At 73.4% G+C, this 41,261-nt stretch carries 34 protein-coding genes and 3 pseudogenes; 19 read left to right on the plus strand and 18 right to left on the minus strand.

Annotated features, from left to right (window positions below):
• The 4 genes from ABD198_RS11920 to ABD198_RS11935 form a co-directional block, all read right to left on the minus strand.
• Positions 1–2,184, minus strand: a 2,184-nt coding sequence (locus ABD198_RS11920) for an NADP-dependent isocitrate dehydrogenase (protein WP_344000174.1), incomplete at its 3' end; no start/stop codon positions are given.
• Between the two features lie 385 nt (positions 2,185–2,569).
• Positions 2,570–3,670: a mechanosensitive ion channel family protein gene (locus ABD198_RS11925; protein ID WP_344000176.1), complete on the minus strand. Its 1,101-nt coding sequence runs from the start codon at positions 3,668–3,670 to the stop codon at positions 2,570–2,572.
• Positions 3,671–3,839: 169 nt separating this feature from the next.
• Complete coding sequence (locus tag ABD198_RS11930) at positions 3,840–4,604, minus strand: crotonase/enoyl-CoA hydratase family protein (RefSeq protein ID WP_344000179.1); 765 nt, start codon at positions 4,602–4,604, stop codon at positions 3,840–3,842.
• A 61-nt stretch (positions 4,605–4,665) separates the two neighbouring features.
• Positions 4,666–5,565: a lysylphosphatidylglycerol synthase transmembrane domain-containing protein gene (locus ABD198_RS11935; RefSeq protein WP_344000304.1), complete on the minus strand. Its 900-nt coding sequence runs from the start codon at positions 5,563–5,565 to the stop codon at positions 4,666–4,668.
• A gap of 201 nt (positions 5,566–5,766) precedes the next feature.
• On the opposite strand from ABD198_RS11935, the gene ABD198_RS11940 reads away from it, so the two are divergent.
• On the plus strand, positions 5,767–7,659 hold the full coding sequence (locus ABD198_RS11940; RefSeq protein ID WP_344000306.1) for an ABC transporter ATP-binding protein: 1,893 nt from the start codon (positions 5,767–5,769) through the stop codon (positions 7,657–7,659).
• A 96-nt stretch (positions 7,660–7,755) separates the two neighbouring features.
• Here ABD198_RS11940 and secD read toward each other — a convergent pair whose 3' ends face one another.
• From secD to ABD198_RS11960, 4 genes are all read right to left on the minus strand, one after another.
• Positions 7,756–10,011 carry a protein translocase subunit SecD gene (gene secD, locus ABD198_RS11945; RefSeq protein WP_344000309.1) on the minus strand — a complete coding sequence of 752 codons (2,256 nt, stop codon included), beginning with the start codon at positions 10,009–10,011 and terminating at the stop codon, positions 7,756–7,758.
• 110 nt (positions 10,012–10,121) lie between these two features.
• Positions 10,122–10,523 carry a hypothetical protein gene (locus tag ABD198_RS11950; RefSeq protein ID WP_344000181.1) on the minus strand — a complete coding sequence of 134 codons (402 nt, stop codon included), beginning with the start codon at positions 10,521–10,523 and terminating at the stop codon, positions 10,122–10,124.
• Between the two features lie 92 nt (positions 10,524–10,615).
• Entirely contained in the window at positions 10,616–11,305 is a 690-nt protein-coding gene (locus ABD198_RS11955) for a response regulator (RefSeq protein WP_344000183.1), read from the minus strand.
• Positions 11,302–12,285 carry a HAMP domain-containing sensor histidine kinase gene (locus ABD198_RS11960; protein WP_344000311.1) on the minus strand — a complete coding sequence of 328 codons (984 nt, stop codon included), beginning with the start codon at positions 12,283–12,285 and terminating at the stop codon, positions 11,302–11,304. Before ABD198_RS11960 ends, ABD198_RS11955 begins: the two co-directional genes overlap by 4 nt.
• Positions 12,286–12,568: 283 nt before the next feature.
• On the opposite strand from ABD198_RS11960, the gene ABD198_RS11965 reads away from it, so the two are divergent.
• The 6 genes from ABD198_RS11965 to ABD198_RS11990 all read left to right on the plus strand — a co-directional run bounded on the left by ABD198_RS11965 (position 12,569) and on the right by ABD198_RS11990 (position 16,998).
• Positions 12,569–12,895, plus strand: coding sequence for a TraR/DksA family transcriptional regulator (locus ABD198_RS11965; RefSeq protein ID WP_344000185.1), 327 nt, complete (start codon positions 12,569–12,571; stop codon positions 12,893–12,895).
• A gap of 46 nt (positions 12,896–12,941) precedes the next feature.
• Positions 12,942–13,328: a TraR/DksA family transcriptional regulator gene (locus ABD198_RS11970; protein WP_344000187.1), complete on the plus strand. Its 387-nt coding sequence runs from the start codon at positions 12,942–12,944 to the stop codon at positions 13,326–13,328.
• Positions 13,325–14,170 (plus strand): hypothetical protein, encoded by an 846-nt coding sequence (locus tag ABD198_RS11975; protein WP_344000189.1) that lies wholly within the window; start codon positions 13,325–13,327, stop codon positions 14,168–14,170. The genes ABD198_RS11970 and ABD198_RS11975 overlap by 4 nt, the downstream gene beginning before the upstream one ends.
• A 67-nt stretch (positions 14,171–14,237) precedes the next feature.
• Positions 14,238–14,804, plus strand: coding sequence for an Rv1733c family protein (locus ABD198_RS11980; RefSeq protein ID WP_344000312.1), 567 nt, complete (start codon positions 14,238–14,240; stop codon positions 14,802–14,804).
• Positions 14,805–14,984: 180 nt separating this feature from the next.
• On the plus strand, positions 14,985–15,494 hold the full coding sequence (locus tag ABD198_RS11985) for a hypothetical protein (RefSeq protein ID WP_344000191.1): 510 nt from the start codon (positions 14,985–14,987) through the stop codon (positions 15,492–15,494).
• A gap of 97 nt (positions 15,495–15,591) precedes the next feature.
• Complete coding sequence (locus tag ABD198_RS11990) at positions 15,592–16,998, plus strand: flotillin family protein (RefSeq protein ID WP_344000194.1); 1,407 nt, start codon at positions 15,592–15,594, stop codon at positions 16,996–16,998.
• Positions 16,999–17,082: 84 nt separating this feature from the next.
• On the opposite strand, the gene ppk2 is transcribed toward ABD198_RS11990, so the two are convergent.
• From ppk2 to ABD198_RS12020, 6 genes are all read right to left on the minus strand, one after another.
• Entirely contained in the window at positions 17,083–17,886 is an 804-nt protein-coding gene (gene ppk2 / locus ABD198_RS11995) for a polyphosphate kinase 2 (RefSeq protein WP_344000196.1), read from the minus strand.
• 143 nt (positions 17,887–18,029) lie between these two features.
• Positions 18,030–19,397 (minus strand): hypothetical protein, encoded by a 1,368-nt coding sequence (locus tag ABD198_RS12000; protein WP_344000199.1) that lies wholly within the window; start codon positions 19,395–19,397, stop codon positions 18,030–18,032.
• Complete coding sequence (locus ABD198_RS12005) at positions 19,394–20,695, minus strand: bifunctional glycosyltransferase family 2/GtrA family protein (RefSeq protein WP_344000201.1); 1,302 nt, start codon at positions 20,693–20,695, stop codon at positions 19,394–19,396. Before ABD198_RS12005 ends, ABD198_RS12000 begins: the two co-directional genes overlap by 4 nt.
• 168 nt (positions 20,696–20,863) lie before the next feature.
• Positions 20,864–21,364, minus strand: coding sequence for a cellulase (locus ABD198_RS12010; protein ID WP_344000204.1), 501 nt, complete (start codon positions 21,362–21,364; stop codon positions 20,864–20,866).
• A gap of 11 nt (positions 21,365–21,375) precedes the next feature.
• Entirely contained in the window at positions 21,376–21,882 is a 507-nt protein-coding gene (locus tag ABD198_RS12015; RefSeq protein WP_344000207.1) for a SigE family RNA polymerase sigma factor, read from the minus strand.
• Positions 21,883–22,224: 342 nt separating this feature from the next.
• Positions 22,225–22,587: a DUF6479 family protein gene (locus ABD198_RS12020; RefSeq protein ID WP_344000313.1), complete on the minus strand. Its 363-nt coding sequence runs from the start codon at positions 22,585–22,587 to the stop codon at positions 22,225–22,227.
• A gap of 123 nt (positions 22,588–22,710) precedes the next feature.
• Here ABD198_RS12020 and ABD198_RS12025 point away from each other — a divergent pair, with 123 nt between their 5' ends.
• From ABD198_RS12025 to ABD198_RS12040, 4 genes are all read left to right on the plus strand, one after another.
• Positions 22,711–23,082: a four-helix bundle copper-binding protein gene (locus ABD198_RS12025; protein ID WP_344000209.1), complete on the plus strand. Its 372-nt coding sequence runs from the start codon at positions 22,711–22,713 to the stop codon at positions 23,080–23,082.
• 247 nt (positions 23,083–23,329) lie between these two features.
• Positions 23,330–24,508 carry an acyl-CoA dehydrogenase family protein gene (locus ABD198_RS12030; RefSeq protein ID WP_344000211.1) on the plus strand — a complete coding sequence of 393 codons (1,179 nt, stop codon included), beginning with the start codon at positions 23,330–23,332 and terminating at the stop codon, positions 24,506–24,508.
• A gap of 102 nt (positions 24,509–24,610) precedes the next feature.
• A complete protein-coding gene (locus ABD198_RS12035) occupies positions 24,611–27,010 on the plus strand; it encodes a serine/threonine-protein kinase (RefSeq protein WP_344000213.1) in 2,400 nt (799 codons plus the stop codon).
• A 90-nt stretch (positions 27,011–27,100) separates the two neighbouring features.
• Complete coding sequence (locus ABD198_RS12040; RefSeq protein ID WP_344000215.1) at positions 27,101–28,669, plus strand: phytoene desaturase family protein; 1,569 nt, start codon at positions 27,101–27,103, stop codon at positions 28,667–28,669.
• Between the two features lie 102 nt (positions 28,670–28,771).
• Here ABD198_RS12040 and ABD198_RS12045 read toward each other — a convergent pair whose 3' ends face one another.
• Positions 28,772–30,547 carry a serine hydrolase domain-containing protein gene (locus tag ABD198_RS12045; protein WP_344000217.1) on the minus strand — a complete coding sequence of 592 codons (1,776 nt, stop codon included), beginning with the start codon at positions 30,545–30,547 and terminating at the stop codon, positions 28,772–28,774.
• A gap of 200 nt (positions 30,548–30,747) precedes the next feature.
• On the opposite strand from ABD198_RS12045, the pseudogene ABD198_RS12050 reads away from it, so the two are divergent.
• Together ABD198_RS12050 and ABD198_RS12055 are read left to right on the plus strand one after the other, a co-directional pair.
• Positions 30,748–31,311, plus strand: a pseudogene (locus ABD198_RS12050) (nitronate monooxygenase); the annotation flags it as partial.
• Positions 31,312–31,513: 202 nt separating this feature from the next.
• The gene (locus tag ABD198_RS12055; RefSeq protein WP_344000221.1) at positions 31,514–33,010 is read left to right on the plus strand and encodes an acyl-CoA synthetase; all 1,497 of its coding nucleotides are present in this window, start codon (positions 31,514–31,516) and stop codon (positions 33,008–33,010) included.
• Here ABD198_RS12055 and paaK read toward each other — a convergent pair.
• The gene (paaK, locus tag ABD198_RS12060; RefSeq protein ID WP_344000223.1) at positions 33,000–34,319 is read right to left on the minus strand and encodes a phenylacetate--CoA ligase PaaK; all 1,320 of its coding nucleotides are present in this window, start codon (positions 34,317–34,319) and stop codon (positions 33,000–33,002) included. The two genes, ABD198_RS12055 and paaK, sit on opposite strands and share 11 nt — an antisense overlap.
• A 275-nt stretch (positions 34,320–34,594) precedes the next feature.
• On the opposite strand from paaK, the gene ABD198_RS12065 reads away from it, so the two are divergent.
• Positions 34,595–35,455, plus strand: a complete 861-nt coding sequence (locus ABD198_RS12065) for an alpha/beta fold hydrolase (RefSeq protein ID WP_344000225.1) — start codon at positions 34,595–34,597, stop codon at positions 35,453–35,455.
• On the opposite strand, the gene ABD198_RS12070 is transcribed toward ABD198_RS12065, so the two are convergent.
• Together ABD198_RS12070 and ABD198_RS12075 are read right to left on the minus strand one after the other, a co-directional pair.
• Positions 35,421–37,313, minus strand: a complete 1,893-nt coding sequence (locus ABD198_RS12070) for an alkaline phosphatase family protein (RefSeq protein WP_344000227.1) — start codon at positions 37,311–37,313, stop codon at positions 35,421–35,423. The genes ABD198_RS12065 and ABD198_RS12070 overlap by 35 nt on opposite strands.
• Positions 37,314–37,427: 114 nt before the next feature.
• Positions 37,428–37,682 (minus strand): annotated as a pseudogene (locus ABD198_RS12075) (AMP-binding enzyme); the annotation flags it as partial.
• On the opposite strand from ABD198_RS12075, the pseudogene ABD198_RS12080 reads away from it, so the two are divergent.
• From ABD198_RS12080 to ABD198_RS12100, 5 genes and pseudogenes are all read left to right on the plus strand, one after another.
• A pseudogene (locus tag ABD198_RS12080) lies at positions 37,679–38,158 on the plus strand (enoyl-CoA hydratase-related protein); the annotation flags it as partial. The pseudogenes ABD198_RS12075 and ABD198_RS12080 sit on opposite strands and share 4 nt — an antisense overlap.
• A 12-nt stretch (positions 38,159–38,170) precedes the next feature.
• Positions 38,171–38,953 carry a Zn-ribbon domain-containing OB-fold protein gene (locus tag ABD198_RS12085; protein WP_425580458.1) on the plus strand — a complete coding sequence of 261 codons (783 nt, stop codon included), beginning with the start codon at positions 38,171–38,173 and terminating at the stop codon, positions 38,951–38,953.
• A gap of 191 nt (positions 38,954–39,144) precedes the next feature.
• Positions 39,145–39,597, plus strand: coding sequence for a thiolase C-terminal domain-containing protein (locus ABD198_RS30700; RefSeq protein WP_425580466.1), 453 nt, complete (start codon positions 39,145–39,147; stop codon positions 39,595–39,597).
• 108 nt (positions 39,598–39,705) lie between these two features.
• Positions 39,706–39,948 (plus strand): DUF397 domain-containing protein, encoded by a 243-nt coding sequence (locus tag ABD198_RS12095; RefSeq protein ID WP_167996883.1) that lies wholly within the window; start codon positions 39,706–39,708, stop codon positions 39,946–39,948.
• A gap of 136 nt (positions 39,949–40,084) precedes the next feature.
• Positions 40,085–40,990: a universal stress protein gene (locus ABD198_RS12100; RefSeq protein WP_344000230.1), complete on the plus strand. Its 906-nt coding sequence runs from the start codon at positions 40,085–40,087 to the stop codon at positions 40,988–40,990.
• The last annotated feature ends 271 nt before the right edge of the window (positions 40,991–41,261 follow it).

Genomic DNA, 41,261 nt, shown 5'->3' on the forward strand with positions numbered 1-41,261 from the left:
AGACGGGCGCATGACCGCGGAGGCCTTGGCCGGGTCCGGCTTGTAGTAGCCACCGATGTCGGCCGGGCTGCCCTGGACGGAGATCAGCTCGTCCACGATCTTCTGCTCGTTGGCGGCGAGCGTCTCGGCGAGCGGGGCGAAGGCCTTGGCCAGGTCCGCGTCCTCGGTCTGGCGGGCCAGCTCCTGCGCCCAGTACAGCGACAGGTAGAAGTGGCTGCCGCGGTTGTCGATGCCGCCGAGGCGACGGGTCGGCGACTTGTCCTCGTTGAGGAAGGTCGCCGTGGCGCGGTCCAGCGCGTCCGCCAGGACCTGGGCCTTGGCGTTGCCCGTGAACTTCGCGTACTGCTCCAGGGACGGCACCAGGGCGAAGAACTCACCGAGGGAGTCCCAGCGCAGGTAGTTCTCCTTGATCAGCTGCTGGACGTGCTTGGGCGCGGAACCGCCGGCGCCGGTCTCGAACAGGCCGCCGCCCGCCATCAGCGGGACGATCGACAGCATCTTGGCGCTGGTGCCCAGCTCCAGGATGGGGAACAGGTCGGTCAGGTAGTCGCGCAGCACGTTGCCGGTGACCGAGATGGTGTTCTCGCCGCGGCGGATGCGCTCCACCGACAGCTTGGTCGCCTCCACCGGGGACATGATGCGGATGTCCAGGCCCTCGGTGTCGTGCTCCGGCAGGTACTGCTTGACCTTGGCGATCAGGTTGGCGTCGTGGGCGCGGGTCTCGTCCAGCCAGAACACCGCCGGGTCGCCGGTGGCGCGGGCACGGGTGACGGCCAGCTTCACCCAGTCGCGGATCGGCAGGTCCTTGGTCTGGCAGGCGCGGAAGATGTCACCGGCGGACACGGTCTGCTCGAGGACCACGTTGCCGTTCTGGTCCACCAGGCGGACGGTGCCGGTGGTGGGGATCTCGAACGTCTTGTCGTGGCTGCCGTACTCCTCGGCCTTCTGCGCCATCAGGCCGACGTTCGGGACGGAGCCCATGGTGGCCGGGTCGTAGGCGCCGTTGGCGCGGCAGTCGTCGATCACGGCCTGGTAGACGCCGGAGTAGGACGAGTCCGGCAGCACCGCCAGGGTGTCGTGCTCCTGGCCGTCCGGGCCCCACATGTGGCCGGAGGTGCGGATCATGGCGGGCATGGAGGCGTCGACGATGACGTCCGAGGGCACGTGCAGGTTGGTGATGCCCTTGTCGGAGTCGACCATGGCCAGGTCCGGGCCCTCGTTGAGCTCGGCGTCGAAGGAGGCCTTGATCTCCTCGCCCTCGGGCAGGTTCTCCAGGCCCTTGTAGATGCCGCCCAGACCGTCGTTCGGGCTCAGGCCGGCCGCGGCGAGCTTGTCGCCGTACTTGGCGAACGTCTTCGGGAAGAAGGCGCGCACCACGTGGCCGAAGATGATCGGGTCGGAGACCTTCATCATCGTCGCCTTCAGGTGCACCGAGAAGAGCACGCCCTCCTGCTTGGCGCGGGCGACCTGCTCGGTCAGGAACTCGCGCAGCGCGGCGACCCGCATCACGGCGGCGTCGACGACCTCACCGGCCTGCACGGGCACGGACTCGCGCAGCACGGTGGTGGAGCCGTCGTCGCCCTTCAGCTCGATGCGCAGCGACCCGGCCTCCTCGATGACGACAGACTTCTCCGTGGAGCGGAAGTCGTCCACGCCCATCGTCGCCACGTTGGTCTTGGACTCGGGGGACCAGGGGCCCATGCGGTGCGGGTGGGTCTTGGCGTAGTTCTTCACCGAGGCCGGGGCGCGCCGGTCGGAGTTGCCCTCGCGCAGCACCGGGTTCACCGCGGAGCCCTTGACCTTGTCGTAGCGGGCGCGGATCTCGCGCTCCTCGTCGGTCTTCGGGTCGTCCGGGTAGTCCGGCAGCGCGTAGCCCTTGCTCTGGAGCTCGGCGATCGCGGCCTTCAGCTGCGGGATGGAGGCCGAGATGTTCGGCAGCTTGATGATGTTGGCCGCGGGCGTCTTGGCCAGCTCGCCCAGCTCGGCGAGGGCGTCCGGGATGCGCTGGTCCTCGGTCAGGTACTCCGGGAACACGGCGATGATGCGCCCGGCCAGCGAGATGTCACGCGTCTCCACGGTGACACCCGCCTGCGAGGCGTACGCCTGGACCACCGGCAGGAAGGAATACGTCGCCAGGGCCGGGGCCTCGTCAGTGTGCGTATAGATGATGGTCGAGTCAGTCACCGGGTGCTCCGCTCCACGTCTGCAACATTGCTCGACATCAAGATATCTCGTGATCGACCCGCACTCGACAGGGGTCCACGCCGGATCCAAGCCGATCTTCGGCCACGGGGGCTGCGGCACGGGCGGAACCTCACAGGCCGGCACGGCCCGGTCACACGGGGAAACGCCCTCCCGTGCGGGCCACGTCGGCCGGCGTCAGCGCCGCGGGCAGCGGCGGCGGCCCCGGGCACACTCCCGTCGGCCGGGGAAGGAGCCCGCAGGCGGCTCCTCCCGGCGGCCGGGAAGTGCCTGCGGGACGCGGACCTCGGGCGGAGGAAACCCTCCGGCCCTGCGGTAGGCCACGCTCGGGTCGGGGAAGCCCCCTCCGGGGGGCCTCCCCGCGGGTTCAGACCGGTCGGGTGGCCGTCATCTCGCTCGGCTCCGTGTTCTCCGTGCCCCGCTGCTGCGGGATCACCACCGAGCCCTGCTGGAGTGCCACGGTGCGGGCCGGGGACGGGATGCGGATGCCCTCCTCGCGGTAGCGGCGGTGGAGGCGCTTGATGAACTCGTGCTTGATCCGGTACTGGTCGCTGAACTCGCCCACGCCGAGGATCACCGTGAAGCCGATCCGCGAGTCGCCGAAGGTGTGGAAGCGCACCGCCGGCTCGTGCTCGGGCACCGCCCCGGTGATCTCCTTCATCGTCTCGGCGACGACCTCCGTCGTCACCCGCTCCACATGCTCCAGGTCACTGTCGTAGGACACGCCGACCTGCACCAGCACGGTCAGCTTCTGCTCGGGCCGCATGTAGTTGGTCATGTTGGTCTTGGCGAGCTGCCCGTTGGGGATGACCACCAGGTTGTTGGACAGTTCGCGGACCGTGGTCTGCCGCCAGTTGATGTCCTCGACGTACCCCTCCTCGCCGCTGCTCAGCCGGATGTAGTCACCGGGCTGCACGGTCTTGGAGGCGAGGATGTGGATGCCCGCGAAGAGGTTGGCGAGCGTGTCCTGCAGGGCCAGCGCGACCGCGAGACCGCCGACGCCGAGGGCGGTGAGCAGCGGGGCGATGGAGATGCCCAGCGTCTGCAGCGCCACCAGGAACCCGATCGCCAGGACCAGGATCCGGGTGATGTTCATGAAGATGGTCGCGGATCCCGCCACACCGGAGCGGGACTGGGTGACCGACTGCACCAGGCCGGCCACCACCCGGGCCACCGACACCGTCGCGGCGAAGATCAGCAGCACGGTGAGCACCTGGTTGACCGTGTGCTGCACCGTGCGGGTCAGCGGCAGCGCCGCGGCCGCCGAGGCGACACCGCCCGCGACGGCGGCCAGGGGCACCACCATGCGCAGCGCGTCCACGATCACGTCGTCCCCGCGCCAGCGGGTGAGCTCCGCCTTCCGGCCGAGCCAGCGCAGCAGCATGCGCAGCGCCAGGGCCGCCAGCAGACCGGCGGCCACGGCGATACCGGCACGCACCAGGTCGTCCAAGGTCAGTTCGCGGGTCACCGCTCACCTCCGCCGAACGCCTGTGCCGACGACCGTATGTGAAGTCGTGTCACGTCTCGTCACCTGTTCGAATCTCCGGGAAGTACGTCGTGCCGCCCTGGGACGTCCACGGAACCGGCACGATCGATCATCCTGCCGTATCCGCGGGGCGGGTTCGCACCGGCGCCCGTCACATGTCCGAGAACGAGCCGTGCCGCCCGGCGCCGGAGGCGAAGCGCGCGGCCCCCTTCAGACTCTCGGTCAGGACGCCGGTGCCGTACCGGAGTTCGGCGCGCAGGGCCGACTCGGCGTCCAGGCCCTCCTGGTCCAGCACGGAGGCGCGGTCGGAGCGCAGGCAGTCCTGCGGGAACCGGGCGATCTCGGCGGCCAGCTCCTCCGCCGCGGCGCGGGCCCGCCCGGTGGGCACCACACGGTTGGCCAGCCCCATGTCGTACGCCTCCGCGGCGGACACCGGGCGGCCGGTGAGGATCATGTCGAGCGCCCGGCTGGTGCCGATCAGACGGGGAAGGCGGACGGTGCCGCCGTCGATCAGCGGGACGCCCCAGCGGCGGCAGAACACCCCGAACACCGCGTCCTCCTCGGCGACCCGCAGATCGCACCACAGGGCCAGCTCCAGCCCGCCCGCCACGGCGTGCCCGGCGACCGCCGCGATCACCGGCTTGGACAGCCGCATCCGGGTGGGCCCCATCGGCCCGTCCCCGTCCGGCGCGACCCGGTTGCCGCGCTCGGTGCCGAGCGCCTTGAGGTCCGCGCCCGCGCAGAAGGTGCCGCCCTCTCCCCACAGCACCGCGACCCGCGCCTCCTCGTCCGCCTCGAACGCGCGGAAGGCATCGGCGAGTTCGGCGGCGGTCGGCCCGTCCACGGCGTTGCGCACCTCGGGGCGGGACAGGACGACGGTGGTGACGGGTCCCTGGCGTTCGGTCCGGACCGGCATGGCGAGTGCCCCTCTCCGTGGCTTCAAGGTCTCGTAGCGTGAAGGAAGGGGCACCCTACGCTCAGATCACCTTCAGCCGCACCAGCGCCGCCAGCGTCAGCGCGCCCGGCAGCAGCGGCAGCCACACCGTGATGACGCGGAAGGCCAGCACCACCGCCGTGGCCACGGGCGGCGCGCCGCCCGCCGCCACCAGCGCCACGATCAGCGCCGCCTCCACCGACCCCAGCCCTCCCGGAGTCGGCACCAGCGCGACCGCCACGGTGGCCGCCAGATAGGCGACCGCCATGTGCGCGGGCGGCACCTGGAGCCCCAGGGACAGACCCACCAGCACCAGCGCGGTCGCCTGCAGCGCCGGGAAGGCCAGCGCCCCGCCCCACAGCGCCAGCGCCCGGGCCGGCCGGGTGTGCACCGACCGGGCCTCGCCGAGCCCGGTGCGCAGGAAGGAGTGCACGGCCGTACGCAGCCGCCGTACGCACACCAGGGCGCCCGCCGCGAGGGCGGCCACCCCCGCGAGGCCGAGCAGCAGCGGGCCGAACGCCCCCTCGCGCAGCAGCACTTGCAGTCTCAGCGCACCGGGGAAGGCGACGAGCAGCACGCCCAGCAGCGCCACCCGGCCCACCGCCTCCGCCAGCAGATACAGCGCAAGACCGGCCGAGGCGCGCGGCAGCGACAGACCGCACACCGTCATGAACCGGAGATTGACCGCGCTCGCTCCGAGGCCCGTGGGCAGCAGATGGTTCGCCGCGCCCGCCGCGAACTGCGTGGCCAGCAACCGCCGCGCGGGCAGCCGCGGAAGCACCGCGCCCTGCCGGGTGCAGGCCGCCGCCACCCAGGTCAGGCAGGTGGCCCCGGCAGCGGCGAGCAGCCACGGCCAGCGCGCGGTCGCCAGATGCGCGAAGCCCTCGGCGAGCACCGAGCGGTGCCGCACCGCGGCCACGGTCACCAGCAGCAGCGGCACCACGCACAGAACGCGGCGGATCGTCCGCGCCGGACCCCGGGAGCCGCCATGTCCCGCGGCGGCAGCGGATTCCGGCGGCACGGCAGCCCGTTCCGACGGCTCGGGCGCACGGGTGGGCAGGGTTTTCTGCAGCGTCATCGGGACCTTCGCACCTCGGAGCTTGACCTCAACATTGCTTGAGGTTCTACGTTCGGCTCCATGAGCATGGAGACCACAGCGTGGACACAGTTGCACAGCGTCCTGAACGCACAGGAACGCCGCCCCCTCGCACGGGTGACATTGCGCCGCATCGGCGGCTTCGCCCGCCCGCACCGCCGCCGCATCGCCCTGTTCGTGCTGCTGGGCTCGGCGACCGCACTGCTCGCCGTCGCCACCCCGCTGCTCGCCGGCAGCGTCGTCGACACCATCGTCTCCGGCGGGGACGAGCAACGGGTCGTCCAACTGGCTCTGCTCATCGCCCTGATCGCGGTGGCCGAGGCGGCGCTCGGCATCCTCGGCCGCCGGCTGTCGGCGAGCCTCGGCGAAGACCTCATCCTCGATCTGCGCACGGCCGTCTTCGACCATGTGCAGCGCATGCCCGTAGCGTTCTTCACACGCACTCGTACGGGAGCGCTGGTCTCCCGGCTCAACAACGACGTCATCGGAGCCCAGCGGGCCTTCAGCAACACCCTGTCCACCGTGGTGAGCAACATCGTCACCCTGCTGCTCACCCTCACCGTCATGCTCGCCCTGTCCTGGCAGATCACCCTGATCGCGCTGGTGCTGCTGCCGGTGTTCGTGATCCCGGCCCGGCTGATGGGCCGCCGCATGGCGCGCATGCAGCGCGAGGCCGCCACCCTCAACGCCGCCATGGGCACCCGGATGACCGAGCGGTTCTCCGCGCCCGGCGCCACCCTGGTCAAGCTGTTCGGCCGGCCCGAGGAGGAGTCGCGGGAGTTCGCGGTGCGCGCCCGCCGGGTCCGCGACATCGGCGTCCGCACGGCCACCGCCCAGTCGGTGTTCATCACCGCCCTCACCCTGGTCTCCGCGCTCGCCCTGGCCCTGGTCTACGGGCTCGGCGGCTGGTTCGCGCTGCGCGGCGCCCTCGACCCGGGCGCGGTCGTCTCGCTGGCGCTGCTGCTCACCCGCCTGTACGCGCCGCTGACCTCGCTCGCCGGGGCGCGCGTGGAGGTGATGAGCGCCCTGGTGAGCTTCGAGCGCGTCTTCGAAGTCCTTGACCTGAGGCCCCTGATCGAGGAGAAGCCCGGCGCCCGTGACGTCCCGGAGGGCCCGGTGTCCGTCGAGTTCGACGACGTCCGCTTCGCCTACCCGTCCGCCGACAAAGTCTCCCTCGCCTCCCTGGAGGAGGTCGCCTCCCTCGACACCCGGGGCGGCGCCGAGGTGCTGCACGGCGTCTCCTTCCGCGCCGAACCCGGGCAGACCGTCGCCCTCGTCGGCTCCTCCGGCGCCGGCAAGTCGACCATCGCCCAGCTGCTGCCCCGCCTCTACGACGTGGACTCGGGCGCGGTACGGGTCGGCGGTGTCGACGTGCGCGACCTGACCGCCGCCTCCTTGCGCGACACCCTCGGCATGGTCACCCAGGACGGTCACCTCTTCCACGACACCGTGCGCGCCAACCTCCTCCTCGCCCGCCCGGAGGCGAGCGAGGAGGAGCAGTGGGACGCGCTGCGCCGCGCCCGCCTCGACGACCTCGTACGGTCCCTGCCCGACGGCCTGGACACCGTGGTCGGCGAACGCGGCTACCGGCTCTCCGGCGGCGAACGCCAGCGCATGACCATCGCCCGGCTGCTGCTTGCCCGCCAGCGGGTCGTCATCCTCGACGAGGCCACCGCCCACCTGGACAACACCTCCGAGGCGGCCGTCCAGGAGGCGCTCACCGAGGCCCTTCAGGGCCGGACCGCGCTGGTGATCGCCCACCGGCTGTCCACCGTGACGGCCGCCGACCTGATCCTCGTCGTCGAGGACGGCCGGGTGGTCGAACGCGGCACGCACACCGAGCTGCTGGCGGCGGGCGGCCGCTACGCCGAGCTGTACCGCACCCAGTTCGCCCGGCAGCCGGCCGGCGACGGGGCGGAGAAGGCACCGCTGGCCGCCTGACCGCCAGGCGATCCGGGCGAGTTCCGCACCCGGCGCCGGCACGTCGGCGGGGCGAGCACGCGCGTTTCACAGGCGTACGGCACCCCGCCGACCGGGTCACTGCCCTTGGCCGGTGCCTCCGTCCCGGCCCTTCGGGTGCCGGCCGGCACCGGCCTTCGGGCGCCCGGACCCGGCCCGGCCACGGCCGCCCCTGCCCTTGCCGTGCTGGAGGGCGTCGAGCTCGACGGCCAGCGGCGAGGCGGTCAGCACCGACGAGTACGTGCCCACCCCGATGCCGATCAGCAGGGCGAGCGCGAAGTCGGTGAGCGACTCACCGCCGAGCACCGCCAGCGCCGCCAGGATGAAGATCACGCCGATGCCCGTGTTGACCGTGCGCGGCACCGTCTGCAGGATCGCCAGGTTCACGGACTGCGCCATCGGCCTCTTGCGGTCCTTGGCCAGCAGTTCCCGCACCCGGTCGAAGACCACGACCGAGTCGTTCACCGAGTAGCCGATCACCGTCAGCAGCGCCGCCAGGAACACCCCGTCGATCGGCTTGCCCAGCCAGGCGAAGATTCCGGTGAGGATCACCACGTCGTGAGCGAGCGCGGCCACCGCCGACGTGCCGAACACCCAGCGGAACCGCACGGCGAGATACAGCAGCTGGGCGCCGAGGGCCAGGCCCAGCGCGATCAGCGCGTTGCGGCGCAGCTCCTCGCCGAGGCTCGGGCCGATCAGCTCGTCGCGCACCTTCTCCGCGCCGCCGCCCACCTCGGCGATGGCCTCGGCGACCTCGGCCGCCTCGGTGTTGCTCAGCTTCTCGGTGCGCACGGTGAGCTGGTTGTCGCCCGAGGACTGCACCACCGCCTGCGGGAAGCCCGCGTCGGCCAGGGCGTCGCGCGCCCGGTCCGGGTCGACGGCGGTGGAGGTCGAGTACTCGATCAGCCGGCCGCCGGTGAACTCGACCCCGAAGTTCAGCCCGCGCACCACCATGCCCGCGCCGGCCAGCAGCAGCACCACGGCGGACACCGCGAGCCAGCGGCGCGGCCGGCGCATCAGCTGCGGGTCACGGCGCGTCAGGTACTCGCGGACCCGGCCGAGAGAGGCCAGACCGGTCAGCTGCGGACGGCGGTACACCGAGCGCCGCGACACCGCGAACTCTGCCAGCACCCGCGTGATCACCAGGGCGCTGATCATCGAGGCGACCACACCGATGCCGAGGGTGACGCCGAAGCCCTTCACCGGTCCGGAGGCGAGCAGGAACAGCAGCACCGCCGCGATCAGCGTGGTGATGTTGGAGTCGGCGATCGCGCTGAACGCTCCCTTGAATCCGGCGGTCAGCGCCGAGCGGCTGCTGGGCCGGTTCCGCCTGCCGTACTCCTCGCGCGCCCGCTCGAAGACCAGCACATTGGCGTCGACGGCCATACCGATCGCCAGCACGAAACCGGCAAGGCCCGGCAGGGTGAGCGTCGCGCCGAGCGCCGCCAGGGCCGCGTAAGAGATCACGCCGTAGCAGGCCAGCGCCACCGTGGCCAGGAAGCCCAGGAGCCGGTAGACCACGATGATGAACAGCGCGGTCAGGGCGGTGCCCACGACGGCCGCCCAGGCGCTCGCCTCGATGGCCTCCGCGCCCAGCGTCGGGCCCACGGTCCGCTGCTCCACCGTCTCCACCGGCACCGGCAGCGCACCGCCCTCGATCAGCAGCGCCAGCTCGCGCGCCTCGTCGCTGGAGAAGGAGCCGGTGATCTGCGTGGAGCCGCCGGTGATGCCGACGTTGCAGGCGACGGACGGCTCGACCTGCGGCGAGGAAATGATCTTGTTGTCGAGCACGATCGCGACCCGGCGCCGCGGATCGCCGGGCGGGTTGCAGGCGGCCTCGCCGGTCAGCCGGGCCCACTTCTTGTCGTCCTCGAAGTCCACGGCGACATGCCAGCCGGCGCCGCCCTGCTGGTCGAAGCGGGCCTCGGCGCCCTCGACGTCGGTGCCGGTGAGCGCGGCCGGGCCGAGCCTGAGCCGCTGCCCCTGCTCGTCGGGCAGGGTGCGCTCGCCCTTCTCCTTCGGCGCGTCGGGGCCGAGCACGGGGTGGACGGTGAGCTGGGCGGTGCGGCCCAGGACGTCGGCGGCCCGGCGCGGGTCCTGCACGCCGGGCAGCTCGACGATGATCCGGTTGTCACCGGAGCGGACCAGGGTGGGCTCGGCGACACCGAGCGCGTCGACCCGGCCGCGCAGCACCTCCAGCGTGCGGTCGGTGGCCTCCCCGTCGGCCCTGGCCTCGGACGTGGACCGGGTCTCCAGCACGATCTGCGTGCCGCCGCGCAGATCCAGACCGAGTTTCACGGGGACGGTGACGGCGATGAACACGGCCGCGGCCATCACGGCCAGTGCGAACAACGCCCGGAAGCGGGCGGGACGTTTCACGTGATGCCTCCAGCAGGCGGGCCGCGGCTCTCACGGGCGGCGCGGCGGTGAGGAGTTGTGGGCTCTCAGGTGCTGGAGGCGGCGGGCGGTGCCCGGCCGAGGTCACCGGGCAGATGTGCGGCGTCGGGCGGTGCGTTGCCGTGCACCGGCGCGGGCGGCGCCGGCCGCGGCGGGATCGCGGGCGTGTACGGGGGAGTGAACAGCAGCGGCCCGGCCGGCACGCTCCGCTCACCGGCGTCGCGCTGCGGCCGGAGGGGAACGGGGGAGGAGCCGACGTAGGCCTCGTCCGCGGCCGGCCGCGCACCGGACGGGTCCGCCGAGGGGGCGTACGTGGCGGGCGGCCCGGGCGCACCGGATCCGGCGGGGGTGGACGAGGCGGCGGCGCCCGGCGCGAGGATCAGCAGCAGGCAGGCCAGGGTGGCGACGGCGGCCACCGCGCCCCGGGGCCACCGGGCGGCGACGGCCACCGGAGCACTCCGGGGGCACCGGGCGGCGGCCACCCCTGGGTGCCGGGACCACCGGAGGGCGGGCCCCGGCCTCAACCCGTACCGCTGCCCGGTCAAGGCTCCACCAGCCCGGCGCGGATGGCGTAGCGGGTCAGCTCCAGGCGGTCCCGCAGGCCCAGCTTGTTCAGCAGGTTCTCCCGGTGCCGCTGCACCGTCTTGACACTGATGAACAGCAGCTCGGCGATCTCCCGCGAGGAATGGCCCTCGGCGACGAGCTTCAGCACCTCCTCCTCACGCGGCGTGAGCAGCTGCTCGGGCGCCTCCTCACCGTGCCGCACCCGGTCGAGGTAGGTGCGGATCAGCGCGGTCACCGCCCCCGGGTAGAGGAACGGCTCGTCACGCATCGCCGCCCGGCAGGCGGCCACCAGATCCCGGTCGGCGACCGACTTCAGCACATAGCCGACCGCGCCGACCTTGAGCGCCTGGAACAGGTACTGCTCGTTGTCGTGCATGGTCAGCATCAGGATCCGCAGGCCCGGCTTCAGCGACGCCAGTTCCCGCGCGGCCTGCAGCCCCGTCAGCCGGGGCATGGCGATGTCCAGCACGGCCAGATCGGCCTCGTGCTCGCGGGCCAGGGCGATCGCCTCCGCACCGTCCCCGGCCTCGGCGACGACCTCCAGGTCCGGCTCCCGGTCGAGGATGAGCCGCACGCCGCGCCGCACCAGGGCATGGTCGTCGGCGAGCAGAATCCTGATCGGCGAGGTGCCGGCGCCCTGGGCGCCGGGCGATGGGTGCTGAGTCATGACTGCTTCCTGGGGACGGGCACGGTCAGCCGGATCCTGGTTCCGGCGGGAGTGGTTCCGGCGGGAGTGGTTCCGGCGGGAGCCGCAGGGACGATGTCCAGTGTGGCCCCGACGAGCAGGGCACGTTCACGCATGCCGCGGATGCCGGCGCCCTCCTGGGCGGCACCGATGCCGCGGCCGTCGTCGCTCACCTCCAGCACGACACCCCCGCCGTCGCCGCGGAGGCTCACCTCGACGTTCTGCGCCTCGGCATGCCGGGCCGCGTTGGTCAGCCCCTCCTGCGCCACCCGGTAGATCACCAGTTCCGTCTCCCGGTCCAGCGCGGGCAGATCGGCGTCGAAGCTGCGGCGAACCCGCAGGCCCGTATGGGTGGCGAACTCGGTGGCGAGCGAGGTGACGGCGCTGACCAGACCGAGGTCGTCCAGCACCCCCGGCCTCAGCCGGCGCACCAGGCGGCGGACCTCGTCCAGGCTCTCCCGGGTGATCTCCTGCACCTGCCGCAGATCGGCCCGCAGCGGATCCGGTGCCTCGTCGGCGGCCCGCTCCAGCGCCAGCAGCACCGCCGTCATGCTCTGCCCGACCTCGTCGTGCAGCTCCTGCGCGATGCGCCGCCGCTCGGACTCCTGGGCGAGCAGGGCGCGGGCGCTGCTCGCGGCGCGCTCGCCCTCCAGCCGCTCCAGCATCGCGTTGAACGTGGAGACCAGCTCCGCGACCTCGCCGCCGCCGCGCACCGGCAGCCGCTGCCCCGGACGCAGCAGGTCGACGGTGGTCATCAGCCGGGTCACCCGGTCCAGCGGGGCGAGACCGATGCGCAGCAGCGCCGCGTTGGCGACCAGCATCACCACCAGCCCGCCCACCAGGATCACCGCCTCCGTCAGCAGCACCGGAACGGACACGGTCACCGGAGCCCACAGCAGCAGCGCGGTGGCCATACCCAGCACCACCGCGTTGAGGCCGAAGATCCGCCAGTACAGGGACACGGAGGTCACGCCTTCCTCACACTCGTCTGCCTCTACTGTCGGTCACCGCGCCGAACGGTGCGGCCACGGCCCCCTGCTCTGGCGATCACCGGCCAGCGTGCCCGGGGTCCCGGCTCCCCGTCGATGGGGTGCGCACCCCATTTCCGGCGGACCGCGTCGCCCAGGCCGGGCGGGGTGGGTCGGACGACCCCGCACAGATGGGTACCTCGGCCCATGGGTTCCGCACCCGGAACGGGTCATGGTGAGGACATCCACTCGTATGCCGACCCTGGAGGACCCTGTCATGTCGCTCGACGTGCCCCGCACCGAACCGCGCCCCGGCCACACCGCCGCCGAGGAGATCCGCCGGCGCCTGGAGCACGCGCGCAGCACGCGGCTGGCCCAGCTCAAGGCACTCGACCAAGAAACGGCGAGTCCCGACGATCCGCTCACCGCACACCAGCGCGAGGCGATCGAGAGCGCGCTCCAGGAGATCGAACAGGCCCTCGCCCGCCTCGACAACGGCACGTACGGGATCTGCGAGGGCTGCGGCAAGCCGGTGCCGCCGGAGCGCCTGGAGATCCTGCCCTACACCCGCCACTGCGTCACCTGCCGCCGCCGCGCGGCCTGACCGGCGTCCCCGTCCCGCGTCGTCCCCGTCCCGCGTCAGGGGTGAAATGGTGTCTCCTCACACGCTGTCCGGCCAGGAGGCCGGTGCCGACCACGCCGGCCTCACGCCCGAGGACCTCGCGGCCCTGCGCGAGAGCCTCAACGAGCAGCGGCTCTTCCGCCGGGAGCAGCTGCGGCAGTTCGCCCGCGCCGGGTCCCCGCCCGGCGGTGGGCGCGACGGGGAGGGGCCCGGCCACGGCGAGGTCCGCGCCCAGCTCGCCGCCTCCGCCCGCATGGTCCTCGCCGACGTCGAGGCCGCGCTGGCCCGCATGGACGCCGGCACGTACGGCGGCTGCCATCTGTGCCGCCGTCCCGTGGAGCGGGAACGGCTGCGGATCGTGCCGCAGGCCCGCTACTGCGGCCGCTGCCAGCAGGTTCGGGAGGCGGCCCGATGACCGTGCCCCGGGCGCTGAGGGCGGCCGGACCCGACGCGGTCCGGCCGCCCCGGCGCCGTGGGCCGGCCGTCGCCCTCGACCTGGGCAGCGCCCGCACCCGGGCGTGGATCGCCGGGCGGGGCATCGTGCTCGACGTGCCCACCGTGACCTTCCCGGGCGGCGGCGCGGCGCACCCCGTCCAGCGCGGCACCATCGTCGACCCGGCGGGCGCCGCCCGGATGCTCGACCGGCTGCTCGGCCACCGGCTGCCCCGCTTCGGCCGGCCCCTGGTCGTCGTCACCACGCCCGCTCTCGGCGGACCGGACTTCCGCACCGCGGCCCGCACGGCCGCCGAGGTCCTCCGCCCGCGCGAGGTGCTGACCGTCCCCGGGGCGCGAGCGGTGGCCGTGGCCGCCGGCGCCGACGACAACCGGCCGCTGCTGGTGGTGGACATCGGCGCGCATCTCACCGAGGCCGTGCTGCTCGCCGGCGGCGCGGTGACCGACGCGCGCCGCACGGCGCTGGGCACCGCCGACCTGGCCGACGGCACACCACCCGGGCAGGTCACCGACGCGGTCGTCGACATGGTGACCGGGATGCTGCGCCAGGACCGCACCGCGCGTACCCGCACCGCCCTGCGCCGGGGCGTCCTGCTGGCCGGCGGAGGCGCCCTGCGCCCCGACATCACCCATGCCCTCCCGGCCCGTCTGGGCTGCCCGGTGAGCCCGGTACCGTCCCCGCACACCGCCGCGGTCCGGGGCGCCGCGAGCCTGGCCGGCCACCTGCGGCGCCGGCCGCCGGACGAGGCCCGCGACCATTCCTCCGCACCGGGGCACGACCTGCATTCCCTCGAGGAGCCTTGACGTGACGGGCCATCCCCGACCGCCCCAGCCGCCCCCCGGCCCGCCCCCGCGCGTGGCGCTGTGGCGCATGCGCACCCTGCGGCGCAACAGCCTGCGCCGCCGCACCGACGTGATCCGCGCCTGGGCCGGCATCGTCCTGCTCCTCGTCGTGCCGGCGGCGGCACCGGTGGCCGCCCTCCTGGTGGGCGACGCGGCGATGCGGCACTACGAGGACACCGCACGGCACCAGCGGGAGACCCGGTACCAGGCGACCGCGACCCTCACCCGGGATGCCCCGCGCCACCCCGAACCGGGCTCGGAGGAGGAGAAGGAGACCCGCTACCCGGTGGAGGTCCGCTTCATCACCCGGGAGGGCCGCACCCGCACCACCCGCACCGAGGTACGGCCGGGGCTGCCCGCCGGCAGCAAGGTGCGCATCTGGGTCGGCGCCGACGGCGAGGCCACCGAACCGCCGATGTCGCGTGGGCAGATCCGCAGCCGGGGCATGGGCTGGGGGCTGCTCGCCGCCATCGGCGTCGCGCTCGGCGGAGCCGCCGCGCACGCCGCGACCGTCCTCGCCCTGCACCGCCGCAACCTCGCCGCCTGGGACGCCGCCTGGGCCGAGACCGCACCCCGCTGGACGACCCCCACCTGAGGCCCGCCGGCCCACAGGCGCCCGCGGCGCCCTCCGGAGCCCGCCGCGCGCACCGGGAGCCGCTCCGTGCCGAACACGGCATCAAGACAGCGTAAAGATTGCCGGACTCCGGCAATGTGCCACGACCTGCCCGTGTGCCAGGATGCGCGCACGGGGGTTGTCGACGACAGGGGGCCCTGAATGAACTGGTTCTTGGGGCTCGGTATCGCCGGACTCGTGCTGCTGGCGCTCTCGCTGATCTTCGACGGGCTTCTGGAGGGCCTGCTCGACGGTGCCCTGGACGGCCTGTTCGACGGGTGGCTCTCTCTTCCGGTCGTCGCCGGTTTCGTGTCCATGCTCGGCTTCGGCGGGGCCGTCGCACTGGCGACCACGGGCGTCGGGCCCGCCGGTGCCACCGCGATCGGTGTGCCGGCGGGGATCGGTGCCGCCTGGCTGACGCTGAGGTTCACCCGGGTGCTGATGCGGGACGACCCGGCCGCCACGCCGCGCGGCGGCGATCTCGTCGGCAGCCCGGGCTCCGTGGTCACCGCCATCCCGGCGGACGGCTACGGCGAAGTGCTGGTCCACCTCGCCGGGCAGCCGCTGAAGCTGGCCGCCAAGTGCTCGGTGCCCGTGGACCGCGGCGCCGAGGTCTGGGTGGAGTCGTCCCCGACGCCCACCTCCGTGGTGGTCCGCCCGGTCGAACGCTGACCGGGCACGGCGCCGCCTGACCGCATTTCCACACCCCCGTACGTCATGTCGTTCCGATGCGCCGTCCCCAAGGGAGGGCTGAAGGGGATATACACATATGAGCCCAGTACTGATCGCCGCGGCCGGCGCGGTCGTCCTCGTCGTCCTGCTGGCCCTCGTGGTCATCACCCGCTACAAGGTCGCCGGCCCCAGTGAGGCGTTCATCGTCACCGGCCGGCGCGGCAAGAAGGCCACCGACCCGGAGACCGGCCGGGTCTTCACCGACAACAGCGGCCAGAAGGTCGTGGTCGGCGGCGGCGTCTTCGTCGTGCCGTTCGTCCAGCAGAAGTTCACCCTCGACCTGTCCAGCCGGCACATCCCGGTGGCCGTCCGCGGCGCGGTCACGCTGCGCGGCGTCAAGGCCAACCTGGAGGGCGTCGCCATCGTCAAGGTCGGCGGCACCGAGGACTCCATCCGCGCCGCCGCCCAGCGCTTCCTGATGCAGCAGGAGGGCATCGTCGGCTTCACCCAGGAGGTGCTCTCCGGCGCCCTGCGCTCCATCGTCGGGCGCATGTCGGTGGAGGACATCATCCGTGACCGTGCCGCCTTCGCCGGCCAGGTCGCGGAGGAGGCCGAGGCCAGCCTGTCCGGGCAGGGCCTGGTGCTGGACGCCTTCCAGATCCAGGACATCTCCACCGAGGGCTCCTACCTCGAGGACCTGGGCCGGCCCGAGGCCGCCCGCGCCAAGCAGGAGGCCGACATCGCCGAGGCCGAGGCCCGGCGCGCCTCCGAGCAGGCCCGGCTCAAGGCCGAGGAGGAGATCGCCATCGCCCAGCGCACCTTCGCGCTGAAGCAGGCCGAGATCAAGGCGGAGACCGACGAGGCCGCCGCCCGCGCCAACGCCGCCGGACCGCTCGCCGAGGCGGCACGGCAGCAGGAGATCCTCCAGGAGCAGGAGAAGGTCGCCCAGCGGCAGGCCGAGCTGACGGACCGTGAGCTGGACACCAAGGTCCGCAAGCCCGCGGACGCCGCCCGTTACCAGGCCGAGCAGGAGGCCGAGGCCCGCCGCATCGCCGCGGTCAAGGAGGCCGAGGCGGCCGCCGAGCGGGCCAGGCTCACCGGTGAGGGCGAGAAGGCCCAGCGCGCCGCGCTCGCCGAGGCGGTGCGCATCGAGGGTGACGCGGAGGCCGCGGCCATCGCCGCCAAGGGCGCGGCGGAGGCCGAGGCCATGCAGAAGAAGGCCGACGCCTTCGAGCGCTACGGCGACGCGGCGGTGCTGCAGATGCTGGTGGAGGTGCTGCCGCAGGTGGTCGGCAAGGCCGCCGAGCCGCTGGCCGCGGTGGACAAGATGACCGTGATCTCCACGGACGGCGCCGGTCAGCTCCCGCGCACGGTCGCCGACAACGTCGCCCAGGGCATGGAACTGCTCAGCTCCACCACGGGCGTCGACCTCGCCGAGCTGCTCAAGGGCCTGGCTGCCCGCAGCGGTGCGCAGCCCAACGGCAAGGTGCCGATCAGCGAGTGACGCCCCGTCACTCACACAGGGTTGGGTAAAGCTGCGGCGCTGCGACGGACATCGCAGCGCCGCACGTCTGCTCTCCGACGGCTTTCAGAGGCTCGCCGCGTGGTCGGGCACGTAGGTGCGCAGGTCGCGGGGCGAGCGCTGGTAGCCGGTGGACTCCGGGCGCTCCGGCAGCTCCAGCACCGCGGGCGGCACCTCGTGGTAGGGCACGGAGTCCAGCAGATGGGCGATCATGTTGATCCTGGCCCGCCGCTTGTCGTCGCTCTCCACCACGTACCACGGCGCCTCGGCGATGTCGGTGTGCACCATCATGGTGTCCTTGGCCCGCGAGTAGTCCTCCCAGCGCGTGATCGACTCCAGGTCCATCTCCGACAGCTTCCAGCGCCTGAGCGGATCCTCCAGCCGGCGCCGGAACCGCTCCTGCTGCTCGGTGTCGCTCACCGAGAACCAGTACTTGCGCAGCAGGATCCCGTCCTCCACCAGCATCCGCTCGAAGATCGGGCACTGGCGCAGGAACAGCTCGTACTCCTCCTTGGTGCAGAAGCCCATGACGTGCTCCACGCCGGCCCGGTTGTACCAGCTGCGGTCGAACAGCACGATCTCCCCGGCGGCCGGCAGATGCTCCACGTACCGCTGGAAGTACCACTGGGTGCGCTCCCGCTCCGTGGGTCGGGGGAGCGCGGCGACCCGCGCGACCCGGGGATTGAGGTGCTCGGCGACCCGCTTGATGGTGCCGCCCTTGCCGGCCGCGTCCCGCCCCTCGAACACCACGACCAGCCGGGCGCCCTCCGCCCGCACCCACTCCTGGAGCTTGACCAACTCGATCTGCAGCCGCAGCAGTTCCTTCTCGTACACCTTGCGCGGCAGCTTCGCCGCCTTCTCGCCGCCCATGCCCGCACCGTACTGACCGGCGGACCCGGCCGCACCCGGACGCAACCGGTACCGGTCGGCGGACCCGGCACCCGCACGGCCCGCGCCACGCGCACCAGGGCGGCCCGCGCCACGCGCACCAGGGCGGCTCCGCCCCGGAAGCCCTACGGCACCCCCAGCTCGAACAGCGCGTACCCCGCGTACGAGCCGGACGCCAGGGCCGCCGTGCCGAGGACCGTGGCCAGCGAGGGCCAGCGCAGCCGGCGCATGGCCAGGGCCAGCGGGATGAACAGGGGGAACAGCGGGAGCAGGTAGCGCGAGACATTGCCGAAGTACTGCTGGGTGCCCATCACCATCAGATACGACAGCACCGTGTAGACCACGAGCACCACCGGCGGCCGCAGCCGCACCAGCAGCACCGTCAGCACCGGGACCAGCAGCACCACCGCGACGCCGATCATGTCCTCGAACGGCATCGCGAAGTGGTAGTCGGTGCGGCCCACGGCCACCGAGGTGAGCACGTCGAGGGTGTGCCGGCCGTAGTCGAACTTGTGGGCCCACGCCCCGTCCTGCAGCTTGCTGTACCCGTTCCAGTCGCCCATGCGGTAGCCGACCCAGCCGAGATAGCCGGCCGTGCCCAGCGGGGCGATCGCCACCGCGAGCAGCGGCCGGCGCCAGTTCTCCCGCCGCCACACCTCGGCCAGCCCGGCCACGGCGAGCGCGGCGACCAGGGTGACCGCGGTGGGGCGGGCGAGCCCCGCGGTGAAGGTCAGCACGCCCGCGGTGAGCCAGCGGCGGGTCATCACCGCGTAGCAGGCCCAGGCGGCGAGCGCGGTGTACACCGACTCCGAGTACACCGCCCACTCCGCACCCGATCCCGGCCACACCGCCCACAGCCCGACCGCGACCAGACCGGTCCGGGGCCCGCCCAGCCGGGCGGTGACGGCGTGGATGCCGAGCGCCGCGACGAAGGAGAAGACGACGGAGACGGCCATGCCGGAGCCGTACGGGCCGAGCCCGGTGACCGCCGGGACCAGCTTCATCAGCGCCGGGTAGAGCGGGAAGAACGCCGCCGAGTTGCCCTTCAGGGTGATCATGCCGGTGGCGCCCGGCACCGGCTCGAGGGCCGGGTCGTAGCCGTGCAGGACGATCTGCTGGTACCACCAGCCGTCCCAGCTGCCCAGCACGTCCCAGGTGTGCTCGCCCCCGCCGAACCGCGGATGCTTCTCCCGGAAGTCCCCGGCCGCGTCCAGCAGGTACATGAAGACCGCGAACCCTGCCAGCTTGAGCACGCCGTACATGGCGAGGACCGGGCCGTACCGGGCGGCGGCCCGCCGCCACCGCTCGTGCCGGCCGGGCGGCGCGGGGCGCGGCAGCACCGGCCAGGCCGTCGTGACCTGCGGCTCGGGCGGCGAGGCGGGGGAGGGCGGCGAGGAGGGCGAGGAGGCCGAGGAAGAGGGCGAGGAGGTCGAGGAGGGTGAGGACGGCGAGGGCGGCGTCGGGTCGGTCCGGCTGGTCCCGGCGGTGCTCATGAGGCGGAGGCTCCTGTCGTGCGGCGGGAGCGGTGGCCCGGGAACACCCAGGCCCGCAGGAGGAGGAAGCGCAGCAGGGTGGCGGCGAGGTTGGCGGCGACCAGCGTCACCAGCTCCACCCGGGCACCGGCGTCCGGCGCGGTGTGGTGGAGGGCGGCGAGCGAACCGCTGGTGAGGGCGAGGCCCACCAGGAACGCGGCCAGACCCTTGAGCTGGTGGCGCAGCACCCCGCCGCGCCCCCGCACCCCGAAGGTGAGCCGCCGGTTGGCCGCCGTGTTGGCGATGGCACTGGCCAGCAGGGCGATCGCATTGGCGGCCTGGGCGCCGGCCAGGGGCCGCAGGGAGGTGAACAGCAGCAGGTAGAACAGCGTGCTGGCCACCCCGACCACGGCGAAGCGGAGCAGCTGCGGCACCAGCGCGGGCGGCAGCTCCGGGCCGTCCCCGCCCAGCGTGCCGGTGCGGCGCAGCGCGGTCAGCGGCAGCCGGCCCCCGGCCAGCGCACGGCCCAGCCGGGCCATCCCGCGCAGGTCCGCCAGCGCGGTGGCCAGGATGTCCACCCGGCTGTCCGGGTCGTCCACCCAGTCGACCGGCACCTCGTGGATGCGCAGGCCCGCGCGCTCGGCTATCACCAGCATCTCGGTGTCGAAGAACCACTCCCGGTCCTCCACCAGCGGCAGCAGCCGCTCCGCGACGTCCCGCCGCACCGCCTTGAAGCCGCACTGCGCGTCGGAGAAGCCCACCGCCAGAGTGCCGCGCAGCAGGCCGTTGTAGCAGCGGGAGATGAACTCCCGCTTCGGTCCGCGCACCACCCGCGAGCCGCGGGCCAGCCGGGTGCCGATCGCGATGTCCGAGTGCCCGGAGATCAGCGGCGCCACCAGCGGCAGCAGCGCCGCGAGATCGGTGGACAGGTCCACGTCCAGATAGGCGAGCACCGGGGCGCCGGAGCGGGACCAGGCGGTGTGCAGGGCCCGGCCGCGCCCCTTGTCGGCCAGCCGGATCCACTCGGTGCCGGGCAGCTCCCCGGCCAGCCGGGCGGCGATCAGCGGCGTGCGGTCGGTGCTGGCGTTGTCCGCGATGGTGATGCGGAAGGAGTAGGGGAACGTTTCGCCGAGGTGGGCGTGGAGCCGCCGCACGCACGGCTCCAGATCGTTCTCCTCGTTGTGCACCGGCACGACGACGTCCAGGACGGGCCCGGTGTGCAGGGCGGGCAGCGGCGCACGGCGCGGAAGGGCCACCAGGGCGGCGCTCGCGGCGGATGTGCGGCGGCCGGCCGGTGCCGACCGCCTCGCGGTTCTCATGGTGGGTTCACGGTCTCTTTCCGGCGCCGGCGGGACAGGGCCCCGGGAGGGGGCTGCCGAGCGGCGCCACGGGCGGTCATCGGGACGCACGAGGCCCCGGTACCGGAGCGGAGTCATCCGGTACTCACGGGTGTGCGCGATCGGGGTGTGAGGAGGTGCCTGTGGCCGCTATCCGCTGTCGGCCGACTCCGGGCCGGGCGGCCCGCCGGAGAGCCGCGCGGACCGGGAGGCCGACTGGGAGGCCCCGTCCGGCGGCGGAGGTGTCGTCCCGGCACCCTCGGTGGGGGAGGGCGGCAGGGAGGTCGGAGTGCGGCCGTCGCCGGGCAGGGACGTGCCCGCCCCCGACGAGTCCGGCGGCGGCGAGGTGCTGGGATCGGCGGGCGGCACCGATGCGGTGGGGCTGGGCGGGGCCGAGGGCGCCGAGGGCGTGGTCGCCGGGAGAGGCTGCCGGTCCTCGGGCCGTGACCCGTCGTTCAGCGCGGGCAGCAGCGCGAGGCCGATGCCGATACCGGTCACCGCGAGCGCGGACCCGCCGGCCCGCCACAGCATCCGGGCGCGGCGGCGGGAGCGGATGCCGGCGTAGAGGCGCTGCTGCTGGTCGGGGCCGTAGGGGCTCGGGCGGTGGGAGTCGCGCATCATGCGGGCCAGCTCCCGCTCGAAGTCGTCCATCGCTTCTCCCCTCACCCCAGGTGCCTGACCGTGCCGGACAGGATCTGCCGCAGGCGTGCCACCCCGCGCGAGGCGTGCGACCGGGCCGTGCCCACCGGGCACCCGAGGGCCTCGGCCACCTGGGCCTCCGACAGGTCCTCGCAGTACCGCAGCACCACCGCCGCCCGGTGCTTCGGCGGCAGCAGCGCCAGCGCGGCCTCCAGCCGTGAGCGTTCGGCCACGGCCGCGGACAGGTCGCCCGGTCCGGGCCGGTCGGGCAGCCGCTCCACGGGGCGCTCGCCCCACCAGCGCCGGCGCGCCGAGCGGGCGGCCATCCGCACCAGCACCTGGCGGACGTACGCCTCCGGGGCCTGCTCGGCGATCCTCGGCCAGGCGAACCACAGCTTCACCAGGGCCTCCTGGACCAGGTCCTCGGCCCGCTGCCGGTCCCCTCCGGTCAGCAGCCGGGCGACATGGAGCAGCGACGACCAGCGGGCGGCCACGAACGCGTCGAAGCCGTCGACCCCCCACCGCTCCATCCCAGCCCCCGTGTCCGGCAAACCCTTGCACCCCTGACAAAGACTCTCGGCCCCCCGAAACGATGCACCGAAACGGTGTGATCCAGGTCACCTCGGACATGCGAAAGGGCGGGCCGTGCGGCCCCCACCCGCGCCGTTCATGCAGATGGAGGCCGCACGCCCCGCCCTCTCGGCGAGCGCGGCAGTGCTTCAGGTCGGTCGGGCCGCGTACGTTGCGCGGCCTACGTGCGGTACGGCCGCATCCCTGAGGGGCGGGGGGAACTGCGCGACCAGCCACCGCGTACCCGCAGGCGCCAAGTCACCGCAGTTCCCCGCCCCGTGGGCGCCCGCCTCACCGGCCGCTCAGCGTGCGCCCGGCCCACCGCTGCCGAAGCCGCCGCTGCTCCCCTCGTCCCACCGGGGCCGCTCCTGCGCGGCGCCGGTGCGAGTGCCGGAGTTGCCCCGGCCCTTCATCTCGTGCGGGGTCAGCCGGCCCTCACCGGTCGGCATCTCATCGGGCTCCCGGTCCTCCCGTACCTCCCGGACCGGACCCCCCTCCGGCATCCGCGGCTGCTCCTCGGGGCCCGGCCGTACACGTCCGGCCTGCCGGACCCGCCGGCTGCCGAAGGCGAAGGCGCCGATCAGCAGGGCCACGACCACGGCCGCCGCCACCACCATCCCGATGCCGAGGGCTCCGCGCCCGGCGGCGAGGTCGGCCGTCTGGATCCATGAGGTGTTCGTCGTGCGGCGCGGGTATCCCCGGACGGGCCGGTGAACCAGCCGGGAAAACCGGGCGGAACCCGGACACCAAGGGGTTTGGCCATGAGGGACCCCGGCTACTCGCGCTGTGTGACGACCACATCGCAGGAGGAGCTGTTCCGGTTCCTCGAGGACCGTTTCGCCTGCGCCCAGGCGTGCACCGAGACCGCCAGGGCGTGCGCACTGCGGGCGAGCCTCGTGGATCCGGGCGGCACCGAGAACCAGGAACTCGTACGACGCAAGGGCATCATGTGCGCCGAGGTGTGCGACGCCACCTGCCGCGTGCTGTCCGAACAGAACCAGGTGGACGAGGACACCATCCGGGTCCAGGTCGAGTGGTGCCGCCAGGTTGCCCTGGAGAGCGCGCACGTCTTCGACCGGCAGCCGGGAGCGGAGCAGACCGCCGAGGCCTGCCGCGCTTGCGCCCGGGCCTGCACGGATTTCCTCGCCGTCCTGGCCTGACACCGCACGCGGCGACGAGGGCGCTCACCGGCGCGCCGGGCCCGGCGCGACCGGATCACCGCGTCGCGCTGAGCGACGCCCACCGAAGCGCCTGGCCCGCGCCACCGGGCCACCGCGCGCGGGGTCACCCGGGGTCACCCGGTCACCGTGCCGGCAGCGCCGCGCCCCTGCGCATCCATTCCCAAGTTCTGCAACGCGTTCTACCGTGTGCGCCGACCGGACCCGCTCTCGGGAGCCTGGAGGCGCCGTGCATCTGGACCACACGCCCGAACAGCAGCGACTGCGCACCGAACTGCGGGAGTACTTCGCCGAGCTGGTGCCCGACCAGGCGTACGCCCGGCACGCCGACCCGGCCGCGCAGAAGCGGTTCTACCGTCGGACCATCCGCCGGCTCGGCGCCGACGGCTGGCTCGGCGTCGGCTGGCCCAAGGAGTACGGCGGGCGCGGCCTGAGCGCACGGGAGCAGTTCGTCTTCTTCGACGAGGCCGCCCAGGCCGGCGTCCCGCTGCCGCTGATGGCGCTGAACACCGTGGGCCCGACGATCATGCGGTACGGCACCGACGAGCAGAAGCAGTACTTCCTGCCCCGGATCCTCTCCGGCGAGATCGACTTCGCCATCGGCTACAGCGAACCCGACGCCGGCACCGACCTGGCCGCGCTGCGCACCCGGGCGGTGCGCGAGGGTGACACCTACGTCGTCAACGGGCAGAAGATCTGGACCACCAACGGCGACACCGCCGACTGGGTGTGGCTCGCGGTGCGCACCGACCCGGACGCGCCCCCGCACAAGGGCATCACCATGCTGCTGGTGCCGACCTCCGACCCCGGCTACTCCTGCACCCTCATCAACACCCTCGCCTCGCACGACACCACGGCCGGCTACTACGAGAACGTGCGGGTACCGGTGTCGCACCGGGTCGGCGCGGAGAACGAAGGCTGGCGCCTGATCACCAATCAGCTCAACCACGAACGGGTGACCTTGGCCGCGCACGGCAGCATGGCCATCCGCGCCCTGCACGACGTCCGCCGCTGGGCGGCGCAGACCAAGCTCGCCGACGGCCGCCGGGTCGTCGACCTGCCCTGGGTGCGCCGTCTGCTGGCCCGCACCCACACCCGCCTGGAGGCGCTCAGGCTGCTCAACTGGCGGCTGGTGTCCGCCGTCGAGGACGGCACGCTCACCCCGCAGGACGCCTCCGCCGCCAAGGTCTGCGGCTCCGAGGCCCGGCGGGACGCCTACGCCTGGCTGATGGAGGTGGTCGCCGCGCCGGGCGCGCTGAAGGAGGGCTCCGCGGGGGCGGTGCTGCAAGGCGAGCTGGAACGGGGCTACCGCTCGGCGGTCATCTTCACCTTCGGCGGCGGCAACAACGAGATCCAGCGGGAGATCATCTCCTGGATCGGCCTGGGGATGCCGCGGGTGCGGAGGTAGTGCGCAGGAGCACACGGCACCGTACAAACTCGGGCGGAAGGTCGCCATACTGGACGAGCCAGGGGAGGGCACGGCTTACAGCGACGGGGGCGTGCGCAGAAGATGGGGGACACCAGGCTCATCCATGGCCGGTACCGGCTGCTGGACCTGATCGGGCGCGGCGGCATGGGCGAGGTGTGGCGGGCCCGTGACGAGTCTCTGGGGCGGCAGGTCGCGGTGAAGTGCCTCAAGCCGCTCGGCTCCGGCCACGACCAGTCGTTCGGACGGGTGCTCAGGGAGCGGTTCCGCCGCGAGGCCCGGGTGGCGGCGGCCCTGCAGCACCGGGGCATCACGGTGGTGCACGACTTCGGGGAGTCCGACGGCGTGCTCTACCTGGTGATGGAGCTGCTCCAGGGCCGCAACCTCAGCCAGCTCCTGGAGGACAACAAGCAGCATCCGCTGCCGGTCGAGCAGATCGTGGACATCGCCGAACAGGTGGCCGCCGCGCTCGCCTACACCCACGACCAGGGCGTGGTGCACCGGGACCTCAAGCCCGCGAACATCGTGCGCACCGCCGACGGCACGGTGAAGATCTGCGACTTCGGCATAGCGCGGCTGGGCCACGACATCGGCTTCACCTCCCGGCTGACCGGCACGGGCGTGGCGATGGGCACCCCGCACTACATGTCGCCGGAGCAGATCAGCGGCTCCACCGTGGACCGGCGCAGCGACCTGTACTCCTTCGGCTGCGTGCTGTACGAGATCGCCACCGGTGTGCCGCCGTTCGACCTGGACGACGCCTGGGCGGTCCTGGTCGGCCACCGCGACACCCCGCCCCGGCCGCCGCGCACCCACCGCGCCGCACTGCCCGAGCAGCTGGACCGCATCATCCTGGACCTCCTCGCCAAGGACCCGGCGGCCCGCCCGGACACCGCCCGGGAGCTGTCCCGCCGCCTGGCCGCGCTCAGAGCGGGCCCGCTCGTGGTCCCAGGGGGCGCGCGGCAGCCGGTGAGCGGGGCGGCGCCGGCGACGCAGGACCGGGCCGGCCCGCCGGGCAGAACGCGGCCCGGCTGGGCGGAGCGTGCGGCTCTCCCGCCGGGGGAGGGCCGGGTGACGGCCGGCGAGACGGATGCCGCCGCAGAGGAGCGGGCGGCCGGTGCGGCACCCGCCGCCGGCGGGCGTCGCGCGGGAACCGGCCGGCCCGCGCGCTTACCCTCCTGGACCCGCGGCATGACCACCGGGCACAAGGCCGCCGGCGGCACGCTGCGGACCACCCCGCCGGACCCCTCGGCCGGCCTGTCCGGCGAGTGGATCCCCCGCCCCGCCGCCGACCCGCGCGACGACCGCTCGGTGCCGGACGACCTGCCCACCCCGTCCCCCGAGACGCTGACCGCGCTGGCCGCCCGGCACAACGCGGGCCTGAGCCTGGGCCGGCTGGGGCGCTGGGCGGAGGCGGAGGAGGTGCACCGCGCGGTCGCCGCCGAACGCCGCCGCCTGCTCGGCCCCGAGCATCCCGACACCCTCGCCAGCCGCTACGAGGTCGCCTTCGCGCTCAGCCGCACCGGCCGCGCCGCCGAGGCGCTGCAGGAGTACAAACAGGTGGCCGAGGCCCGCATCCGCGCGCTCGGCGCCGACCACCCCGACACGCTCGCCGCCCGCCAGGAGATGGCCTACGTCCTGGCCCAGCTGGGCCGCGCCTTCGACGCCCACCAGGTCTATCTGTCGGTGCTCTCCGCCCGCGAGCGCACCATGGGCCCCGACCATCCCGACACCCTGCGCTGCCGGCACAACCTGGCCTTCAACCTCGGCCGGCTCGGCCGCCTGGAGGATTCCTGCGGCATGGCCCGCGAGGTCGCGCGGGCCCGGGCCCGGGTGCTCGGCCCCACCCATCCGGACACCCTGGTCAGCCGCTGCGAAGTCGCCTACACCCTGGGCCTGCTGGGCCGCTGGCAGGAGGCGCTGGACATCTACCGGGAGGTCGCCGAGGCGCGGGCCGCCGTCCTCGGCCCCGACCACCCCGACACGCTCGGCGCCCGCTACGAGATCGGCATCAGCCTGGGCCGCCTCGGCCACATCACCCGGGCGCTGGAGCACTACCGCGAGCTCGTCCGGGACCGCACCCGCGTCCAGGGCCCCACCCACCCCGAGACGCTGCGCGCCCGGCACGGCGTCGGCGTCAACCTCGGCCGGCTCGGCCGGTGGGAGGAGGCCCTGGCCGAGTCCCGCGAGGTGTGCGCCCTGCGGGAGAGCACCCTCGGCCCCGACCACCCGGACACGCTGGTCAGCCGCCGGGAGGTGGCCGTCGGCCTGGGCTGGCTGGGCCGGTGGGCGGAGGCGCTGACCGAGTACCGGAGCGTGGCGGAGGCGCGGGAGCGCGTCCTGGGCCCCGATCACCCGGACACCCTGGCCAGCCGCGACGACGAGGCCCAGTGCCTGCAGCAACTGGGCCGCGACACCGAGGCCGTGGACCTCTACCGCCAGGTGGCCGCCCTGCGCCGCCGCGCCACGGCGGACGGACGGTGATCCCGGCCTCCTTCCTCAGTGGTCCCGCCGCACGCCCGGCACCCGATTCGTCCCCTGGCCGCCCGCGATCATCGCGTGTTACCAAGAAGCATGACCGCACTCCACCCGTCCGGGACCTACGACGCCGTGATCGTCGGCGGAGGCCACAACGGCCTGGTCGCCGCCGCCTACCTCGCCCGGGCAGGGCGCTCCGTGCTGCTGCTGGAGCGGCTGGACCACACCGGGGGAGCGGCCGTGTCCACGCGGCCGTTCAACGGTGTCGACGCCCGGCTGTCCCGCTACTCGTACCTGGTCAGCCTGCTGCCGCAGAAGATCGTCACCGATCTCGGGCTCGACTTCCGGCTGCGCACCCGCACCGTCTCCTCCTACACGCCCACCGAACGCGACGGACGCCCCACCGGCCTGCTCGTCGCCGGTGACGAGCAGCGCACCCGCGAGGCCTTCGTCCGGCTCACCGGATCCGACCGCGAGTACGAGTCCTGGCAGCGCTTCCACGGCATGACCGGCCGCGTCGCCCGGCGGGTCTTCCCCACGCTCACCGAGCCGCTGCCCACCCGCGAGGAGCTGCGCCGCACCGTCGACGACGAGGATGCCTGGCGGACGCTGTTCGAGGAGCCGATCGGTGTCGCGATCGAACGTCACTTCAGTGACGACCTGGTGCGCGGCGTCGTCCTCACCGACGCCCTCATCGGCACCTTCGCCGACGCCCACGACCCGTCCCTGAAGCAGAACCGCTGCTTCCTCTACCACGTGATCGGCGGCGGCACCGGGGCCTGGGACGTCCCGGTCGGCGGGATGGGCGCCCTCACCGGCGCGCTGGCCGCCGCCGCACGCGACGCGGGAGCCGTCCTCGCCACCGGCCACGAGGCCGTGCGCATCGACACCGACGGGACCACCGCCGAGGTCGCCTACCGCACCGCCGACGGGGAGGGCGTCGCCGCGGCCCGGCACGTCCTGGTCAACGCCTCCCCGCAGGAGCTGGCGGCGCTGACCGGCGACACACCCCCGGAGCCCGCCGAGGGCGCCCAGCTCAAGGTGAACATGCTGCTCAAGCGGCTGCCCCGGCTCCGCGACAGCTCGGTCGACCCCCGCGAGGCCTTCGCCGGCACCTTCCACATCGCCGAGGGCTACCAGCAGCTGGCCGCCGCGCACGCCCAGGCGGCCGCGGGCGAACTGCCGGCCGTGCCGCCGTCGGAGATCTACTGCCACTCGCTCACCGATCCCACGATCCTCGGCCCGGACCTGGCCGCGCAGGGCTACCAGACCCTCACCCTGTTCGGCCTGCACACCCCCGCGCGGCTGTTCCAGCAGGACAACGAGGCGGTGCGCGAGGAACTGCTGAAGTCGACGCTCGCCCAGCTCGACGCCCATCTGGCCGAACCGCTCGCCGACTGCCTCGCCACCGACGCGGACGGACGCCCGTGCCTGGAGGCCAAGACGCCCCTGGACCTCGAACGCGACCTGAGGCTCCCCGGCGGCAACATCTTCCACCGCGACCTGTCCTGGCCCCACGCCCAGGACGGCACCGGCCGCTGGGGCGTGGAGACCCGCCACAGCAATGTCCTGCTCTGCGGCGCGGGCGCGGTCCGCGGCGGCGGGGTGAGCGGGGTGCCCGGACACAACGCGGCGATGGCCGTGCTGGAGAGCGCCGAGGACTGACGGCGACCGCGCACAACCCTGGTCGGTCGGCCGACGGCGTACCGGCGGTCCGTCGGCCGACCGCGTACAAGTGGTCCGTCGGCCGACGGTGCACGGGTCCGGTCAGTCGGCGGACGCCGTCCAGCCCCGCGCCTCGATGCGGGCCCGGTCGGCGGGCCGTGCCTCGTCGAAGAGGACCCGGCCGGCCGACTCGACGCGCAGGGCGTCGACATAGACACCGCGGCCCACGTACAGCTGGTCCGTCGAGTAGCGCCAGCGCAGCACCAGGCCCCGTGCGGCGGGCAGTTCGGCGGTCAGGGTGTGCCAGACGCGCCCCGACCAGCCGGTGGCCGTGCCCGAGGGGTGGGGCGTGGGCTCGCCCCGCCGGGGCGCGGTGGTGAAGGGCACCGGCCGCCAGGTGGCCCCGCCGTCGTCCGTGGCCTCCAGGGTGAGTATGTCGGACTGCGGTTCGGTGTCCCACCACAGCGCGCAGCGCAGCCGGGCACCGCCCCGCGCGGTGTCCAGCGCCGGCAGCGCGAGTGTCGCCTCGGCGGAGCTCGCCATCCCGGAGAACCAGGCGGTGCGTCCCCGCGGCGGCCGCACCGGCACCGCACGCGCCAGGTTGTTGGCGGCCGCCACCCGGGGAGCGGACCCGGAGCGCCAACTGCGCACCGGGTGGATGGAGTTGCCCAGCAGTACCAGGAACGAGTCGGTGGTCGGGTCGAGCACCAAAGCCGTGCCGGTGAAGCCGGTGTGGCCCGCCGTGCGCGGGGTGGCCATCGCGCCCATGTACCAGTGCTGGTAGAGCTCGAAGCCCAGCCCGTGCTCGTCGCCGGGGAAGTCGGTGTTGAAGTCGGTGAACATCAGCTCCACCGACTCCGGCCGCAGGATGCGCGCCCTGCCGTAGGAGCCGCCGTTGAGCAGGGTGCGGCCGAGCACCGCCAGATCCCAGGCGCTGGAGAACACGCCCGCGTGTCCGGCGACCCCGCCGAGGCTGTAGGCGTTCTCGTCGTGCACCTCGCCCCACACCAGGCCCCGGTCGAGACCCGACCAGGGCAGCCGGGCGTCCTCGGTGGCGGCGATCTTCGGCTTCCAGGAGGCGGGCGGGTTGTAGCGGGTGCGGCGCATGCCGAGCGGCCCGGTGATCTCCTCGCGCAGCAGGGTGTCCAGCGAGCGGCCGGTGATCTTCTCGAGGACGAGTTGGAGGGAGATCAGGTTCAGGTCCGAGTACAGATACGCCGTGCCGGGCGGGTTGACCAGCTTCTCGTCGTACAGGCGCTGGATCTTCTCCTCGTACGTGGGCTCCTGGTAGAGCGGGATCCAGGCCCGGAAACCGGAGGTGTGGGTGAGGAGCTGGCGGATCGTCACCTCCTGCTTGCCGGCCCGCCCGAAGTCCGGCAGATAGGAGGCGACGGCGGCCTCCAGCCCCAGCCGTCCGCGTTCGATCTGCTGCACGGCGAGGATCGAGGTGAACAGCTTGGACACCGAGGCCAGGTCGAAGACGGTGTCCTCGGCCATCGGGATCTGCTGGTCCTCGGGGAACTCGATGCCGGTGTCGGTCTTCTCGTCGTAGGCCCGGTAGCGCACCGCCATGCCGATGGACCGGTGCAGGGCGACGGTGCCGCCCCGGCCGGCGAGCAGCACGGCACCCGCGTACCAGGGGTGCTTCGGGGACGGGCCGAGGAAGGTCTCGGCGTCGGCGACGAGCCGGTCCAGATGCTCGGCGAGCAGTCCGGCCCGGCGGGGTGAGCCGTGCCGCAGGGTGGTGCGCCCGCCGCCCGCCGGGACCGCGGCGGTGGGGCCGGCCGGCAGCGCGGCGAGGGCCAGGGCACCTCCCAACACCAGGGTTCCGCGACCGAGTTGACGTCTGGTGATGCCGCTCGCTCCGTCGCCCGCCATGGGCTTCCTCCCGGCTTGTGGGCCTGCTGCGCCGTCTGAAAGTATCTTTCGCGATCGCGTCGCGGAGTGAAACTTTCCTGTCAGCAAGTCCGTGTGTCAATGGGTGTGCACGCCCGGCGATCTGACGTTCCATCAAAATGATCTGACGAAGCGTCAGAAAAAGTCTTCCGTCGTCCGGAGGACTGCGGCATCCTGCGCCCATGCAGACGGAGCTGAGCCAGACCCTCGGAATCGAGCACGCCGTCTTCGGCTTCACCCCGTTCCCGGCCGTCGCCGCCGCCATCAGCCGGGCCGGCGGCCTCGGAGTGCTCGGCGCGGTCCGCTACACCGCCCCCGACGAGCTCGCCCGCGACCTCGACTGGATCGAGGCGCACACCGGCGGACAGCCCTACGGCCTGGACGTGGTGATGCCGGCGAAGAAGGTGGAGGGCGTCACCGAGGCCGATGTGGAGGCCATGATCCCCGAGGGCCACCGCGCCTGGGTCAAGGACCTCCTCGCCCGCTTCGGCGTGCCCGGACTCCCCGAGGGCGAGCGGGCCGGCTGGCGCATCACCGGCTGGATGGAGCAGGTCGCCCGCAGCCAGCTCGACGTCGCCCTGGACCACCCGATCAAGCTGCTCGCCAACGCCCTCGGCTCCCCGCCCGCCGATGTGATCGACCGCGCGCACCAGCGGGGCGTGCTGGTCGCCGCGCTCGCGGGCAGCGCACGGCACGCGCTGCACCACAAGGAGGCCGGCATCGTCACCCACGAAGCGGGAGGTCACCCACCGCTGCTTCGAGAACAGCCGTGTCTGGTCGCTGAAATGCGGCGACCGCTGCACGGGCTTTCTGACGGCCGTTCAACCAACCTCGCCCGGCCGTACATCCGCCCCGGACGGCCGTCCAGCGCACCGCTCGTCCGGCCGATCATCCGCCCCGGACCGGCGTCTTGACCTTGCCCCGCCCGCCGACCGAGGATCGTCAGTCATGACGCCCGGACACGGCAGCACGGTCGACGGAGTCCTGCGACGCAGCGCACGGCGCACCCCGGCACGCACGGCCGTCGAATACGCCGACCGCACCTGGACCTACGACGAACTGGATGCCGCCGTCTCCCGCGCGGCCGGACTCCTGCTGGCCGAGGGGCTCTCCCCGGGCGACCGCGTGGGCGCCTTCGGCCACAACTCCGACGCCTATCTGATCGGCTTCCTCGCCTGCGCCCGCGCCGGCCTGGTGCACGTGCCCATCAACCAGAACCTGACCGGCGACGACCTCGCCTACCTGGTCCGCCAGTCCGGCAGCAGCCTGGTCCTCGCCGACCCCGACCTCGCGGAACGGCTCCCCGACGGCGTACCGGCCCTGCCGCTGCGCGAGAGCGACGACAGCCTGCTCGCCCGGCTGGACGGGGCACCGGTGCACGACGGTCCCGAACCCCGCTCCGAGGACCTGGTGCAGCTGCTCTACACCTCGGGCACCACCGCCCTGCCCAAGGGCGCGATGATGACCCACCGCGCCCTGGTGCACGAGTACTTGAGCGCCATCACCGCCCTGGACCTGGCGGCCGGCGACCGCCCGGTGCACGCGCTGCCGCTGTACCACTCGGCGCAGATGCACGTGTTCCTGATGCCGTACCTGGCCGTCGGCGCCACCAGCATCGTCCTCGACGCCCCCGACGGCGACCGCCTGTTCGACCTGATCGAGAGCGGGCGCGCGGACAGCTTCTTCGCACCGCCCACCGTGTGGATCGGGCTGTCCAACCGCCCCGACTTCGCCACCCGCGACCTGAGCGGGCTGCGCAAGGCGTACTACGGGGCGTCCATCATGCCGGTGCCGGTTCTTGAGCGTCTCAAGGAGCGGCTGCCTGACCTGGCGTTCTACAACTGCTTCGGGCAGAGCGAGATCGGCCCGCTGGCCACCGTCCTCGGGCCGGACGAGCATGAGGGGCGCATGGACTCCTGCGGCCGGACGGTGCTGTTCGTCGACGCCCGGGTGGTCGACGAGGACGGCAAGGACGTGCCCGACGGCACCCCCGGTGAGATCGTCTACCGCTCACCGCAGTTGTGTGAGGGCTACTGGGACAAGCCGGAGGAGACCGCCCGGGCGTTCCGCGACGGCTGGTTCCGCTCCGGCGACCTCGCGGTGCGGGACTCCGACGGCTACTTCACCATCGTCGACCGGGTGAAGGACGTCATCAACTCCGGTGGCGTGCTGGTGGCTTCACGCCAGGTCGAGGACGCCCTCTACACCCATGAGGCGGTCGCCGAGGTGGCCGTGATCGGCCTGCCCGACGACCGCTGGGTGGAGGCCGTCACCGCGGTCGTGGTCCCGCGCGGCGAGGTCACCGAGGAGGAGCTGATCGCGCACGCCCGCGAGAAGCTCTCGCCGTTCAAGGCGCCCAAGCGGGTGCTGTTCGTCGAGGAACTGCCGCGCAACGCCAGCGGAAAGATCCTCAAACGCGAGCTGCGCGACCGCTTCAGCCGCTGACCGGCCCGGCGGGCTGCTCGGACCGCAGATCGACGATCCGCCGGATCTTGCCCACCGAACGCTCCAGCGTCTCCGGGTCGACGATCTCCACGTCCACCGAGACCCCGATGCCGTCCTTCACGGCCGACTTGATCAGCTGCGCGGCCGAGGCGCGGATCGCGCTGTCCGCGTCCGGGCGGGCCTCCGCGCGGATCGTGAGTGCGTCCATGCGGCCCTCGCGGGTCAGCCGCAGCTGGAAGTGCGGGGCGACACCCGGCGTGCGCAGCACGATCTCCTCGATCTGCGTGGGGAAGAGGTTCACCCCGCGCAGGATCACCATGTCGTCGCTGCGGCCGGTCACCTTCTCCATCCGCCGGAACACCCGGGCCGTGCCCGGCAGCAGCCGGGTCAGATCGCGCGTCCGGTACCGCACGACCGGCATGGCCTCCTTGGTCAGCGAGGTGAACACCAGCTCGCCCCGCTCCCCGTCCGGCAGCACCTCACCGGTGATCGGGTCGACGACCTCCGGGTAGAAGTGGTCCTCCCAGATGTGCAGACCGTCCTTGGTCTCCACGCACTCCTGCGCCACACCGGGGCCGATGACCTCCGACAGCCCGTATATGTCCACGGCGTCGATCGCGAACCGCTCCTCGATCTCCTGCCGCATCTGCTCGGTCCAGGGCTCGGCGCCGAAGATGCCCACCCGCAGCGACGTGCCGCGCGGGTCGACGCCCTGCCGCTCGAACTCGTCCAGCAGCGTGAGCATGTAGGACGGGGTCACCATGATGATCGCGGGCTTCAGGTCCTGGATCAGCTGCACCTGCCGTGCCGTCATGCCGCCGGAGGCGGGGACCACCGTGCAGCCGAGCCGCTCGGCACCGTAGTGCGCGCCCAGCCCGCCGGTGAACAGGCCGTAGCCGTACGCCACATGTGCGATGTCGCCGGGCCGGCCGCCGGCCGCGCGGATGGAGCGGGCCACCATGTCCGCCCACATGGACAGATCGTTCTCGGTGTAGCCGACGACCGTGGGCCGCCCGGTGGTGCCGCTGGAGGCGTGAATGCGGCGGATGCGCTCCCGGGGCACGGCGAACATGCCGTACGGGTAGTTCTCCCGCAGGTCCGCCTTGGTGGTGAACGGGAAGCGGGCCAGATCGGCGAGCGAACGGCAGTCGTCGGGGTGGACGCCCGCCTTGTCGAAGGACTCGCGGTAGAAGGGCACGTTCTCGTACGCGTGCCGCAGCGAGGACCGAAGCCGCTCCAGTTGCAGCGCGCGCAGCCCCTCCGCGTCGAGCCGCTCCGCCGCGTCCCGCAGGTCCGCCGCCTGAGTCATCAGGACCTTCCCTTCACGCATCGCACACGAATCGCATCAATCCGGGCGACCGATCATTCGGTCGAGCTTCAGGGGCCAGTAATTCAGGTCACCGCCGGTCGATGCAAGACCCGGGCCTGCACTTTCTCCGGATCTCCGGTCCGGAAACGCCGGATCTCCGGCCCTCAGACGCCGGATCTCCGTTCCGGGAGCTCCCGCGCTCCGGCCCGGACGTCCACCCCTCCGGCCGGGAAGTCCGTTGCGCCCGGCGGGGCCCGCCCCGCAGGATCACCCTCATGCCGATCTTCACCGCGCCGGACGGGACCACGCTCGCCTGTCACCCGCGGGGCCAGGGCGAGCCGCTGGTCGTCCTGCCCGGCGGGCCCATGCGGGCCAGCGCCTGCCTGGGCAACCTGGGCGGACTCGACGCCCACCGCAGGCTCGTCCTGCTCGACCTGCGCGGCACCGGGGAGTCGTCCGCCCCGGAGGACCCGTCGACCTACCGCTGCGACCGGCTCGTCGAAGACGTGGAGGCGCTCCGCGCCCACCTGGGCCTGGAGCGCATGGACCTGCTCGCCCACTCGGCCGGCGGCAGCCTCGCCCTGCTCTACGCGGCCCGGCACCCCGAGCGGGTGGCACGGCTCGCCCTCATCACCGCCACCCCCTGGGCGCTCGGCATGCCGGCCACCGCCGAGGACCGCCGGGCGGCCGCCCTGCTGCGCCGCGACGAACCCTGGTACCCGCAGGCCTGGCCGGCCTACCGGGACTGGCTGGACGGCACCGGCGGCTACGACCCGGCCTTCGCCCCCTTCTTCTACGGCCGCTGGGACGAGACCGCCCGCGCCCACGACCAGGCCGGGGACACCGAGTACAACGACGAGGCCGCCGAGCTGTTCGGCGCGGACGGCGCCTGGGACCCGCCCGCCACGCGGGCGGCGCTCGCCCGCCTGACGGCCCCGGTGCTCGTCCTCGCCGGAGAGCTCGACGGCGGCCCCCGCCCGGACCTCGCCCGCCGCTGCGCCGAGGTGTTCCCGCACGCCGAACTCGCGGTGCAGCCCGGCGCCGGGCACTACCCGTGGCTGGACGACCCGGAGTGGTTCACCGGACGGGTCGAGCGGTTCCTCAGCGGCCGGCCTGCGGGCCGTACGCGGTCATGAAGCGGTCGCGGAACTTGTCCATGCCCCAACGCGGGGCGTGGGGAGCGGGCTTGAGACCCTCGGTCCAGTTCCAGTCCGCCACCCGGTCCAGCACCTTCTTGTCCCGCGCCACGATGGTCACCGGCACGTCCTTGCTGCGGCTTCCGGCGGTGACGGCCGGGACCGGCTGGTGGTCGCCGAGGAAGACCAGCACCGTGTCCTCGTCGCCGTAGCGCTCCATCCACTCGGTGAGGCTGCGCAGCGAGTACTCGATGGCCCGGCGGTACTCGGTGCGCACCTTCTCCGGGTCCTTCCAGACCTCCTTGGGGTCGGTGCCCTCCTTCTTGATCTCGTGGAACACCGAACCGTCCCCCAGATCCTCCCAGTCGATCATGCGGGCGACCGGGGACCAGGGGTTGTGGCTGGAGGCCAGGATGATCTCCGCCATGATCGGCCGGCGGTCCTTCTTACCGTGCTCCAGCCGCTCGAACGCCTCCAGGCTGAACTGGTCGGGCACCGGCGTCCAGCTGAAGTAGGGGCCGTGGTAGCCGAGGTGCTCGGAGTCGTAGATGTGGTCCAGGCCGAAGAACTTCCCCTCCGGCCAGGCCCGCCGCACCCCGGGGACGATGCCGACGGTGCGCCAGTCACCGGTCTTGCGGAAGTACTTGGTGAGGGTCATGCGGTCGCTGGTGGTCAGGCTCCGGTACCGCTGCTGGTTCTTGATCCACAGACCGGACAGGAAGGTGGAGTGGGCCAGCCAGCTCCCCGCACCGGTCACCGGCGACTTCAGCCAGCCGCTGCGCGATGCAAAACCGGCCGCCTTCAGCCGGTCCGTGCCCTCCTTCAGCGCGGCGTCCATCGGCCCGGCCATCGCCGGATCGTCGATCGCCACCCGGCCGTAGCTCTCGATGAAGGTGAACAGCACGTCCTTGCCGCGCAGTCCGGTCAGCAGCTGGTCGGGCGGGGTGTCGGCGAAGGCGTCCACCGCGGCCTGCTTCTCGAAGACGCGGGCGTCCGCGATGCCCGCGCGCACCGCCTTCACCCGGTTCTCCACCATCTGGGCCGTGCCCCTGGTGGCGAGCTTGGCACCGCCGACCTGCACACCGAGGGTGACGCAGGTGATCCAGGCCAGGCCCAGGACGATCGTGGTCCGGGTGGCGGTGTGGCGGTGGCGGACCATCAGATGCGTCACCCGCACCATGGCCAGCGTCATCAGGACCAGCACCGCGAGGAAGAGGACGATCACCCCGATCACGGCCAGCACCTGCCCGCTCCGGCCGAACGACTCCCGGACGAACTCCGCCGCGTCGTCCAGCAGGATCCAGTCCAGCACCAGGTCGAACGGCCGGGCCAGCACCTGGTAGAAGCCCATGTCCACGAACTTCAGCACGGTGAGCAGGCCCAGGAGGACACCGGCGGCGACGGCGGTGATCCGCCGGGGCCGGGGCGGCAGGGCCAGCAGCAGGGTCGCGAGCAGGATGCCCTCGGCGGGCAGCCGCAGGAACGCCTCGATGTGCAGCCGCTCCAGCCGGTTGGGCATCAGCAGCGCGAACAGCACGAGCGCACCGGCCAGGACCGTCGTCCCCACGGTCACCCCGCGTGCGGCACGGGGGTGGCGACGCCGCCAGCCGAACCAGCCGGCGCGGGTGGGGGAGCCGGGGGTGTCGTCGTCCTCCCCGACGGACGTCGCCGCGCCCTCCGGCGCGGCCGCCGGCTCGGGCTTCCCGTCCGGCGCCGTGCTCGCGTCCGCGGCCGGCGCCGCGTCTCGCTCCGTGTCCGGGGCGTCGGCCTTCGCCGAGTCGCCTTGCGCGCCCGGTGTGCTTCCGGTGCTCTCGGCGGTGGGGCCCGGCAGCTGACGGGAGCGTGTGAAGAGCGGCACCCGGTGGTCCTTCCGCGCAGTCCTGCGATGGCATGACGAACGGGCCCGGAGTCCGGGCCTGCACCCACCAGTACGTCCGTACCCCGCCCGGTGTTCAAACCGCCGCGCCGGACGTCACCCGCCCGCGGCCGCGATCTCGCGTGCCCACCGATAATCGGCCTTGCCGCTCGGCGACCGCTGGACGGTCTCGGTGATCACCAGCCGCCGGGGGAGCTTGTACCCGGCGAGCCGGTCCCGGCAGTGCGCCCGGATGTCCTCCAGCGACGGCCGGGCCGCCCCCTCGCGCAGTTGCACCACCGCCGCCACCCGATGTCCCCACCGCTCGTCCGGCACCCCGGTGACCAGCGCGTCGTACACGTCCGGGTGCCGCCGTGGAGGGCCCCTGCGTCGCGGGCGGCACCGAGATCCTCCAGGGCACCGACATCCGGGTCGCCGCCGAGTCCGCGACCTTCGGGCTGTTCGAGGTGCGGCGGGGACTGTTCCCCGTCGGCGGCTCCACCGTCCGGCTGCCGCGCCAGATCCCGCGCACCCACGCCCTGGAGATGCTGCTCACCGGCCGCCCCTACAGCGCCGCGGAGGCCGCCGCGATCGGGCTGATCGGCCGTGTCGTGCCCGACGGCACCGCGCTCGACGCCGCCCTGGAGATCGCCGAACGCGTCAACGCCTGCGGCCCGCTGGCCGTCGAGGCGGTCAAGGCGTCCGTGTACGAGACCGCGGAGATGACCGAGACCGACGGCCTCGCCGCCGAACTCGCCCGCGGAATGCGCGTTTTCGACACCGCCGACGCCAAGGAGGGCGCCAGCGCCTTCGCCGAGAAACGGCAACCCGTCTTCAAGCGCGCCTGACGAGGAGTCACCGTGCCCGAGGTCCTCACCGCCCCGCTGGTCGTCGAGTTCCCCTTCACCCGCTCCCTCGGCCCCGTGCAGAGCGCCTTCCTCACCGGACTGCGCGAACGCGTCGTCCTCGGCGTGCGCGGCTCCGACCGCCGGGTCCTCGTCCCGCCCGCCGAGTACGACCCCGTCACCGCCGGGGAACTGCGCGAACTCGTCGAGGTCGCACCCACCGGCACCGTCACCACCTGGGCCTGGAACCACGCCCCGCGCAAGGGACAGCCCCTCACCACTCCCTTCGCCTGGGTGTTGGTCCGCCTCGACGGCGCCGACACCGCCCTGCTGCACGCCCTCGACGCGCCCGGCCCGGACACCGTGCGCACCGGGATGCGCGTCCGCATCCGCTGGGCCGCCGAACGCACCGGCGCCATCACCGACATCGCCTGCTTCGAGCCGTACGACGCAGCCCCCGCCCCCGGGACCGCCCCGCTCACCCACCACACCGGCGAGTTCACCGACCCCGTCACCGGCATCGTCACCCCCGCCCGCCTGCGGGTGCACACCGCCGGCTCGGTCGGCGGCTCCACCGCCCTGGTCGCCGCCCGCGTCCACCGCACCGTCCTCGCCGTCGCCTTCGAGAAGAGTCCAACGCCATGTGGGGGCTGTCCCTGCCGGTCCCCTTCCAGCAGCCGCTGCTGGCCGGCGCCGGCGGCTTCTTCGCCCCGCATGTGCGCGCCTACATCCGGCGCAGCGGCGCCCCCGACACCATCGGCGCCCTCGTCGCCCACAAGGACCGGCGCAACGCGCTGAAGAACCCCTACGCCCACCTCCACGAGCAGGACATCACGCTCGAGAAGGTCATGGCCTCGCCCATGCTGTGGGACCCGATCCGCTACTCCGAGACCTGCCCCTCCTCCGACGGGGCCTGCGCCCTCGTCCTCACCGACCGCGCCGGAGCGGCCCGCGCGCCCCGCCCGCCCGCCTGGATGCTGGGCGGCGCCATGCGCAGCGAACCCACCCTGTTCGCCGGCAAGGACTTCGTCTCCCCGCGCGCCGGACGCGACTGCGCCGCCGACGTCTACCGGCAGGCCGGCATCACCGACCCGCGCCGCGAGATCGACGCCGCCGAGCTGTACGTGCCCTTCTCCTGGTACGAGCCCATGTGGCTGGAGAACCTCGGCTTCGCCGAACCCGGCGAGGGCTGGAAGCTCACCGAGTCCGGCGTCACCGGACTCGACGGGGACCTGCCGGTCAACATGTCCGGCGGAGTGCTGTCCACCAACCCCATCGGCGCCTCCGGCCTGATCCGCTTCGCCGAGGCCGCCCTCCAGGTGCGCGGCCAGGCCGGCGAACACCAGGTGGACGGCGCCCGCAAGGTGCTCGGACACGCCTACGGCGGCGGTTCCCAGTTCTTCGCCATGTGGCTCGTGGGCAGCGAACCTCCCGGCTCCTGAGGCCCCTTGCCGCGCCGCCCCGCAAAGGTCCCGCTCACGTGACCTGTCGGGGGCGGGGACCGATCGCTAGGCTGGCCGCGGACGACGCACACCGGGAGGAGCACGGACGTGGCCGAGAGCACCACCCAGCAGCGCCCGCCCAAGGGCTGGGACAAGCCGGACCTGGACCTCAGCAACGCGCAGTGGCAGTCCAGCAGCCGAGGCCGGGGCGATGTGCAGATCGCCTTCGTGGAGGGCTTCGTCGCCATGCGCAACAGCCGGCGCCCGGGCAGCCCGTCCCTGATCTTCACCCCCGACGAGTGGGGCGCCTTCGTGTCCGGCGCCCGCGAGGGGGACTTCGACCTGACCTGAGGGCGGGCCGGCAGCTGAACCGGGGAGTGTGCCCTCCGAATTTCCGGACACGCGGGCGGGGACGCCGCCGCGCGGCCCCGGCTGGGCCAGGCTGAGCGGACGAGCGACGGTCGTACTGCGGAGGCGAGGGATTCCCATGATCAGTGAGCCGGTCGTCACGGCGGTCGACGGGTCCGACGACAGTCTGCGCGCCCTGGACTGGGCGATCGACGAGACGCTCCGCCGCCGGGCCTCGCTGAAGGTGGTGCACGTACGCCAGTACCCGCTGTGGTCCCCGCCCGAGGTGATCGCCGCGGCACCGCCCGAGCCGCCCGGCAGCAGCCCCGTCCTCGACCGGATCCGGGAACGCCTCGACGGACGCGAGGGGCTCCCGCCGATCGACTACGCCGCCCTGGACGGCGCACCCGGCGCGGTCGTCGCCGACCTGGGCGCCTCCGCTCAGCTGCTGGTGCTCGGCTCCCGGGGCCGCGGCGGCTTCGCCAGCCTGCTCCTCGGCTCCACCTCCCTGGCCGTCGCCCGCGACGCCGACTGCCCGGTCGTCGTGGTGCCCCGGCCCGGACGCGAGGTGCACGGCGGCTACCCGGCGGGTCCCGGCCCGCGCGTGGTCGCCGGGCTGAACGCCGACAGCCCGGACGAGGCGACGCTCGCCTTCGCCTTCGCCGAGGCCGCGATGCGCGACGCCCGGCTGGAGGTCCTGGCCGCCTACCCCTGGCCCCTGCAGACCTGGATGCTCCCCGGGGAGATGCCGGGACCGGCCATCGACCAGGACGCGGTCGAGCACGAGACGCTCACCCTGGCGGAGGGCTTCGTCGCCCCGCACCGCAAGGCACGGCCCGAGGTGAACGCCGAGATCCGGGTGCTGCCCGGCGACGCCGCGGGGCACCTGGTCGCCGCCTCCCGCGACGCGGAACTGGTCGTGGTCGGACGGCACCGGCGCCGGCTGCTGGCCCCCGCGCGGATGATGGGGTCGGTCACCCAGGCGGTGCTGTCGCACGCCGCGTGCCCCGTGGCGGTGATCCCGCCGGTTCCCCCGGAGGAGTGACCGGCCGGGCGGGCGCCGTCCCGGTCGGCCGCGCCTCGGCCGCCGCCACTTGGACGCCCCACGGCCCCGGGCGGCCGCGCACGCCACGGCCGGAGGCAAGGCGCCGGCCCGTTTCTCCGCCGCCGCGCCTCGGCCGGCCGGCTGCAGCACGGCGGCAGTTCGCCGCGCCGCCCGGCGCGGCGGGGCGGCTGTACCGGGCTCTCGTGCTGGGCGGGGAGGCGGCGACGGTTGCATCGGGCTCTCGTGCTGGGCGGGGAGGCGGCGACGGTTG

Source organism: Streptomyces thermocarboxydovorans (genome assembly GCF_039524635.1).
In the GTDB taxonomy this organism is placed as follows: Bacteria; Actinomycetota; Actinomycetes; order Streptomycetales; family Streptomycetaceae; genus Streptomyces; species Streptomyces thermocarboxydovorans.

Bases quoted from the DNA above. Each gene is read 5' to 3' on its own strand.
- ABD198_RS11930 (WP_344000179.1), bottom strand. From the start codon at position 4,604: ATGCCGGTCCGGACCGAACGCCAGGGACCCGTCACCACCGTCGTCCTG.
- ABD198_RS11940 (WP_344000306.1), top strand. From the start codon at position 5,767: ATGGAGACCACAGCGTGGACACAGTTGCACAGCGTCCTGAACGCACAG.
- secD (WP_344000309.1), bottom strand. From the start codon at position 10,011: ATGGCCGCGGCCGTGTTCATCGCCGTCACCGTCCCCGTGAAACTCGGT.
- ABD198_RS11955 (WP_344000183.1), bottom strand. From the start codon at position 11,305: ATGACTCAGCACCCATCGCCCGGCGCCCAGGGCGCCGGCACCTCGCCG.
- ABD198_RS11965 (WP_344000185.1), top strand. From the start codon at position 12,569: ATGTCGCTCGACGTGCCCCGCACCGAACCGCGCCCCGGCCACACCGCC.
- ABD198_RS11970 (WP_344000187.1), top strand. From the start codon at position 12,942: ATGGTGTCTCCTCACACGCTGTCCGGCCAGGAGGCCGGTGCCGACCAC.
- ABD198_RS11975 (WP_344000189.1), top strand. From the start codon at position 13,325: ATGACCGTGCCCCGGGCGCTGAGGGCGGCCGGACCCGACGCGGTCCGG.
- ABD198_RS11980 (WP_344000312.1), top strand. From the start codon at position 14,238: ATGCGCACCCTGCGGCGCAACAGCCTGCGCCGCCGCACCGACGTGATC.
- ABD198_RS11985 (WP_344000191.1), top strand. From the start codon at position 14,985: ATGAACTGGTTCTTGGGGCTCGGTATCGCCGGACTCGTGCTGCTGGCG.
- ABD198_RS11990 (WP_344000194.1), top strand. From the start codon at position 15,592: ATGAGCCCAGTACTGATCGCCGCGGCCGGCGCGGTCGTCCTCGTCGTC.
- ppk2 (WP_344000196.1), bottom strand. From the start codon at position 17,886: ATGGGCGGCGAGAAGGCGGCGAAGCTGCCGCGCAAGGTGTACGAGAAG.
- ABD198_RS12000 (WP_344000199.1), bottom strand. From the start codon at position 19,397: ATGAGCACCGCCGGGACCAGCCGGACCGACCCGACGCCGCCCTCGCCG.
- ABD198_RS12005 (WP_344000201.1), bottom strand. From the start codon at position 20,695: ATGAGAACCGCGAGGCGGTCGGCACCGGCCGGCCGCCGCACATCCGCC.
- ABD198_RS12010 (WP_344000204.1), bottom strand. From the start codon at position 21,364: ATGGACGACTTCGAGCGGGAGCTGGCCCGCATGATGCGCGACTCCCAC.
- ABD198_RS12015 (WP_344000207.1), bottom strand. From the start codon at position 21,882: ATGGAGCGGTGGGGGGTCGACGGCTTCGACGCGTTCGTGGCCGCCCGC.
- ABD198_RS12035 (WP_344000213.1), top strand. From the start codon at position 24,611: ATGGGGGACACCAGGCTCATCCATGGCCGGTACCGGCTGCTGGACCTG.
- ABD198_RS12040 (WP_344000215.1), top strand. From the start codon at position 27,101: ATGACCGCACTCCACCCGTCCGGGACCTACGACGCCGTGATCGTCGGC.
- ABD198_RS12045 (WP_344000217.1), bottom strand. From the start codon at position 30,547: ATGGCGGGCGACGGAGCGAGCGGCATCACCAGACGTCAACTCGGTCGC.
- ABD198_RS12055 (WP_344000221.1), top strand. From the start codon at position 31,514: ATGACGCCCGGACACGGCAGCACGGTCGACGGAGTCCTGCGACGCAGC.
- paaK (WP_344000223.1), bottom strand. From the start codon at position 34,319: ATGACTCAGGCGGCGGACCTGCGGGACGCGGCGGAGCGGCTCGACGCG.
- ABD198_RS12065 (WP_344000225.1), top strand. From the start codon at position 34,595: ATGCCGATCTTCACCGCGCCGGACGGGACCACGCTCGCCTGTCACCCG.
- ABD198_RS30700 (WP_425580466.1), top strand. From the start codon at position 39,145: ATGCGCAGCGAACCCACCCTGTTCGCCGGCAAGGACTTCGTCTCCCCG.
- ABD198_RS12100 (WP_344000230.1), top strand. From the start codon at position 40,085: ATGATCAGTGAGCCGGTCGTCACGGCGGTCGACGGGTCCGACGACAGT.